Raw genomic sequence first — 49,030 nt, forward strand, 5'->3', positions numbered from 1 at the left:
CCTTTACCACCCAGCTTGCCTAACGCCGTTTGGATTAATCCGCCTATTAACACAAAGGGAGAAACTTGACCCATAAATACACAACAATTAGACACTAAATAAAACAACTGGGTGTCTCAATGTCATTGACACATTCCGAGAGCGGCGTGCAGGTCTCGCGCACTCACTGACCAAACAACAATGCCACGTAGCTTGACGCTAAACACTGGTACGGGGGCTGAATTGTCCTTGCTTTTGTTTATTGTCTTCATGGAATACCTTTGTTGAAATCACTTGTCTAAAAAAGACGATACGGTCTCGATACCTAATAAGCCCAGTTCCTTGGCTATTGCATGACGAGAATTTTTGTCGAGTCCTTTCCCTTCGGATAATGTCCTATTGGAATGCTGAGCAATGGCGTGCCAATGGTCAGTTCGGCTAAGTCCGGAAAGAATCGGTGGCTCGACACCGGTCAATTCCCGGTACCGATCGCGAGCGTAGTGACCACGGGCAGTATTGGTGGAGTAGCCTTTTCTGGCCGCAAGTTTGTTGTGCGCTGCGAGAAAATCATCAAATGCCCATTTTTTGGGCAACCGCTTCTGCAAGCGTCTGGCCGCTATGCCGCTGCCCAGTGCTTTGATCGCTGCGGGTCGACACGGAACTTTTCGTCTCACACCGTTTTGATAGTGCGCTACCGTTACAAATCCTGTTGTTCGACCTTCTATGAGCGATTTTTTCAAATCAAGAAGCAACGCTTCTCTCACGGTAACGCCAAGGACCGACTGAAGTTCGAGTAGGTAACCGGCAAGGCTTTCACTATCGGGGCGACCGTTTTTGTCTAGCTGCAGTTTGTCAGTGGGGATATGGGAACAAGGTTGGATGCCGCAGTCGGTTACTGCGCCTACGGTTTGCCAGTCGTTGTCCATCAGCCTCATGACCGCATTCACAAAAGATAAGCTACTTGCCGCGCCGGCTGTGCTTAAGCGTTTTCCGAGGTCGAATTCGGATTTTAAATACTGTCCGTAGCGGATAACGTGATCACGGGTAACCGATACAATGCTGTCAAGCTGATTACCGTCTTGGGTAGTTGACCATACGCAAAAATGTAACCAATGATTGATCAGTACCGGTCGCTTTTGTAATGGACAATCCGGAAGGCGCGTTAAGGCTTCTTCGCCACTTTTATACAAAGGATGACGGCGTACTTTGTGGTGTGTAAGCGTTTTGTCCATTAAGCGAGGCTATGCAAAGGATTCGATGAAAATCAGATCTAGCATGGCACGCTAATTGATAGTCGAGGTTAACGTTATCAGTGTGCGACGGAGCGACATGCCGGCTTCACTTTTGTTGAGTAAGCAGATCTCTTTTGCCATATCTAAAGTTATGTAGGCATATTGGTTTCCTTCTAAAAAGTAATCCTCACCCTGAACGTATCGGTACTCTTGAATGATAGAACGAATCCACTGTGAAAAATCAGTTTCGGTTTGAAGGATTTTATGAAGAACATGCCAGTCGAGTAAGATATCCAAAGGCGTATTTGATCCCTTGAGTCTTCTGTATATCACCGATTTGTCGATATCAATTTTTTTAGATGCTAATAATGATTTATTTTGTTGGGACATAATAAAAAACCCTATAATTAATGTTAGGTATATTGGTAACTTTTATTTAATGCCTATTTAGATAGAACTTGGGTTTAAAGTTGTTTATAAAGTAAATAAGGCTTTGCAATGGAATATATTCATCATTCAAGTTGAGGCGGATAGCGTTCGATAACTCTTCTATTAAATCGTTCTCGATTTCAGTTTTCATTAAGGCTATTGTTTCTGAATTGAAATCAGTTATATCACTCATGACAAGCCTGATTTCTGACCAGTATTTTATCCAATAAAAAATAACATTTGACAGGTCATTTGATAGGGTAAGGATTTCGTTATCATTTGAGTCTTTTTCTTTAGTCGTAAGGATCATTATTCATAATATAAGTGTCGAAAAATTGAATATATTATTTTTATTGACGACTTAGCAACATCAAAAGGATCGACTTTTAAGCGCCTTTTCGTTCGTTTTTAGGGTGCTGAGCTATTTGTGAAAAATACTGGCGTCCAATTTTTAATGAATGATTTCATTTCTAAAAAATATTCGGACGAATATGCAAACGGGAATTTTCTTTTAAAGCTGCGAATATGTTCTTTATAAATGGAGGCCTGAATATCTTCAAGAATCGAAAACAGTAGATCATGATCCATACCGGGCTGGTAAATGTGGTCGCGTTTTTTTATGGCCCAGTAAAGAACGCGTGAAGTCGTTAATTCATGCAAGTGACAAAACTCCCGATCTTCCTTTTCCCTGTCTCGCTCGGCAATTTTTTCGTTACGTTGCATATTCGCACACTGATTCATCAGTAGGTCCCGTTCGCATTGGATGAAATAGCGCCGAATTTTCCTGCCCATGTCATTACGTTCAATCATCGCCAACTCCTTGGCCATTTCGAGGGTGAGAGCGTAGTCGCAGGAATACTTTGTGCCACTTGGCAGCTGCTCCCCCGTTTTGGTGAGCACGTAGTCAACACCTTTCTGAAACCCGTAGTCGGAAATGCGCTTTTTCATCCAGGTCGTGAAGTCACGACTGACTCCCATAGCCGCGTGGAGCGTCCTCCCGTCCACCACAGGCTGCTTGATGCCGCCGATTTCGCCGTCAACTACGGGAATAACTTCTTTATTATCAATCGTTTTTACCACTTTGCTCATAAAAGTTCCTATAGATTTTGGGATTAGAAGTGGGCAGCATATTGCTTTAGACCAAGATCGGTTATAGCGAAAGACGCGGTTTTTCGGCTTCTTTCGTTTTCACTACCTTGTCGTCAAAATTGGCGATCAGCCCCACACCGCAGCAGCCGATAACCCGTGCACGCACGAGCTATCGGCCGCTCCGGTGTGGAGCCGGGGTGTGACCTATTGTTCTTTTACGTCGAGAGCAGGCGTAACCCGGCTCCTGGTGAAATCCTAAGGGGATTCCACCAACGCCTCTTTTTCTGCGGACACACTTCTCTCGACGGTGAGCATAAGGTGCTTGGGAACAGCCTCCCAGCAGGGCTGCAGGTAAAAGAGCGTCAATGCGCTATTTGTTTCGACGCCGCGCGAGGCGAAAAATTGCTGAAATTACGCCGTGCAGGTGGGTGTCAATCGGGCTGCCATACATTTTCTATGGACAGGCGCTGCCTCGTTCTGAGCGGTTTCAACGTGAAAATCCAACGAATCCCAACTTTTCCTAAATGGAAATTGGTATCGTGGAGTTGGTATGCCTATGTTTCTTTTGGGAAATTTGGCCTGAAATGAACAAAGACCAAAGTGTCTATGTTGAGAAAAAGCGGCGGGGGAAAAAATTTTGGCCGATTTCCGGGTGGGACGCAAAGGCGCCGTCTTACGGGCAGATCTTGCGTGGAAGGGTTAAAAATTCACCCGTTCTTTCAGGGTAATTGAATTTTGGATTAAAGCACAACTTACTGAAATATAAGATAATTATACTGACGCATAACATTTATGCGATCAGTGGACGCAACTTGGGCGCGATGATTTTCCGGCTATTTTGCCGGTAAAGAAGGGTCCCGGTGGCTTCCTGCCGCCTTAGCGGTCCGGGGGATCTCGGATCTGTTTAGCGTGCTCCCGTAGCACGACTTATCGGGATAGAGGCATCCTGCTGCACAAAACCCATCAACGAACTCCAATTTTCTAATGATCCTCCAGAGATTGTCAACTGGCATGCACCACAAAATCGAAAGAGGCCGAAAAAACGCGTCTTTCGGTCGAGCAAGCTCGTTTGGCTGTGTGTAAGCTTGAAGCAAGACATCCGCACGACGAATTAGTGAAATTTAGCAGTCAAGCATGCGTTGCTATTAGTACGGTATTAAGCCATGCGCTAGACAGATGACGGACGCGCATAGGACATTAGCCGGACAAGTGTCGGACTAGAGATAAGGGAGAACGATTTGAAAACAAAAGAAGAAGGGCTCAAAGTACTAGAAGGATTAAAAGTTGATATGGGGAACAAGAGCGGAACGATGTTAATGCGGACTCTGTACGATCAGATTGAGGCATCACTAGCCTCGGGTGTGACGAGAGAAATAATACTGAAAAAGCTGAACGAAACTTATGATCGAAGGATAACTCTTCAATCCTTCGACAAAAACTTATACCGCATCAGAAAAGAAAGAAAACAAAAGGGCGTTAATACAGACCTTATATCAGATAATATTATTAATCAAGTATATCCATATGTTGATAATGGAAATAATGATAAATCGATCATAAGCGACCAAGCCTATCTTATGGATAAAGAGAATACCAATGATAGAGTCGATATTAAAGAAGATGACTCTAAAAAATATCATACTCCGGATGACATAAGGAAAATTAGAGAAAAAACGCTAAAAGAATTAGATGATGATCTTAATGGTAATTATGATTGAGCAACATTTAATTATAAAAATATTTTTAAATTTTATAAAGGTAATCAATAAATGAAAGTCGTCGTTATGAATTACACGGGTACTGTTGGAAAAACCACAATCGCCTCGCATTTGCTCCTGCCACGCATAAATAACTCTTCGATAATTGCGGTAGAAAGTTTTAATGAATCGGCAGCCGGTATTGGAATAAAAGTTGATCAAATTAAGGCTGATAAATTTAAAGAGATATTTAGGAAAATAATTGATACGGATGCACCGATTATTGATGTAGGGACATCGAATATCGAAAACTTTCTTAATGGAATGACTCGGTTCAGTGCGACGAATGAGGAAATTGATTTCTTTGTTATACCGGTGACAAGCGGCACGAAGGAGCAGAGAGAAACCATTTCGATGATCATGACGCTAAAGGAATTCGGCATACCTGACAGTAAAATACGACTCATATTTAACCGGGTAGAATCAAATGTTGAAGAAGAATTTCTCGTATTATTGAATTACACAAAAAAAAATAACATACCAATCAACAACAAAGCGCTTATTTTTGAAAGTGAGCTATTTGACGAACTGGCGATAAAAAAAATGACGATTAAAAAATTGCAGGAAGATAACAAGGATTACAGGGCGCTTCTGCGCGAAAACAAAGAGGCGGATCAAAAACAACGTGATCACTGGATCGATATGTATGGGCTGAAATGCCTTGCTAAGCACGTTAGCAAAAATCTTGACGACTGTTTCGCCGAGCTATTCGGCTAATGACCGTGAACGAGATAAGGCCTGGACGGGGAAAAAGGGCAGCACTGCTTATTGAAGCCATTGATGAAATTAGCATCCTGATTCAACAGATCGGCGAAGTTGAAGCTAAATTCATGCCTCTCGTTGCTGAACTGGAAAATAAGCTGGTCGCTTCGATTGCTCGGGTAGACAGCCATGCCCTCGAAAAGCAGGCCGAATTTTCCAGGGTGGCCGACCGGGAAAAAAAAGTCTTCGAAGCCAAGCTGAATACGGCCGTGACCAAAACCGTCAATCGGATGGTCAACGAGGTAGAACGTGCGGACGGCTTGTCAGTGCGATCGCAAGTTTTAATCGCTTTGACAATCGCCATTACGGCATCGGCAATCAGTGTTTACGGATCGTATTGGCTGTTTGGAAGAGAACAGGCTGAGCAGGCCGCAATCGGAAGGGCCGTGATGGCGGTGTGGAATGAGTTGGACGAAAAAAGCAAGTCGAAGATTGAGCAAGCGTATTAGTGCTGATGACCCCAACCTAAAGACCGGAGCTGATCTTTTTAGTGTCCGGATTTTTTACGCCAAGACTTTTAATCACTTTGCGCCCTCAAAAGGCGCACTAAAAAGCACCTCTTTCAACCCACTTGAAAATCAAATTGTGTAGCTTAATAGAAGCTTAATAGATGATTTAAGGTTGTTGGAGTATCGCCATGCAAAAAAGCTTAGTTGTGCGTGTTTTAAAGTGTGTCAATAAGGCAAGGTTGTTTGCCGCTCTGCTTTTATTGACGTCTTGTTACTCGTTTGTCGCTCATGCCGCGCCTACCGGTCTAACGGCAACAAAGGGTAGCCAAGCTAACGGCATTGCTCTTCAATGGCAAGACACGGCCTCGTCCACCTATAGAATTTATCGGGCTTTGGGGGTTAATGGGATCATGACGCAAATCGCCACGGTTACCACTAAAACCTACCAGGATACTGCTGCAGAAAAGGGGGTCACCTATGGCTACCGAATTAGAAACGCAGCGGGAACTTGGAGTAATATCGATTATGGCTATCAAAAATTACCCGCACAATCATTAGGTCCAACCGTTGCTAATGGATACACCAAAATCTCTGCAGGTAATCATCATAGTTTAGCGTTAAAAGCGGACGGACGATTGTTTGCATCCGGTTTAAATGCTAACGGTCAACTGGGCGACGGAACAGTGTCTCAATCGACCGTTTTCAAACCCGTATTGACCGGTGTTTCCGATATGCTTGCCGGAGCCTCCGTGTCGTTCGCGTTGAAAACCAACGGCACACTCTGGGCGACAGGAAGCGGTTATTCAAACACTTGGCAGCAAATCTTGACGGGCGTTTCATCCCTGCATACCAACTACAATAAATCAACTTTTTGGGCCGTTGTTTCAGGCGTTGCTTATACCGGTACCCAGGCCACAAATTGGGCACCAACACTCTATACGAATATTAAGCAAATCACCTCTGTGCTATCAGGCACCACGCCGGTTATTGTTACCCTCAGAAATGATGGTAGTTTGTTCGAAGGATCAACACAAAGATCTACCGGTATTAAAAAGATACAAACTGTCGTCTATGGGAACTGCGGTTCTAGTTGCGTTAATAGTTATGTGATTTTATCGTTACGATACGACAACAGTCTTTGGGCGTTCAGAGGTAATGCCAATCTACCTGATGGCTCGGGTCGTTTTACAACAACGGCATTTCGTAAAGTTCTGGATAATGTTAAGGATGTTTCCGCAACAGAAGGCGCCTTGTCGGTAAACAATGTGGTTCTTGCTACCCTGAATGACGGCTCTCTCTGGTCCGCCGGCAGAGGAACGTCAACCGGACAAAACGGTGATGGATCGACTTTTACCCCTTACTGGAAACAAGTTTTCGATCAAGTTTCTTTTACTTCAATTGGCATTTACCATTCGCTCGCGTTAAGGACCAACGGCACTATTTGGGTTACGGGAGACAATCCAACGGGTTTGCACGGCCTAAGTCACACTGATGGCACTCAATTTTGGACACGAACCGGATTAATCACACCGAACAAAGTTCAAAATCTTAATGCAACCGATGGAACGGAATATGGTCGCATTTTAATTACCTGGACGCCGAGCCCGGATGCGACCAAATACGATCTATATCGATCGTTCAGGTCCGGCGATAAAGGCAGCTTGTTGGCTTCTAATTTAACATCCGCCAGTTTTGTTCATAACACAAGCTCAACAAGCAGTACGCCCCAATTCTATACAGTCGTAGCAAAAAATGATGAGCAACCAGGCAATATCTTATTCAGTCCGGACTCTGATCAAGACGTAGGTTTTAGTAAGATTGTTCCGGTCATGACTGATGTCACGGCTAGTCAAGGAACATCAACCGGCAATATCAGACTTCAATGGCCCAGTCATCCCGATGCAACGGGTTACGAAATCTGGCGGGCTTCGAGTCCAACAGCCCCCCCTACCAAGATTGCCACGCTGACATCGGTACCCGTCAGTAGCTATCAAGACTCAACAGTCCAAGGTGTTGCTTCCTACTTTTATACGTTAAAAGTAATCGTCGGCTCACTCATTGGTCCCCAAAGCAATCTAGCCGAGGGGTGGGCTAATGCACCACCCACCGCTGCGGTGCTAACATTATCGGCTGGATCTACAGTCGCTAGCGAGCTTACCCTCCCAACAATCACCGACCCCAATGTCACAGCCGGCAAATCAGAGGCATTTACTTACAGTATTACAGAACAACCTACGGCGGGGACACTGTCTATCAACTCCGGCAGTTTCCTGTATACGCCCCCTGCCGACGGTAAATTCTCTGGGACTTTATCCTTTAAGTTCAGAGTCACTGATAAGGGTGGTGCGACTCTGGTGAGTAATGGGACTATCAATGTACTCTGCGATAATCCAACCATCTCATCCTTATCGCTGCCAGTCAGTTCGGTTTTGCAAGCAGCGCCCTTTTATGCCGATGCCACTTATTCCTTTCCAGAATGCTCGACTCACAGTCGCGTCAAATTGGATGTGCTTGACGGCAATAGCGTCGAGGTCGTATCAGGGATTAACCAGTCGACCCCAAAAGGTATTAACCAAGTCAGACCGTTCCTCAGTCATGGTATAGCTTCGCTCGGAACTTATATCGTTCGCCTGACCGCAGCAAGTGACTCAGGATCAACAAGCAAGACCGCCCTACTCACGGTTAATGCAATCAACCTACCGAATCTGACCGTATCGCCATCGCAACAGGTCATCATTAATGAAACCCCTGTACAGGCTAAATTAACCAACCCAACGCAGATCAATTGTCCATTTACCACTGATCTGGCTGCGGCCATGACTGATCCGTCTAAGTGCCATCTGACCTTACACTCTTCAGCGCCTGGATTAGTGCGGGATAATTCGGGAGACTTGCCCGCACTGTCAGGAATTATAAGCGGTGCCGGAAACTATGACATCATCGCGGAAGTATTTAAGCACGATGGCACCGCTATGGTTAAGGTGGGTCAAGTGATAAGAAACACCGTGGTGTCTTGTGCCGCGCCGGTTATTAATACCCTGGATATTCCCAAATTATTGCCTAACGAGATACCCCGTTATTCAGCCGTCTATAAAGCCTATTCCTGCAATGGCCCTTTGACAGGTTCGTTAGTCATTAAAAAGGGTTTTCAAACGGTTGAGACCTTGCCTTTATCCTCGCTTGCTCACGGTGACAATGCCACCTTGACTCGCTCTGGAACCGGTCTAACCGTCGGTGACTACACGGCTGAACTCAGCATTACGGGTGCAGCCGGAACTCAGCTTAAAACCCAGGCATTCTCTGTTGAAGACGTTACTTTGCCCACGTTAAATGTAAGTCATGAAGTCATTCCTCAAGGGGAAGTCCATCTTCAGGCGAGTCTTCAGCCATTACGCAATCCCAATTGTTCATTAACCAGCGTCCAATCCGAAGCCGAGAATGATACAAAAAAATGTTATGTGACATTAACTTCGAACATTCAAGCTATGCAAGCCAATTTTGATGCGTCAGGTTTGCCCACGTTGTCGGGTTATCCTTACGTTGTTGGTGAATACACACTACAAGCGAGGGTGTCTCGTTGGGCATCCGGTGTCCGCTACGACGCTAAACCCATCACTAAAACCATCAGGGTAACAGCTGTTATCCAATCTCAATTCGAATTTACTGGAAAAAATAACGTTTTCATTGGCATTGAAAAACTGAATTTAACATTAAAGCAATTATCAGGACCGTTGTGTGTGTTATTTGACAACGAACAAACTGCTGAAATAGAAGCATCAAGGGGTAAACGTGCGTGCTTTGTCACGACTACCGGCACAGACAGTTTGACCAAAAAATTGTCCCTTAATCAGTATAAACTCGAAGGCTCTTTAAATAAGATAGGTAGAACGACCCTGGGTTTATCGATAAAACGCTATTTCCCCAACGGATCTAGCATGATCTTACAAAACAGCCACTTTGATGTTACCGTTAATGAACTACCCCCTCCCGAATTAACCTTTAGAGGGGGTCAAAAAATCATTGCCAATAAATACTACGTTCCCCTCAACCAAGCGGTAACACGAGCAATCGTTTCAGCGGGCGTCACAACCGCAGCCAAGATGAAAATTTCCATCCAGGATAGCGCTCAAAATTTCGAGCGTGAAAACGTTTCTAATGGCGCCGGTTACTGGGTTACAACACCAGAGCTTAAATTGCTGGAAGAAAGGAATATAAGGTTGCGGGTTGCCTGGCAAGATTACCCACAGCTATTTAAAGAGTACCTGATCACGGCGGTAGGCGGGACTGAAAGTAACCTGCGGCTGTCTATCGACACGCCGACAAAAACGCCTGACACGGAAATGATTACCGTTAGGGTCAGGGTGGGTAAGTTATTAAAAAACGGCGTTAAATACACTCCGGAGACGATGGGTAATTGGCGCGTTAAAATTCTAGCAGAGACCAACAATGATCCTGATAGACAGGCGGTGACTGAATCTGTGGATTTGGTTGACGGAGTTGCTACTTTTCGGATCAATCCATCGGGGCATCATTTCATGAAATTAACCGCTGCTGCCGAGTTAGTCTCTTCGGTTGATGGGCTTGAAAGCACACTGCTTTCACCCACGCGTTATGTGCAAGTCGTTAAGGGATCGCCTATTCAAGGAACTGTAGTTGCAAATACCCGTGAAGCACCTTGGCCCAAAGCATTCCGTTTAAAACTGAACATGACTTTAGACAACCGTGCCGCTCTCCAGAGTGCCACTTGGTATGAAAGTGATGATGAGGGATCTACGTGGATAAACTACAATCCTGCAAATACGTTCGCCTATAGCCTGGCTATGGATTCGCCCGGGAAAAAGTTGATCCGGGTTAAAATGGTTAATAAGAACACCTTGTTAGAAAGTTACTCTGATCCGGTTGAATTATTCTCCTACGCCAAGGTTGTCGCAAAGATTATAGGCCCTCGCCACGCCCACCCAAATCAACCGGTTACTTTTTCAGCAGAGCATCTAAATAATGGTTCAGCCATTCGGGATACTGTTGATCAATGGACGATTGACTCGTCAACAGGCAGAGAACGATTCACCGGAAAAACGATCACATTTACCCCACAATCAGAAGGAAAGGTCTCACTCACCTTACGATCCAGACCTTCAAATACCAGTGAAACAGACCCTAATTCCTGGACAACAATCCGTAGCCATCTCGGTATTACAGCCCCGAGCAGCCCGACTATTAACGCACAAGGACCGCGCAATGTCGAAACGGGCAAGACTTATCGCTATACAGGCACTGCCAGGCCGTCATGGGGTTCAATCCAAAGTGTCAATAACTTGATTACCGAATGGCAGTTACCTGATGGTAAAACGGTATCGGGACGAACGCTTGATTGGACGCCGACTACTCAGGATTTGATTGATACCAAACCATTGATTTTTCGAGCATGGGTCAGCGGCTATAAAGAGACTACGTCTAAAGAAACCACTATAAAATACGTGCCATGGCAATATGTCTGGCCAAACTTCACCGTGTCCGTTAAACAATTTACGCCACAAGCGCCCTCAGACCTTGCTTTGCAGGTCACTCATGACGCACCAAAAATGAATACCCGCTTTGAGGGGCTTAGTTATCACTGGTCATATCCAGAAAGTGTGAACGGTCGCAGTAACGAAGCCTCCCCTTCCAGGGCAATGGTCCAAGTTTTACAGGCGGGTCAGTACACTGTTTCCATTACCATCAAGGATAAACGAGGCCATCAAACCGTATTGAATCAGCAGGTCTCGGCAGAAGAACCGGTGCCTTATAGAGCTCAACTCAGGCTTGCCAAGTCCAATCTCGCTGATCGGGCCCCTATGTCAATCACGGTTAGGCCTACTGTTTCCGGCGGTCATCCGCTAGATTCTGTTATCGCCCAATCTTGGTCTGTTGATGGAGCAGTCATTGATGAGTATCAGAATCGACCTTTTATGATCACCACTATTGCTGAGCCTGGTGACCACACCATTAGCTACACGCTGCATAGCAAAATGGGTAAAACCATGACCTCTAATGCACCTATTCACTTAACTAAAAACCAATTGCCCACCTGTGAATTGATCTCAAAACCAAATTCATTTGTTGTCTATGTTGAATCAAAATGCACCGACCCTGACGGCAAAGTTATTGGTTATTCGTGGCGGGTAAACGACCAACCGATTGGCTCGACATCCTACCGGATCAGTTTCAGCAAATCCGGACAACCCCAGTCGGCCAAAGTGACTATCGTTGCCATGGATGACGCCAAGGAATTATCTGTTCCGGTGTCTATTCATGTTAATTATTGATGAGCCGTGGCGTTGTTTTATTGATTAATCACGGGTTAATTTTATCGCTACTTTTGATAGCAGGAGCGGCAATGGCAAATAATGAGGGAGCCGCTCCTGATTCTGAAACTAATCAGGCGCAAAACCAAATCGAACGCGCTTCACAGCAATTGGATTTCTTCGCCATGCAATTGCCGCTTGTGATCAAAGCACGGATTGAAGCTTTTATGAAAAAGGGTTTTCGCGCTGTTTTGATTGAAGATCCTGAAGCCGCGCCTGCCGAAGAAAAAATGGTCCGCTCACTTACTGATGGCTTGCGCAGTATCGGTAGCGCTTTTGAAGATGACAGGGCCGCCTATCAAAGAGAACGAAAAGGCGATGGTAAATAAACGGCTATCTGCAAAATGAGGTGGGAAAGCAGAACGATTCATGTTTTTTAATCACGCAGTTTTATGCAAAACAGGACTGGATCGTTGAAGCGAGATAGCGTGTTATGTGCAATAGTTGGTTGGGCTGCAATGCTCGTTATTGTGTAATTTATTCTAATGATGTATTTACATAACAAGACACATTTGTTTACCAAACATCAGCCTCCATTTATTTATGGCATAACATTAACAACTGCATCAAACGTTTGGGAAAGAATAAATGAATAAAATAAAAACGCTTTTTATATTATTTGTATTATTTTCCCTGAACACGTCTGTTTTTTGCCAGACTAGTCAGAAATACATGGAAATGGCAGATAAAGCATTCGACACAGGAGAGAAAGATAAAGCCAAAGAATTATATTTAAAAGCTGCTGAAATGAACAATGCTGATGCACATTTTTCCATTGCTTATAAATTTGTTGTAAGTAAAGAAGAACGCATTTCTCATTTTTCGGCAGCTGCAAAAATGGGTCATGCAAAAGCTCTTGAACAAGTTTTTGATGCCCTTTTTTTTCGTGCTAATAGTCTAACCGCTGCCAAACCTGAATTAGCTATTGAAATCTATAATTTAGCCAAGTCTTACAACCCGTCATTAACATTTTTTAATGAAGAAGATAAGGTTTCGACGATTAAGAAGTGTATTGAAGCAGGAAATTTTGACGCAAAAACATTTATTGAAAAATATGGCATAGAAGAAAATGAACTAAACGAATACGACTATAGTATTTGGGAGCTGGCCGCAGAAGCATCGCGTAGCGGACGCTTTGGCTCTCCTAATCCTAAAGTAGTATTACAACTTGTATGCAGAGGCGGTTCTGTTCCGATGGAATTAGGTCATGCAGTTGAAGCTGCATACATTAATTGGAAAGAAAATAAAGTTTTTGAATTTAATGTTTGCGACTATGTAGGAAGTGGCTCTGGATTATCTTATTGTTCAGAAAAAGCCGAACAGGAAGCTAATAAAGAGTACTTGCTGAGAATCAATGAATTGTCTTCAAAATTAAAAAACAATGCTGGGAAATTGTTGATGAATTCATTTAGTGTTGTCAGTAGGTTTATTGAGGAAAAAGCGTGGAAAGAGGAATTACACGGTGGCTCAGGTTATGCGGCATGGACAAGAGATTCAATAATGCAACAAAAAACAGATTATCTGGATTTGATTGAAACAATAAATAATGATTTTAGGCCTGATAAATTAACACAACGTAATGATTCTGACAGAATACTAAATAAAACTTACCAAACAGTCATCAATAGGCTAAAGAAAAAGCCTATTACCACCTTTAACGCTTCTATTGACGAAGAAGGCGTTCGTTCTGTTCAAAGACTCTGGATTCAATACCGTGACACTACGGCAAAACTTTTTGCACAAATAGTCCCATCAATAAATGAAAATATATGGAAGAACTGGTTGACCGAAATCAGAACAAAAGAACTTAAACAAATTCTTAACTTAGATAAATAGAACTTATTAGAGAACGTCCATTAATTGAAATTTTAAAAACAATTTTTGACTGTTTGTAATTGGTTGCAGCACGTCACGAATGTCCGGTTAGAGACACGTAAAATCATCGCCGAAGGGCAGTTTTGAGTCGCTATGAATAGCCATCCATAGCCGACGTTCTGGCTCACTATCAATTTAAATAGTTCAGGTAACCGGTGGCTCAACCGAATGTCAAGTATTTGGCAAGCAAATGGCATTATGGCTGCTAATATCTCGAAAGCCGCCTAGTGTTTAACGTAAAACAACAGGGCGCGCTGAAATAAAACTGCATCATAACCTCTCCTGTTAAACTTAACGGTAAAGTTTATCCTTGCTCGACTCAGCGGCTTCTGGACAATTTCTTTGCTCGCAAAGTTTGATAGGCTAGCACTTCTGACGAGAGCGGGCTGGTCTTTGGAAGCCTGAGATGTGTTAGCGAAACCACAACTGCGACTTCTTCTTGATCCGTTACCTTTAGGGCGCAACAAATACCTCCCTCGTCTCCCATATATAGTACGTCCGTAATTTCTATGTGTGCATTGGGCGAAATGTTTATCGAACTGTTATGCAGATTATGTATAAGCGCATCCGTTGCCTTAGCTGGAATGGGTAAATGCATTTTCAACTTCTGCATTAACGCTGTTACTTTCTTGGGATTGTCAATCATATTTCCTCATGCAGAAAACTGCATTTAGTTTCCTTATATCATCGGCGAAAAGTGATTATGTCTAGAAGCGATCAAACCGCAGCCATTACATCAGACTCAGCGATAGGCCGCAACGGATCGGCTTAACTTAGTGACGACTTGCCGCTTTTCGGGAATCGGAATTTCATTGACCGCTTTCTGGCGATGAATCTAAACAGCAGACGGTCTCCTGGCGACCCATTTTTGCCACTCGCGCTTCTCCAAAGCAGCCAGTCGGTCGAAGGCAGATTCTGGGACTGAAGGACTACAAAGCAGCCATTGGCGACCTCAACCAATCGGCAATAACCGGTCATTGCCGTGATCCAAAAATTGACGTTCATATGACCATATCCTCTATTCCGTCAAATGCTCGGCATAGGATTAAAAATCTATTTGAGAAATGCGATTTCTTCTGATCCTGATATAAAGCCCTGGGTCAAGACGCCATTGACGTTTTCACCGATGCGCCGGTTCTGGCCATCGCGAAGCCCGTCAAACACTGTCCAACCTTGCCGTGCCCTTCCGGCATTAGCACTGATAAGGCCAAAGTGATTTAAGTTGCAAAAAGAAAGACCTGACCTATGCTCTGCCACCGGCAAATGAACGTCAACGGTGTTATGTCGCTAGTCTCTTGGTCAGTTACCGCGTAACTTTCAGTGTAAAAATGCGGCGCTCCGCTTGAGCGCAGGTTTGGGCAGGGTTGTTTGGAGTCGATGGGCTTCGCTTTTCGCTCCACCCATCTGACACGCTATGCCAGGCCCTACCGGGCTGCCGACACGTTGCAAAGCCTTCGATCTTTGACATCGGGACGGCTGTTTTCCTTGCCGGCCGTCCTGCCAGTTCTGGCGCGCAGTTCAATGCGGGCTGCAAGCCACAAAAGCCATTACTAGCTAGTTCTTTAGGCAACAGGAATCCATCTCATTCGTCGGTGAGATGCATTGGGATGCTTGCTCGCTAATAAAACCGTTACTGCAGTTAATGCACGACGTCCGATCAAACCTTGCGGCCTTATTGGCTTGACACATCTCTGGTATGGCTGTGCCCGTTCGTGGACAGATGTGACCATCTGGGCACTGCATGCACGCCCCCTCACCATCAAAATTCTTGTATTGGCCAGCGGGGCACGGTACACAGGCTGCTTTGGCGGCATCGAATGCCGTCCCCGCAAGGCAATCGGCCGCTTTCGCGGCTTGCGCCTCGCCAACGCCGGTGCCAAACAGTCCAACGCTGCCCATCAGCCCCAGGGTGCAAATCAAGACCCAGCGGGCCATTAGTATTTTTTTCATAGCAAAGTCTCCTCATGGTGAATGGATAGGCATTTAAACGCCACGGCCCGACCTATCCTTCGGGGAGTGGCTCACTCTGTGGCCTAACGTCATGTAGAGGCATCAAAGGTTCAAAAATCCAGTTAATCTGCGCTATAGGCCTGATTTGTTGAGGTTAAGCAGCCGATTTTTATGCTTATAACGTATTCAAACATGACAAGTCATAACGGCCAATACGATACCTGAGTAAGCAAAAAATACCGAATCCAAATCACGCTGAAATGCGTTTCTATACCTGTAGCTTAAGCACCGAGCATACTGAATAATGTTTTTCGAGGCAAGCCTCATCCTGAAAACATGGCGACATGGGTGTTGAGCATTTTTGACTTGTCTGGCGACAGAATGGGATGAGTCTTTTTCTAGACAAAATCAGGGAAAAACAAAGTCAGGTCTTGCAATCAAACACTTCTTGGCTCTATGTGATTCGCATCAACAGGGTCAGCTTGCAATCATGCATTTAAAAAATTGCTTGAAAGACCGCATTCCAACCAATTTATGTCACATAATTCACGAACAGCTAGGACTGGATTGGGTCGAACGTAAGCGCCCAACCCAGACACATAGAACGCTGTACTTAATTCTGGCATCCTCACTATTTTTTAGTGAGGATTAGCAATGAAAATACATACGCAATGGCAGCAGCATGTTGAAGCTTGGCGCGAAAGCGGGTTAAGTCAGGCGGATTATTGTCGCCAGCATGGCCTCAACCACAAAACGTTTTCAGTTTGGACGCGGCGTGTTCAGCATGATTTATCCTTGAACAGGGATGTCTCCCTCGAATTAATTTCTGTCCAAGTGGCTTCATCGGCACCGGTCGCTGCAACCGAAGCAAGCGCAATAATACTCCGGCTTACGAACGAAACTCAGCTGGAACTGTCGTCGGCGGTATCACCGCGCTGGCTGGCGGAGTTGCTGCAATGCCTGTATTGATTAGTGGCCCTGGACAAATTTGGTTAAGCCTCGCGCCGGTCGTCAGCCCTTGCCTCTGCATCTGCCGCGCATCGAACATCGCCACGAACCGGAATCCTGCCAATGCGGTCAGTGCGGCAAGGATTTGATCAAGATCGGTGAAGACATTACCGAACAACTGGATGTCGAACCCGCCAAGTTCTTTGTGCATCGTCACATCCGCCCGCAATACGCGTGTCGTCACTGCGAAACCATCACCGCCGCACCGATTCCTCCGGCCATCATTGATGGCGGTATGGCGGCAGTGGGTTTGCTGGTTTGGGTGTTAATCAGTAAATACCTCAACCATCTTCCGCTCTACCGTCTGGAACAAATCGCCGCCCGCGACCAAGTCATCCTGGCCCGTTCCACCTTGTCTGAATGGGTCGGACGCACGGGTGTGGCGCTGCAACCCCTGGCGGATCGGCTGATTAAGCTACTGCTGGAGCGCGGTACGCTCCACGCCGACGAAACGCCGGTACCGCAACTCGATCCCGGCAGCGGAAAAACCAAAAAGGCTTACCTGCGGGCCTACCGCAGCAATGACTTGGAAGAAGGCCAGCGGATTATCGTCTTCGACTATCGAGGCGGGCGCAGCGGCGAGCACGCGCGTCAGTTCCTGGGCACCTGGCAGGGGCACTTAGTGGTCGATGGCTATGGCGGCTACAAAGCCTTGTTCATCGCTACACGTCAAGAAGCGTTGCCCTGCATTGAGCTGGGTTGCTGGGCGCACGCACGTCGGAAATTCTTCGATCTGCACCAGGCCAATGCCAGTCCCATGGCGATGGAAGCCCTGACGCGCATCGGCGAGCTGTATCATATCGAACAGCAAGGTAAAGAACTCAGCATCGAAGCTCGACTAAAGCTACGCGTGGAGCAAAGCCAACCCAAACTCCATGACTTACAGCAATGGCTTATTCAAACAAGAATGAAAACTGCCGATGGCGGCGGCTCCGCCAAGGCCCTGGATTACACCTTGAAACGCTGGCAGTCCCTAATCCGCTATGCGGAAACCGGACATTTGCCCATTGACAATAATCCCGTGGAAAACGTCATTCGCCCCATTGCTCTCGGCAAAAAGAACTGGTTATTCGTCGGTTCTGAGCGTGCCGGCCAACGTGCCGCAGCCATTCAAACGTTGCTGGGCACGGCAAAACTGAATGGACTCGATCCGGCTGCATGGCTTAAAGATACCTTGGAAAAACTGCCGACTTGGCCTAACAGCCGTATCGACGAGTTACTATAATATGCCTCGTCCTGAAAGTTTTAAACCGACTCACAAGTGAAACAACAGGTTACGAGCAAATTAACGATTAACCTTAAGAGTGACTTTTTCATTTCATCTGCACGAAAACAAAACAGGAAGACAGCGTCATGTCAGCAAATCGAAGACCTAACCCGTTAACAAATAAGTTACTCGTTTCAGTATTTACTTTTTTTGGCTTTTTTTTAGTTTTAATACTCAAGCGAACAGATATTTAGATAATGTGAATGTAGAAGTCTACGAACTCAATGGATCATCGATTACGCGCCGAATGGGTATTTTGAATGTCAAGGACGAATTTACTTCTGTCAGTGTCATAAATTATTGGGGAACTCTTATTGCTGGCACTGTTATTGTTGGAGGTGTAGTGTCAAGAAATGTAATCAATGCAATAAATGGAAAGGCCGTAATGGTTTTGGATTCCTGGACAAACAATGGGAATAGTATTACAAAGAATTTTTCACGCTCAATTGAAACCTATCTTATCAATGGAGCCCCTTATGTCATCGTTTCACCTCGCAGCAACAATGCCGGGCCTAAAGTCAAAAATACACGACCTGTTTTAAACCAAATAGCTCCGGAATGGGATGCCGAAGTGGGTGCGCTCTTTACGCTGCCGTTATCGGTAGTTGATCAGGAGCAAGACGAATTTGAAATGACCTCAAGCTTAAAAGGCGCTTCGTTTTCGGAGGTTTATGACCTTAACCAATTGTGCACCGTTGATTTTCAATGGATGCCAACAGAAGCTCAGGCGCACAAGGTTTACTCTGTCAAATTCAGAGCGCGAGAACTCGAAGGAAAAAATTATTATCGAATACGGTAACCGCAAGAATCCGTGTCTGGCCGACAGGCGGTCAAACCGATGCGGCAACGGTAAGGGCATTCAGTTTAAGTTCTGCGCGTTGGAATAAGGGCGTGCTGACCTTAAAAGGAAAAATCCAGCCTCAAAAAATGTTGACCTCAGCCGAGCGAAACGAACTTTTTTCAAAAAGTTTGACAGCCAATGTCACACAAGGTGTTACCGGAACCGGACTCCCAATTGAAACCAATGCCATATTGACGGTACAGAAAAATGGCAATTGGACGCTGAATAACATAGCGCTTCCCAATGATGCGCCTTTTTCTTGCAAGGTTACGGTCGACTTCGAAGGCAAAAAGTCAACACGTACGATTGCGCGCGCGCCCAAAGACTGTATCAAATAATATTCTCTATAAGCTTGAGCGTGACGGGGTATGTAACCCGTCTCGAACGTTGCCGAACATCCAACCCTGTCCTCAGCAGCTCCATCAAGTAATTTGTTCTGCAGTTTTAGAGGTTATTAACTAAGGTCTCTAAAAATAGCATCTCATGTATAGTCATGATTGAATGTGCGCAAATAATTAGGTTTGAATGGGATGCTGGTAATGTTAGGAAAAGCGCGGACAAACATAGCGTCAGCCAATCGGAAGCGGGGCAAGTTTTTTTTAATCAACCGCTTCTGATTCTGAACGATCAAAAGTACAGCCAAAACGGAGTCCGCTTTCATGCTTTGGGCAAAACAGATGGGACTCGCCTTCTGCACATTACTTTTACCCTGCGCTCGGCCGATACGTTAATCCGCGTCATTTCGGCGTGCGACATGCACCGAAAAGAGAGAATTGTTTATGAGCAAAGCCAAAAAATACCGATATTTAAAACCGAAGCAGAAGAGCGTGAGTTCTGGGAAACGCATGATTCCACTAAATGTGTGGATTGGAATCAGGCGCAATCCGTTTTGATGCTTAACCTTAAGCCCTCGAATAAAACGATTTCATTAAGATTGCCTGAGAGTCTACTAGACAGCATCAAGATTGAGGCCAATAAGCGCGATATGTCTTATCAATCGTCATCAAAGTAGTCTGGCTTTGTTTTTCTTGAGTCGTGTGGCTGTGTTTTTCTTGAGTCAACAGCTTTGAACGGCGACCTGCCCACGTCCGGAAAAATGGTGTCGCTAGACTTCACCAATATCCGTTTCACTTTTAGGCAGTGACCCCAGAACTCGTATCCATCAAGGCCTGCGATTGCAGAATCTTCATCTGCTTCGTTCTCAAAATCAATAAGGCAGAATCCATTTGCTCTTCCAGTCAAGTGATCTACTCGTAGAACAATATTTCGAACGCTACCATAGTGCGCAACCAATTCTTCTATTACATACTGGGGTGCATGGGAAGGCAAATTGTCAACGTGGATAGTCATATTTTTCCTATTCTTCTATTGAATACTGGGTGCCTCGTAAGGCAAATTGTCAACGTAGATAGTCATATTTTTCCTAAACCCTCGATCCGACAGGAAATACAACTGCGGCAAATAAATGATAACACGACCTTAAAGCCCGCTTCAATGCATGATCGAGGGGACGGATAGGAAATCCAAGCCACCCTGAGTGCCCAGGGTGGCTTGGGAGAAGACGATAGCGGGGGCGCGGGATGTGTGGTCAACACTAAACAGCGGGGCTGACGGGTGTCGGGGGCGGTGCAGGCGCGCGCGTTGTGGGGTGCTGGGGCTCGCAGCTGCGGTGCAGCGTGCCGCCGGGAGACGAGTGGGGCCTGCACCGCCACCTGCGAGAGAAGGCGGCTACCACGCAATGCCCTGATCAAACTCGAAGTCGGACTCGGGCTGTTGGAGGGGGTCCCAGTCCGGCGCCGGCTCGGGCGCATCGTCCCAGGCGGGCGGTGGCGATCGGCGGTGGCTCGGTGGGCTCGCCGATATGGGCAAGGATGCGCTGCGCTGGGACGGCCTCGGTGACGAAGGCGATGATGCGCATGTCCGCCCCGCAGTTGGGGCAGGCCAGCGGCAGGGACTCGAACAATCGGGCCAGCAGCAACACCCAGAGATAGCGCGCCGGGGAGCGAGCGTTCGGGGCCGGGGCGGGCGAGGGTGCGGGGGCTCGGCAGATGCGCTCGGGTCGTCGGTCAGGTCACGCCCCAAGACGACGGCCGCCGCCCGCAGGGGCGAGTTGGGGGCGAGCACACCGTGGTAGCGATGGCGATGCCGCCTGGGCGGCGGGATCAGCGCCGCGAGATGGTCGATCAGCTCCAGTGGGGTGAGCGACGGCGCCGTGGTGCCGTCACGTTGCGGTTTGGGCAACCGATAGACGACACGTTCGGCGTCGAGCAGTTCCAGACGCTCGAGCGCGAAGGGCGGTCGAGCACAATAGCGCAGCAGCCGTTCAAGCCCGGCGCGATCGTGCGCATCGACGCGCACTGCGGCATCCAGGTAGAACCCGCTGTGCTCCCAAGCGAGTATCTCGCGGACATCGTCGGGCTCGATCAGCCCGCTGCGGGCAAACCACCGCAGCTCCCGCTCCCGTAACTGCTTGGCGATGGTGGGGAGGGCCTCCGGCGTCAGTTCAGCGGCGGGGAGAAAGCGCACTGATTGCGGAATTTCACCGGCATTCTCGATCGGCTCGAAGTCCCCGTCGATGACGCAACAGTGGTAATGGACGTGCCGGTTGAGGGAGGCACCGAAGCGGTGGATGAAGCTCACCGCCCCGAATCGAGCGTCCGGGCCGGCGTCGCTGCTCCGGCGCAGATGGCCTTCGACGACCCGCAGCAAGATGTGCAGGACGGCTCTGACGGCCTGCGGCTCTCGCTCCAGATACCAGCGCAGCCGCTTGGGCACCGAGAGAACTCGTCCTGCACGAAGTTGCCGCCGTTGCTGCGCATGGTGTTGCGGTGTCGATAGCCAATTAATTAAAGGGTGACGAGCATTAATAATTTGGATAATTTGCAATCGCCAAACTGATAAACACACTGATCAATACTGCAAGCACAGGAACAATGGATAACGGGATTGGAATGGGACAAAGTAGCCACAATACAATCATGCAACTCAGAGCTAAAATCATGTGTGCGGAGGTATTATAAAGGGGCGGCACAGGGGAACTGAATATTTCCAACTTTAGTCTCCTCTCGAATACACCCGCTACAAATCCCATGACAATGGGTAGCCCCAACCAAATCCCGAATTTTGACAAAATAACAAGTCGTAATGCCAGGCTGTAAGCCTGAAGTTTTAATGACGCAGCCCAGTCACCCGGAATATCGGCTATGGCTTCGCCAAGAGGGTCGCCGCTATTTCTGAACTTTTCAGAATCATCGTGACGATCTCTGAATTCATTCGCGAACGCTGCAACAACGGTCAGATTTCTTTTGTAGAGGCTAATCAACTCGTGGTTTAATTTTTCTTTCTCGCCCAGAATAGTGATCGCGGCATTGTAATCCGACCTGATAAAGGCAGACATCTTGCCCGGGCTCATTAGCAATGGCAATCCGAGTGGTGTAAAAAACAAGATCATGACCCAAACAAGAAAATGTTTTCCCATTGAGCTTCATTCCAACAGGCCAGCTAATTTTAGTTCTGTCATCGTGAACACTCTTGACGCGCAAAGCAATTTGCTTTGTGCGCTTTTGAATGCTCCATGAGGTTGTTTGACCCAGGATAATTCTTCGCTCACCGAGGATTTCATTATTTCATCCAAATAGCCGTCAATACTGGGGTCATAAATAGTCCATACACCACTTCGCTTGATCATAAGGGTCATTTCCAGGCATTGAACCAATTCAGATGATACTTTCTGGATAAATACCTTCTGTTCTTTCATGTCGTTATTGTCTTTAACTATCGACCTTTCCGCCTCCGCTAAACCTGCATCTAGACAATTCACCAACAAGCTTTTTCTCTCATTTCTAGGGTCTGGCCAATACAATGTCAACAATGAAGTTAAACGTTGAGACGCCTCGCGGAGATTAGGCCATCGCGCGAATAATTCCTGAGAACCGGAATAGCGTTTTGTCGCCCTGCAAGCTTTCTTCATTTCAACGCAAGCGGAATCAAGCGGTATCGATAAAGGTTTTTTCAATGAAATTATTTCGACTGGGTGATCAAGCATACTATTCAATCCTAATGAGTAATGATTGGCAGCCGTCCCTTGATGACCCTGCCGCCGGCAATTGATGCGATGTAATGGAAATTGGGCAAATGCCCAAGAAGGTGTTGTGGAAATAGATCATGCTCGCCAAATATCAATGACTGGCCGCTGTTTCCCGAATAATTGATGATGTTTTCGGCCGAGTTGACCGCGGTGGACCTGCTTTGCTGAACCGTTTTGATGTAGGTCTGCCCGAATGTTTCGGCAACGAATTGTTGTGTATCCCCGTCTTTGATTCTAAGCGTGATCAGGTTATTGCAGTTTCCGAGCACCTGTCTGGCTCTCGCTTCGTCGCCGAGTCTGGCCACAATATCCGGCAAGGTTTGCGTGGCCATAACCACTTGGAAGCCAGCCCCGCGTCCTTTATTGAGAATCTGGATAAACGGCAGATTGACCACTTCATTAGCCTCGTCCACGAACATAGAAATTCGTCCAGGTTTGTTGCCGTTGTTGTAAATCATCCCGGCTACAGACGCGAAGTCGGCCAGGACGATTGACCCGATCGCCGATGAAACGATCGAATCCGATAATGAATCCAGGCCAACATATAAGACATGTTTGCCAGAAATGATTGTCGATGTATCACAGATTGGTCTTTTGTCCCACGCATCTTCTTCGTTGGGTGATAGGAGCTCGCCTAAATCACCCGAGGTCAGCATGTTCAGAACCGGGATAAGCGATGCGATCATTTTCGAAAAGTGCATCCGGTTATGTTCAACCAGCGAGAGCAAACCGTCTATCCCTTCTGATCCTTTGGGTGTGTTGCTCAATTTTGCGCGATACCACTCGATTGTCGCCAGCCAATCCGAATTGGTAATGGTATCCATTTTTTTTGCCTTGCCGGCTTTAGCTTTGATGAAAAATGGCTCCGCACTGCCCCCTTCGCTATTCCAGCCCGGCTCAACCCGGTTGGCATGCGCTTCAATCGCGTGGACCAGCAATGCCTCTGCTCCACCCTCGATGTAGTAACGCAATTGCTTGATCGATGGCCGCTTGCCGGTCTCCACAAGCCCTTGTGCAACCAGGTTTAGCGTCCTGAACGCGAAGGCCGTAAAGGCATCTGATCCGCCAGTTTGAGAAGGAAGTAATGCCGCTATCCGCGAAGCAATTTCGGTTGTTCGCGTAAAATTTCGCAGGGGATCAAGGCGGATGGATGACCGTGGAAATGCAGGATGAAAAAATAAAAAAGCATCTTTTCTGCCCGCTCTTACGCATTCAAGCTCCATCCTATCCCGCAATTCTTTATCGCCTTTCGGATCGATCATGATTACCGTATCGCCGCGGTGAATCGCTTGAGTCACCATGATTTCGTAGGCTCTCGTCTTCCCTGATCCGGTTGTTCCGAACATGATGGTGTGTCCTTCTAGGGATTTCAGAGGAATTAAAACCGCTTTTTCTTTACCCAAATTAAGACCATGAATCCAAGGGCTCCCAGGGCTCTCTTGGTTATCATTCATTTTTGCCCCAGACAACATGTAGTCGATCGCTCGTTGAGTATGGATAGGCATCCAATCGAACCCCCAACCAAACCACATTCGTTCTGGTTTTAACAATGCCATGAATTGCTCGACACTCAAATACGTCAACATTTCACCCAGCTTTCCTCTACCTACCCAATCAAGGCCTTTAAGCGCTGATTTCAATGACATATAGCCAAAACACATCCACGGGATCATCATCGCATTCCCGCCTGGCAGCATGATGTAGCCGGCAAAGGTAATAGCGGTAGCCACCAGCCAAGCCGATGCAATATACAGCTCATAAGGCTTTCTTATGTAGGGGTCATAATTACTTGCCATCGAACAAATTCGCCTTTATCAAAAAGTAGCGTGAAGTCCCTTTTCCTGTCTTGGTTAGGCTAGTTATATTCCCGTCTATTAATTGAATTAACCCCGCCGATTTCAATACTGAAATACAGTCATTCAATTCGAGACCGGTTTCTTTCAACCCCTTTGCCATCACTTTGGTAATGCCGCCTGGCAATACTGATAGGTGTTCTTCAGGCAAGCGCTTCAATTTTTTGAGTACCAAGTCGACACGGCCTGTTTTTTGGGTTTTTGATTGCGGATCATTTCCAGTCAAATGACTGATTTCAGATGGCGGGTTTTGCAGTGAATTCGATTGTTTTTTCTTTTGGGTGTTCGTGTTTTCTTCAGGTTCGTTTTTTGATTGCGCTATCAAAAGATCAATTAAAGATTCAACACCTTTATCGCTTGTCATTTCCCCACAGTCCTCATTAAGAAATGGCTTGTTGGCCTGAGCGTAATCTGCTTTTCCTGTCTGTTTCTGGTTGCCTTTTTTAGGATGGTTATCGGGCTGCGTGACCGTCACTGCATTATTTTTAAGGCTCACTTTGTCCTCATCGACCAGAATTTCATCACCCGCAACGTTATAATCCCTCCCGTAGTCTGCGGCATAATCATCATCGTAGTTATTAGCGATCAATTCTTCTGATGATGCCTCAGCTATTGCGTTTGAACCCAGTTCATCTTTTTTTATGCCTGGTGATAAGGCTTGGCTTTGTTTTTTTAATTGATTGTCTTGTTCAACAAGAAGGTGCTTGCCGCTTTCCTCTCCATTTGCTTCAGTCGCTGCATTACGTTCATTGTCTTTACGAGCTATCCGCGATTCACGATTTCCTGTTCCTTTTTGTTTATGTTTTTTTAAATCTGCCAACTCTTTTTTAATTTCTTGCCACTCTAATTCCTCTTTTATCTCCTTTTCGTTCTTATCCTCATCGAGTTCATTCTCTTGATGCGCATCCGTGCATAATTCTTCGTTAATCGGCTGATGGTGTGTCTTTACAAACAAAATCTCAGGCCTTGCTATCTTTAGACTATCCAGACACTTCCTGTCTTTGCTGTCGATCACGGGTACCGAAATTTCGTACACATATCCTCCCAAATGATTTGTGCTCACAATTCCAGCTTCCAGCAGGATATCCGCTAGGACTTCGTTTGTATTCGGAATAAAAGGGCATTCGTTTGCTCTCAGTTCATGTTGCATATCCGTCGCAGCCAAAGGCCATACTAAAAAAACACCATCCTTTCCATGCCAAACCCGGCCATTTTCATCGTTAGGCGTCCACCGTTTTTTCTGCACCAGATGTCTCATGGCATCAATTAACCAGGGTTCCAAATGCATCCCAGGCAATGGTTTACCATAGCGATCCGCGTGACTCCATTCATCACGTTCCATGATTTTGTATGTCACCGCGGCGAAAATACGTGCCAAGGGATTGCTTTTGTCTTTTTTGTCCTGAAGTGCCGAATAGAGTGTTTTGTAAATCGCCTTTTCGCCGGCCGCCAAAATATCCGCCTGCTCTTTTTGAATTGCTTTGCCCATCATGATGTAGATCGTCGATCGATCTTCGGTTTCGTTCCAGCGGATGTGATAACGCGCCAATTCATTGTTTATCAGCCACTCGTACAATAACTCTCCACCCGGGCGCCACTCGATCCCAAGACCCTCGGCATACACTGAAATTTTCGACAGTGCGGTGATCGCTTCGCAAAACAATCCATTTAAAAAAGCGGCATGCGCCCAAAGTGATTCTTCTTCCTTTCTGATTTCAGGTGTTGACCTTGTCAATATCCGTCTCTCGGCATACCTGATTGAAAACAGGGCTACTTCTAAGCAAAAAGCAAATAGCCCACCGATTAATTTGAAGTGATTTTTTTCCGATGCCGGCAGAAGGTGTGTCATCTCGGCGAGATGTCTGATCGGAGACATCACTTTTTTTTCTACCTCATCTTTGTTATGTTCCCCTGCCAAGCCTCTCGCCAGGATGATCTGCTTGATCATGTCCCTGTTTTTTTCGATCAAATGCTCTACAGGAATCACTGGAATTCCTAAAGGAAATCCAGGCAGTCTTTGGGCATATTCATCGAAAACATCCCATTTTGTTTCTCTGTGCTTTTCAATGGGCTTCTTGTCAAGATTCAACTTACTCTTTTGCGCCTTTGTTGTTTTAAAAAGCGCAGCAATTTTTTTGAGCATCGCAATTAACCGTGATCTCTGATGTAATCGTCGATCATGCGCTGAATACTTCGCCTTATCGATACCGGGTCAATCATGTTTTTAAATTCAATATCTACAGTTCCATACTTGCCGCTCTTCCCGGTCGTGCCGGCAGAATCCAAACGTAGGGTACCGATTCCTAATAATCTATCTAAAATCCCCTGATGAACCCCAATGGTCTTGATGTCACTAAACCGAATTTGGACCTGGGTTTGAGCAATAATTCCTTTTTTTAGAATTAATCCGTCGTCGTCGATAGAGAGTTTTGCGGCAAAATAGCTGTATATAAATCTCAATCCGTAAAGAATTAACAAGATTCCGCTGATTCCTACGACCTCCCCAAAACTCTTCAAATCAAACCCTGTCGGAATGTTTTCTATTTCTAATAAAGAAAACACTAAACTAACAACCTTGTAGGGCCTTAAAAATATCAGGATTCCTATCAGGATTTGGACATAATTGGGAATGAATCCTCGCCACGCTTGACGAAAATCATTATTTTTTAAACGGGCCTCTTTATTTTCACTGTTCGAAACATCTTGATTGGATCCAACTTTTTTAGCTGTGAAACCAAGCTGGTTATCAGCCATGACCGTGTATTTTTTCCCTGTTTCTCGTGCGAGCAGTTCACACATATCCAGTGCGTCATCAAAACTCGCAAAGGAATTCATGCTCAAATTGATAGTGTTATTTTTGGCCATTATTGTTTTCCTGCTTGAGATTTTGATGTTGGCAGTCGAACCATCGTGAATCTTGATTTCGTCTCGCCTTTGTTACTCATTTGTACGCCAATGACGTAAAACGGTTTGATGTACTGCATCAGCTTCGATTCGATTTTCAGCTTCCGTATCAAGTTGTCCCAATACATTTGGTCAACGCCAAGCACCACCTTGGTCGCAACATTGGAAAAAAAGTCTTCGGAAAAATGTGTTGGCGATTGACTTGCGCAGACCAAGCCAAGCCCGAATTTGCGGCCTTCTTTTGCAATGGTGTTCAGGATGTTGTTCTCATCGTCTCTAAAGAACAAGTGTGCCTCATCGATGATCATGACATCCCTAAGCAATCCCTCTTCTTCTCTTCGAACAGGGCCTCTTTCGAGTGACGATGAAAAGATTTCTTGAAGCCTAAATTCGACAAACATTCGTTTTTCATCTTCACGCAGTGCTGTGATGTCGTAGTGCCAGACCGGATTGGATCGGTCAAATGGAGGGCTTTGGTTCTTGAAGATCCCGCTGGCTTTGAGATTGTCGAAACGCTCTACCACGGACTTTAGAACTTCCTTGGATTCATATTTAATGAAGTCCTCCAGTTCCTTGCCGGTTTCAAGGTTTTGGATGTAATCCTTATAGGCTTTGCTTGCCTTTTGACGCAGATCCATCGCTTTCTCGAGCAGCTCTTCATCCGGTTTTGCACCCGGCGCCGAAAGCTGTTTCGATATTTTGTAAAGCTTACTGGTGATCTTGTTGAGTTCCTCCAAGGCTCTCCCTGCCTGGGTGTCACTGCCAATGATAAGTTGTTTGAGTTTGATAAAAGCATACCGGCAGGCGTCATCCATGGTTGGGTAGTGTTTTGGATACTTACGATCAAAGCCGTCGTTCAGCACCCATGACTTGTAGTTGTCAGCAAAAAATCCATTACCGGCATACAGGTCTGTGATCAAATGCCGCATGACCGCTTCTTGTCTTGAGCCGATTGGATGGCATCCGTTAATCGTCGCAATGAAATCCTGCGTGCGTTTCCTAACACCGCCGAAATGCCGGTCAGAACTGACTACGAATGGATTTAAACCGTATTCAGTGGATTCTGAGAATCTGACTGAAGAAGCGCCTGGTAAGTCGATATCGCCATGCACGTCCATAATATGAATTCTGGGCGCCGGTGAGAAACGACGAGCTTGCTGTATAAAGCGTCTTAAAAACGTCGTTTTGCCCATGCCGGTTTTACCCATGACCAACATATGGGCGTTGACCAGGCAATCAAAATCGCAAAATACCGGTGTTGTTTGATTTTTTGACAAGAGGTAATCATCTTGTCCGAGCTCGATTTTCATAGAAGCACCATGAACCATGCCGGATTGCAACTCTTTGTGGAGCCACTGCTCATCCTGATGCCATCCGGATTTTGGTTTTAAAAGTTAAGATTACTAGAATCTTACGAAAAACCTTTTCGCTTCATCGCGGTGAAAGACGCGGTTTTTCGGCCTCTTTAGATGAAATCGTTTGTCTCACTCAATGCGCAATTAATCACCGTCTCAGACTCGACATCCCTAAAGTGCTTGTAGTCATAAAAGCGCTGATTCGCGTGTTGATCAGTTGCTAACAAATGCGTGCAATCGCTTATGTGCTTTTGTCTTGTCAGTTCGGCGATTTTTGTCCGGAACGCCTCGAGGCGATCCTCACCGTATGCTTTCATGACATAAGGATGTAACGGATTCAGGTAAAATCTGGCATCCACCTTTTCATCGTCAAGCCACTTGACCAATGCTTCAAAATCATCAAATCGTGACTTGATCCATGGCGGAGCATTAGCGGGTTTGGCGTTTACTGGAAATTGCTTGTTAATGAAGGCGGCTTGATCCCGCGCTATTTCTTGGTCGTAGCGATCTAAAAAGTAACGTCCATTACCGTCAATAGCGTATCTCACCGAATGCATTCCTCTCGCTTCATTAATCAGTCTGCCCAATCCTTCCGATAAGCTCGATGCGAACAAGTAATCAAAAATGACACGCTGTTTCGTTTCGCCACCGGCTTCTGGATGAAGTCTGTAGGCGGGCCCATACGACTTGATATCGGTGAATGCGATAGGCTCCAAACCATAGACCACTGTTTTTATCGGCACGCCTTTGCGCTTCAATGCTTTTAATGTGGCCAAGATTTCTTCAGGCTTCGCCGCCAGAAAAGCAAGATTGTAGAAAGTCCTCCCCGGAAAACGCTTGTTCAGCAGTTCAGGGTCGACTAAACCCATAATGGATGATCCAACAATAAACGCGTCACGTTGTGGCGACTTTGTCACAGTTCGTTCGCCTGATAGCTCTCTGTTAATGGTTGAAACAATCGCTTCTGCAGAATCCGGAGATCTTTCTTTCGCGTCACGTAATAGATATTCAACCTTCAGGTAGCGCTCGTTGGTGGTTGATGAGGTGTATCGACTCCCTATTGAATATTCCGTCTTGAAAATCTGATACGGATTGACGATCACGTTCCAGGCAGGCAAACACCAAGCCGCAACACCGCCTGTTAATAGTGCGGCTTTCCAGAACGAATCAAAACTGCCAATAGATAAAGCTTTCATGGGAACCTGACATCCAAATGCTGGTAAAAAAAAGAACTGTGAACAAGGCTAGATTTTTCCCGTTTGCCTCAAGCAGCTGTGCTTCTTTTTGAGCGTTCGCATAGGCCATGCAAACGGTTAACAGAATTGCGGCCTGAATCACTTCTATACCCGTGATCAGACTCGTCTGGGTGCCTGTTTGGCAAAATCCTGAAATCATGCTCGGTAGCGCAATTCCGTTTAGACCTAGCATTCCTTTCCAGATAGAAAGCGCTTGCTCAAGCGATTCAGCTCTAAAAACCACCCAAGCGAGGGTGACTGAAATAAATGTCACTGCCATAGCGAGGTTGTCCGGCAATTCAATTTTTAATGTCTGCCAAACACGATGCAGCCCGATGAACATCCCCTGGAGAATCCCCCAAAGAATAAAAGTCCATGCGGCGCCATGCCACAGTCCGCCCATGGTCATCGTCACAGCGGCTGCTAGAATGCCCTTGTAGAGGCCATTCCTATTGCCACCCAAGGGAATGTAAAGATAGTCTCGTAGGAACCTTGATAAGGTCATGTGCCACCGTTTCCAGAATTCGGCAATGCTGACCGATTGGTAAGGGGAATTGAAGTTTTGTGGCAATAGGATTCCGAACATAAGCCCGATCCCAATCGCCATGTCCGAGTATCCAGAAAAGTCGAAATATATTTGCAAGCCATAACCAACAGCTGCTACCCAGGACTCGAAAAACTGCAAAACCGCATCCGCGGCGAACAGTGGATCGACCTTTTCGGCGACACGGTCAGCAATTACAGATTTTTTGAATAGCCCGACAGCAAACAGGAACAAGCCCTGCGAAAATTGCTGTGCGTTGAAGTTCACCCGATCTTTCAATTGCGGCATTACATCGGAGTAATGAAGGATTGGACCTGCGATCAAATGCGGATAAAACGAAATGGAGAACGCGAACCGTCTCAGGTTGAAATCTTCAACATAGCCCTTGTAACAATCCACCAGGTAAGCGATCACTTGGAAGGTAAAAAATGAGATCCCAAGAGGCAACACTAAATGCATAACCGGCACATCGTTACCCGTTGCCGCGTTCCAGTTTTCGATGAAGAAGTCTGAGTATTTGAAGTAGCCCAACAGCCCAACGTTGAACAAAAGTCCAGCTATCAGTAGCTGTTTGGACTTTGTTTGAGAAATCCTTTGCCCTACATAAAAATTTGCTACTGCGTTCCCGATAAGGAGTGGGACATATCGCGTATCCCACCAGCCATAGAAATAGATCGAGCAGAGAATGACGAACAACTGCGCATCATGCTCTCGTTCGAGTTTCTGCAGCAACCACCAGGTTGCAATGGAAAAAGGGAGGAAGAAATAAATGAATTCAGGTGAGTTGAATAGCATGTTTGAATCCAAATGATTGAAATCTGCATACTACTCATTGCACAATCACCTCATGGCACCGAAAGATCGCCTAAAAACGACTCTTTCGACTTTGGATTTTGGGTAACTTGATACGTGGTTTTTTGCCAAGGGATGTGAATGTGTATTTGGGTATTCGGTATTGGGTGGTGAAAAGCGGTGAAGACCGGGCGATCTTGACGTAACGCCAAGTGGTTTACGAGGCCGCTAAGGCCAAAATCCGGAGCGTTGGAGTCGTCACACCCGAAACTGGGATTGGCAGCCAAAAGTCTGTTTAAATCCTGATAAACCAAACAATAATGCGGCGAAAAAAACCGACACTACTGTCCACTAATTTTTAACTGATGCGACAACTACGTTGACATTTACCGTTTGGCTTACCCCTATCAGAGCACAAGGAAGTGTTCGGCCCTTGCCATCCATGGCGACTGGATCTTGGCAACCCCTGCCGAGATGACGATTTTTGACTGAGCTGATGATCTTTATAATCAAGTGGCTTTTTGGGCTCCTGTAAATATCTTCCGTTTGCTTTTGCTCATTTTCTACCTTTCATTTCCCGTCAGGGCATAGCTTAAACTACTTCCGGGATTCCGGGGATCCACTTTACAATGCGACATCAAGGAATAAACTGCGTTATATGGTCAACTAATCCGACCCGAATGCGTTCACTGGACATTTGTCGTGCTGTCTACATTATTTTCATTACTCCCGATCACCGCCAACCACCATCGGCATGAGCCATTGGTAATTAAAGCGCCGCTCACCATCTCGTGGCCCCGTCCAGAATCCGTGCCAGTGTCCACGCCTAACATGGGTTTTGACTGAGCGGCCAGTGTCCTTCACGGTTTCCGTGTTCGTTCGCAACAGTTCACCGATTTCCCGACCAACCGACCACACGCGCGGCTTATCGGCTGGAAACCATCGCCAGCCACGCTTAGTTTTTGTCCGCTGTGGGCGTTTGGGTGACGTTCCGGGTTCGCGGTCGCTGTCGATTTCCGGCACATCACTGCAGATGTACAGCAGCAGCGAAATCAACGGATTGATGCTTGCCGCCAGTTGCTGAACATGATCCTTATTCGGCGCAAAGTCTATGCGGTGTGCTTCGGCTTGACGCACTGCTTCGCTATTGGCGCGATCAATGGCCTCGGTCACAGTCCATGGCCCGAGATGCACGGGAACCGGAATCAGATGCTCATCGGTATCGAGCAATAGCCGCAACTCGCTACGGTACGTATTGATGTCGTATTCCAGATGCGCCCAATAGCCATGCAGCAGGCTTCCCAACCAAGTGAGCCCCGGCGTATTTATATAAATACACCATTCCGGCAGCCGATACAGGACGTCGCTAGGCATGTCGCCAACGACAAGCGTATCAGCCAACGCGGCCATAAAATCGGCATCAAATTGATAAACACCCTGGCTGTAACGCCAAGTACCGATTGCCGCCAGTCGTCCCAAATCGATAGCCAGATGCAGCGGTAATCGGCCGCCAGGGTCGATTTGAACGGAGTTGTCAATGCTGACAATCGCGGCCCAACCGGCCATCGGTATGAAGCACCATGATGGCCAATCAGGCAGATCGCGGCTTTTGCTTTGCCGGAATTCGTCTACAAATTTACTAGTAGAGGGGTATAGTCGCATCGCTGCCACTAGGTGTTCTAAGGGACGAAGCATTCCAATACATCTCCCAGTTTCATAGTTGTGGCTGAAAAAATCACAAAAACTGTCATAGCGTTTTTTCTTGTAATTGTGTACTCATAGCTATCAGTTATATGATTTTACCCTCTTCTTGGCAGACACAGCGAAGCTAACGATCACAACCATACAACATTCACTTGTTTGCCAAAAACCTCTTGAACTAGTGGAATCAAATGGTCATGGTGGCTAAGAAAAATAACTTGAGTCTGTTCGGATAATGCCTTAAGTGCTTCAAATCCCGCTTTTGATCGGACATCATCGTAATTGATAAAAAGATCGTCTGCGATGAATGGCAATGGCATGGCTTGTTCCAGGTGCATTTCCAGGGCCGCCAGTCGAAGTGCCAAGTAAAGCTGATCCCGTGTGCCGTCACTCATGCCTGAAATACCAACTAGCTTGCCATCGGAGCGAAGCCCCTCAAGGACCATCGGTTGCCGTTCAAAATCCACAATCAGCTTGCTAAACGATCCTGACGTTAATGTCGAAAAGATCGCACCCGCACGTTGTAGCAGTGGCCCCTGCTTCTCTTCCCGATAGCGGTCTATAGACCAGCGGAGCAAGCGCCCGGCGGTGCAAACTTTTACATAGCGTTCTGCGACATCCGACATTTGCGCGATCGCTTCTTGGCGTTGGGCCTCTGCTTGTGTGGCTGCATCTGATCCACCGATTTCGGACAAGGCTCGTAAGGCGTTTGCATGGTCAGCGGAAAGAGTCGTTTGCTGCAGCACTGCATCAGCAATTTCATCGTTGATGTGGGTGAGTTCAGCGGCAAGCTGAATCAGGTCCGCGGCATCAATCTCCGCTTCGAGTTGCTCCCGTGTCAGACCATCCCCCCCATTAAGCAGACTAGCTTTAGCTTGTGTCAGCGCTGTATTTAGGCGGCGTTGCTCATCAGATCGACTAATTGCTTCATTCAACAAAGCCGGGGTGTCGACCCCGGCTTTTTCCATTAATGGTTTCAAACTCGCCATTGCTGTTTGACTCGAGTCCCTGGCTTCTAGCACCTGGCTGTTTGCGACACGCAAGGCTTCCTTAAGGCGACTGCTTTCCGCAAAAGACTCGCGGGCTTGACCTAATCGATTGGCTAATGTTTGTGCTATTTGCTCAGCGGGCTGATCTTTGAGCTCAGCCGCAATGATTTGTGCGAGTCGATCAGCTTCAACAGAAAATGCCTTCAGGTCAGCATTCATGGTGTCGATACGCTCGACTTGAATCTGCCGCATCTTTTCTAACTTTTCGGCTATTTGCTCAATGAGCTCAAGAGCGCCTTCTGCCGTTCCACTATCGCTGTCAGGCGATAATCCCATCTTGGCGAGCGTTATTGACCAGGCTTTAGACCAACGGCGTTCCTCCGTTTTCGCGTCCTCAGTGGTTTGCTTTAATGTAGTAGCCAGTGACTGCGCAGCCAGCAATTGTGCCGATAAGGTTTCGTGCCGAATTTTAGCGCTATCGATCGCTTGAATAGGCTGTTCTGCCTGAACGCACAGGATAGATAAGCTATCCGTATCGACCACAGGAAGCCCCGTTTCTTGTAACGCCTTGACGAGATTGAGTCTGGACTTTGCAACTAAACGGTTAAATGAATCAAATTCATCCTGTGCATCTTGATGTGCAATAGCCGCAGTCAGTACCCTTTCCCGTTTAAGAAGCCATGCCCCCATGTCCTCTAAAAGCATGCCGTCTAAACCGATTGATATTGCTTCATGAGCCCATTGATCATCTAACAACTGAAATTCTCCTTCCACTTGTGCACATTGGCCTTCAATCATCATCAGGCTCTGCTTCTCCCGTTCAAGCAGTTGATTCAAACTTTGGAGTTCGGTTGCTTCCTCGACATCGTCGAGCCGCCTATCGGCGACTTGGTCGGCATGGGTCATCTTTTCCTCAAACGAGTGTCCCTCTCGCTGCAGATCAATATCACCCGTTTTTATCGCCTCCCACGTTGCATCTCGTTCAGTCCGAGCTTCAATCACCGCAGCAAGTGTCGTGGGCTGATGTAGCGCTTTAAACTGGGCAATTTGCAGTTCAATTCGGACAACCTCTTCAGTTTGATCTTGTAGCCGTAACTTTACCGACTTCCTGTCGGCGCTAAGGGCTTGCCGCTGTTGTATCAAACGGGTTAATTTTTCTTGGCTAGGCGGCTGCAGAGCTGTTAACTCAGGCAATGGCTTACACCATTGCCCAAACGCTGACAATAAACCTTCCAGCGCTGACTTCGTCTTGGTTAACGTAGTCTGTAGTTTTTGATTGATTATCTCGGTGTCACCGAATGATTTGGCGTTTGCTAATGCTGCCCGCAGAGCAGGCTTGACCTCACCCGTTTGCAAAGCGGCAAGTTGCGTTGACAGCGCTTCGATTTCAGAACCCTTGGTCTTTTCTGCCTGTTCTGCTGCCCGTAATGTCTGAATAATGCCGCCACGGTCGCGGATCAGTTGCCTGAGTTCGCGGCGAACCAGCAGTGTCGGCAGGCGCTGGGCAATGACGCTGTCAGAGTCCGGTGCCCAACCCAACTGGGCGCAGGCATGACCCACCGCTTGCCAAAGCGCGGCTATTTCATTTTTTCGATTGGCGATATCGCGTTTATAGGCGCTGTATTGAAGGCGAAGGTTATCCAGTTTGGTTATGTCGGCATCCAGATCAAGTAGCGCTTGGTTCACAGTGATGTGTGATAACGCTTCCGTGATGTTTTCAACCTCGTTATTGCGCAATTCCAGACGCTGAAGGGCGATAGCGAGCTCTCGTTCTGCGTTTGCGAGAGTGGCCGCAGCATCTGCCGGCAGTTCTATCACTTCAGCCAATTCAACCAGTTTCTGTTCGTTTTCTTTTAGGGTGATCAGAAACGGGGCTAACCGGCGAATGCGTTCAAGGCTGATACGCTGACATTGGAGTTGCTGGTGTCGTTCGCGTTCACTACTGAGCGCTTCTTGTAGAGATTCAACTTTACCATTGGCGTCCACCCAGACTTTAGTGCGAACAGTGGCTTCTTTTAAGGCGGCGGTCGCCTTGTCGAGTTGATCTGCGGCAATATAATATGCCCGCTCATTGGATTTTCTGGGAGCCCAAAGCTTATCCGCCTCTGCAACCAGCGCATCACGAATCTTGCCGAGACTGGCAACACCCGCTGCGGATTGAAACAGGATTTGCCCCACGTCGTTCTCAGCATTGAGGATACTATTGCCTCCGGACACCAAGCGCGTATGGTCAAGACCAAACATTTGATCAAAGAAATTTCTATCCGCGGTACCAAGGAAGGCTGTCAGCAGGGTATCAGGCAAAACGACATCCAGTGGTGAGCGTAGGGTTTGTTTTAGAGCTTTTGCCCGGTGAAAGTCTAGCGAGTCTGAGGTATTGCTAATAGAAGCGCCGAGGCGCAGTTCGTTGAGGGGGTGCAGAAAACTGAGCTGCGAACGCGGCGGGATACCGAACAACAAATCAACAATGGCGGACCGCATTGTCGACTTGCCAGCCTCATTGGGTCCGACAATGAGATGAAAGTCCTGTTTGGTAGCAGGAAACTCAACCGAGCGGTCAGAAAATTTGCCATATTTGATTAAATCCAAGCGGTGGAAGCGCATGGTCATTCCACCTTGGCTAAATGTGATACTAGCCCCGGACGAACTTCGCGAACTAAGTTTACCAGGTCGCCAGAACGAATAGCCTTAAAGTAAGGAACACTGGTTTGCAACTCCAAAGGGGCCTTGTTGACCAAACCCAAAAGATCGTCTTGCAAGCTTTTAAGGAAATCGGCGTCTGATTCTGCTGCTTGAAGAAGGTCCTGCAAATCGGATAGCGCATCGGCTCGTGCTCGCAGCGCCTCACCGTCATCTGCCGAAGCAGTCGCAACCTTGACCTTTTCAATCCAAAGCCGCTCCGCACCCAGAGTGACTGCCAAGGCCAAGACTTCGGCGCGCAGTTGTGACTCCAGTCCGAAAAGATCGCCATGCGCGGCCGTGTTGCCGGTGACGGTGACTCTAACTGCTAAAGGGATGGTCGAGAGGCTGCTTTGTACAAGTCCGTCGAGCGCTTTTCCTATCATGGACACTACGTCCGATAGCGATTTGCACTCGGTTGCATCGACCTCAAGACTGGCCCAGCGCAGGACATCGACGTACAGGCGCTGAAGGTCATGAATGCCTTCTTCGTCCGCAGTAACAATAACCGCGCCACGCGGTCCGGTCTCCCGGATATGGCGCCCCTGAAGGTTGCCTGGGAAAACCACTGTCGAGGCTCCTTCCCATATTTGATGCTCGTGTACATGACCCAATGCCCAGTAGTGGTAGCCCTTGGCATGAAGTTCATCTAAACTGCACGGGGCATAAGTAGCGTGTGCTGCGTTGCCCTCAAGTGCGGTGTGGAGCACGCCAATGTTGAACATGCCTGACACCGGAGACGGGTACCCTGTGACGAGGTTTTCTAAAGTCTCTTTTTCCTTAAAGCTGCGGCCATGCAGGGCAACCTTAAGATCTTCCAGACGAAAAGTGCTGGGTTTGCGGGTGTCGAAGGCAAATACGTTGTCAGGGAGTTGCAGTTTCTTGGTCATTTCACTTTCGGCATCGTGATTGCCGAACAGCAGATAAACCGGAATGCCCGCTTTCTTCAGACGCCCCATTTCTTTACAGAAAAAAATGCCGGTGTTGTGATCCTTCCAAGTGCCATCGTACAGGTCTCCGGCAATCACCATGAAGTCAACCGCTTGCTCAATCGCTTCAGTCACCAGGTTGGTAAAGGCATCGCGAGTCGCTGTGCGCAGCATGTCTACAGGGGCATCAGCATAGGCACTCAATCCCGTTAATGGACTATCTAAGTGTATGTCTGCCGCATGGATAAATTTCACTAATTTTTCCTTTGTTGTTTTAGTAATTCAACCCATTCTAAGCTTTTAAATCCGTTTTTCAGCAAGTGCAGGTGAAATCGCTATGAATGTCGGTATTTTACTTCCTTACAAAATAGTTCGATTATTTTGATGTGTCAATTTTAATGACATATAATTCTCACTATGAAAATGATCTCGAAAATGCAACCTCCCGGTCAATCCGTCATCCCATTAAAATGGGATACTCGGCAACGCCTTGCCTTGATTGAAGCCACCGTATTATGGGAAGGCCGGATAACATCCCGCATATTAATGCAGCAGTTTGGTATTTCCCGGGGCCAGGCTTCCAAGGATTTTTCCTTGTATCACCAATTAGCCGAAGATAATCTGCTTTACGATCTCAATCAGAAAGCCTATGTTGCCAGTGAGTCCTTCACCCCTTGTTTCATCCGCGGCACGGCAGATGAATATTTACGCTTGCTTGAGGCTGGTAATTATCTGGGACAATCTGTCGTGTTGCCCATTACGCCCACAGGCATAGGCGTTGAATTACTCGACCCACCGCAACGGAAATTGAATTTTCAGGTGTTGCGGCTAGTGCATCAAGCCATACGTCAAAAACGCCAATTAAATGTCACGTACCACGCAATGAACAGTGAACCGAGCGCCTTGACGCTGGAACCGCACAGCTTGGTTTATAACGGTTTTCGCTGGCATATTCGAGCCTACAGCGTGACCCATCAGACTTATCGTGATTTTGTCTTAGCAAGATTTTTAAGCGCTCCAGTACTGAGCGAAAAGGCCTTAAATTTTGCTGAGCAGGATGAGGAATGGCAAACCTTTGAAACATTAACTATCGCCCCTCATCCTGATTTATCCCCAGATCAACAAGCAGTAATTGCTGATGATTTTGGGATGGAAAACGCTACATTAATACTAACGGTGAGACGCACTTTAAGACTGTATTATCTGCGCATGTTGCACCTTGATGGTCTGCCGGAATCACCCAAAGCTCAACAAATCGTGTGGGTTAACCGGGCTGAATTTGAGCCTACATCTGAGCTCCTATGATTAACCCACGCAGTCTGATTCGTGCGCTGGATAAACACTGGGAAGTAATCGAGCGCATTGTCATTCAAAGTCGTGACCAGATAGCCCATGAACGTGACGAGCTTTTGATGCTTCTGGCTAAAGTGTATGTCAATGAAACGACCGAGCAACACATCGAGCGTTTGCAACAGTTAGTCAATGCTGAATTATTGATTGAATTGGCGCACAGCAATTCATTGCAACTCAATGAAAACGTCCGCCATTTTGTTGCTGGCTTGTTACATGAACATGAATTGGGGCTATCTGATATTTTGAAAGTCCGAATTGTTGACATTAAAACGGGCCTGGAACAATTGCAGCAGGCTATGCAGAATCGGGATATGGCAGCTTTACAACAAGGCGCGGTCCGCATCGACAGCCAACTTCGGCAGATCATGCAACAACTCGATCAGGATGCGCATGCTATCCAAGATATTGCTGAGCGCGCGAAAGGAAATGATGAACGAATGCCATTGGCTAGACGGTATCGGGAGGTTCTGGAAGCTTATGATCATTATGTATTACCCATGACTGAATTGATGGATACGGGATCTGGAGGTAATTTTTACCCGCTATTGGAAGAAGCCGAACTCGTTTTGGAAGCTCTGATTCAGCAACTGGCAATCCAAGGTGGCCTGTACAGTCACCAACTCATGCTCAGACAAGTTGGCTTTCACGTCAGAGATTTACGACAGACCGGTCTTATTGTCTTAAAACAATGCACCAACACCTTGATGCCGCTGAGAGAAGAAATTCGACGTCATAACCAGTTGAGTGCGGCCATTGGACACCTACTGGGGGAAGTGCGTAAAAAAGGCTTACGCCGAACTTTTCCGGCTCAAAGTCTGCCGGTTTGGCGTAAAGAGCGCGCTTTCTCGGTGGCTATCGGTCCTGAATTATTATCGTTAATGGAACAAGTGCGCCATTATCAGCCTAAAAGCGTTGAATTCCCGGAGTTAATGACGGATGAAACCCTCATTCAACTGGAACACATTAATGAAGAGGCCATTCGTCGCCATTTTTATCAGAGTCTGCCTTTAGCTGATTTGATGCGATGGCTAACGCAGCATTACGGCCATTATCAGGATGTCACTGTGTTGAGGCTTTATCACAAATTGATCCGTTTACCGGATATTACTGCGACGCCAAACCAAGACGAAACGACCCTTACTCTCAAAGCCGTTTCAATTCGACTTCACAGCCACGCTATTGAGTCCTTATGAATATCGATTTAACCAAGCTTTCTCAGCTCCAGCCTCTTTTTAAGCTTTTAAGTGCAGGTACCCATTTAAACCGATTACAGGATACCGAACTTTGGGTAGAACTGGAGTCTCAACGCGAGCTGTATGAAACCTTATTTGCTGCTTGTGGTTTTACCCTGGTACTCGATGGCCGCGGTTTTGCTTATTTTAAAACGGACCAAGCGTCCTCCTATACCGGCAAACTGACCCGTCGCTTGGCATTGTTGTTAATGCTACTGTTTGAATACCAAGCCGATCAAGGCTTACATTTATTTCAATTTCAACAATGGCGTCTCGATAATGAGCTGATTGATAAGCTTTGGCAGCACTATCACGCGGTCTTGGAAGCGGAAGAATTGACCAGTCAACACCTGTTAAAAGAGATCTTTGACAGTGCTGCCCGCATTGGCTTTCTGGTCAGTGAAGACGGCGAGTACCGACTCCTTCCTGCCGTACATCGCTACCTGGATTTGTTTGAAGAATTAGCGCAAGCAGAACGGTCGGATCACCTTCACTCTGAAGGAGAGCTGCTTTGAGTCTTGCCCACTACGGATTTCAGAAGCTAGTGCTGTTAAACAGCGCCGGTTACAGCCGGGCAGAATTGCCGCTGGACGATTCAGTCTCGATCATTGCTCCCAATAATACCGGCAAAACCAGCTTGATTAATGCGCTGCAGTTTTTGCTCATCCTTGATAAGCGGCACATGGATTTTGGCGCACACAGTGTCGAAAACTCAAGACGATTTTATTTTCCGGATAACAGTGCCTATATCTTACTGGAAGTGTTGCTACCTTCGGGTATGGCGGTGATTGGTTGTGTCGGCAAAGGCTTGAGTCATGATTACGAATATTTTGCCTATCAAGGCAGTCTCGACCTTGAGGATTACCGACTAGAAGACGGTAAGTTAGTTGCCCAACCCAAATTAATGAGTCGCCTGTTCGCATGCGGTAAACCCGCCAAAATTTATCAACAAGCTGATTTACGGGCACTGCTCTATGGTAACCGCCAAAAGCAGCGTTCAGACGACCCGGATTTCACTATTTTTCCGTTAGAATTTAATTCACAGGCAGCGACGTATCAGCGCATTTTGACGCGCACTTTGCGCCTTGATCGCTTGGATAGCAGGCAGGTTAAAGATTATATTTTAGAGATCTTCAAAAACGATTTGCAAGATCGCAATGTCGATTTTAAAAGTGAATGGGATAAGTCTTTTGCCGATGTCAATTATGACAAGTCGCAATACGATGCGGTGTTCCTCAACCAGGAGCTCATTGCTCGCATGGAAATCAGTCAACAACTGCGCAGAACCTTAAGGGGCAAAATTATTCTATGGCGGCCTTTGATTGAACAAGGCTTAAATGAATGGGAAGCCTACAACCGCAAGACAACTGATGACCTCAAGGAACACCTTCGCGCGTTGGACGAGAAAGTCCAGGACCTGGACACGCGTCAGAAAACGATTTATAAAGACCAAGCTAATGCCGAAGCTTCATTAAAAGAGCAACAAATAATTGAACAGAAATTTCAAGAATTGACCGTTCAATTTGCGTTTGTGAATGACTTAGCGCAACTTGAAACGCAACGGGGCGCTTTACAACATCAACGTGACGAGTTAGTGCGCATCATTGGCAATGCCGAACAGCAGCAATCACCGGATGCCATCAAAAGAAACATCGCGAAGCTCACGAAAGAACAAACCGAACTGCACGGTCAGTTGGCCAGCCTCAACGACAACCTCTACCTTCAACTGCAAAAGCTACTGCCGGCAAACAGTTTTGAACTGCTAACCCGGTTATTGGCAAAATCCGTTTTGAGCTTGCCCGTTGCGCAAGGCAATGCTGTTGTGCTGAACGACTCGCATTCATTTCAATCATTTGCCGCAAAACTTGAAGATCGACTGTCATCCAACCAGTTGCAACTGCCGGGTTTGGTATTGGACTTGTCAGCATTGGCGCCCAATCTAACCATCAAAACCGCACAAGAACTGGAAACTGAAATTGGCGATTGTGATCGACAATTAGTTGACTTAAACCAGTTGTTAAAAACCGTTGAGACCTTGTCACAACAACAGCAAAAGCAACACGCATTGGAACGGGAAATTGTTGATCTTGATAAAGATATAACACACTATAAAGACTTTTTATCCCTGCACAGGAGTGCCTCAGCAAGGCTGCAGCTTACACACGAATTGAAAAAGAAACTGGAGGCGCTTGACTTTGAAGAATCCACCTTGGCTGATAATAAAAAAGCCATTGCCCAGGCTCAAAAAAGCCATGAAACAAAACTGAAAGAGCTCCAAAGCCAACACCAACGTATCAACACTGCCCGTCAGCAGCGCTTGGATCAGCAGTCGCCGTTTGACTTTTTGGAGCAACTCGCCTTTTTACCGTGTATGGAAGCCGCGGAGTTGACTATGCCGACGCTTGCAGATCGAATCGAGCGCTATAACGCTGATTGCCGACAGTTAAGAGAAATCGACAGTGAACTCAACAGTCAGCTGAGTGAATTGCATGGATACGGTATTAATAAATTTCAACTGCAGGATTCTTCCGAGCTTGAGCTTAATGCCTTGTTTGCCTACACCCTGAACTTAAGTCAGGAACAGGCCGCGATAGAACGAAAAGCCCGTTCGGCTGTGGTGCAAGTGGCAGCTATTTTAAGGGATTTACGGAACAGTCTGGAAACCCTTAAAAGTCGAATGCGCGAATTTAATAACAAAATTAATAAACGCCAGCTTTCCGATCTTAAGGTGTTTAAAATCGAACCCCGTGAGGAAGAAGCCTTAGTCAAGGCGATACAAACATTGATTTCAACCTCTGAACAGGTTGACTCGGGAAATTCATTTGATTTGTTCGACCACAATGCGGTACTGGATGATAAAGCGCTGAATAAGGCCAAAGATACTCTGATCAAGGAAGGCGAAGCCCGAGGCGGATTGCGGGTTGAACATTTATTCCGCCTGGTTTTTATTATCGCCAAAGAAAATCAAACACCCGCGGAATTCGAAGACATGGACAGTGCCGCATCGAACGGCACGGTTCTAATGGCCAAACTGATTACTGGCCTGGCCATGCTTAATCAAATGCAGGACCCTCGCAAAGCCATCAAAACGGCGTGTTATCTGGACGAAGCCGCTTCACTTGATCAACGTAACCAGCGCAATTTGATAGAAATAGCGGCCGGATTCGGTTTTACCCTTATTTTCGCATCGCCCGAACCTCAAATCACCGCACGCTATTGCGTCCCCATTGGCACCACAAATGGCAAAAACTATATCAGCCGATTAAATTGGCAAATTTTGGAGCCTATTTTAGCGTCAAATCTGGATGAGCGATCATGACCGTTCTTTCCGAAGCGCTAAAATGCCTGCTCAACAGCGACCAACCGCTAACCGCCTCTTCGTTTACGCCCAGCCAGCGAACCCATCTGGATCAATTTTCGCGTGAAACCCGGCTTATAGAACGTTATTCGCCAGGTCGAGGCACCGTTTATAAGGTGATCGACCGACACAGCCTTGTTAGCTATCTACGCCAACTTCACCCGTTGGACGACGAGTCTTTACTGATGGAGCTACCGGCACGCTGCCGTAACATCGGTAAAGACCGGAACAGCAAGACCGGTCAGACGAGCCATGAGTCTTGTTATTTGCTGATGAAAGCGTGGGATGCTAATGTGGTGTGGGAGAGTGAAAAGGCCATCATGTTTCCTTCGGAACTCACTGAACGCTTTGGCGTTGCAGCCTTACAGATAGGCGCGGGACAGGGTTGGCAGTGCAACGGCTCCATTTTATTAGTTGAAAATCAAGCGCTGTTTGATCGATGCGATTGGTTACCTTTAAATTTTAAAGGCTGTCTGGCCTATTATGCTGGGCAGCTATCAGACGTATTATTACACTGGTTTTCAGCACAAAAACGATCCGAAACTGTAATTCTATTCCCGGATTATGATGGCATCGGCTTATCCAACTATGTCCGGTTACTGGACGCTCTTCATCCTGAAACGAACCTACAATTCTATTGGCTGCCTAATTGGGAAGATAAATTGGCAACTTTTGGTAACAAGGACACTTGGTCAAAAAGTCGAGTTCACTTTGAAAATGCCATTGCAAAACTTAGTGCAATGAATGCACTCAACGATGATTTTATTAAATTAGCAAGATTGTCACAACTCCATGGTAAAGCGTTGGAACAAGAATCAATTTGGCTGCATTGACATCCTCATCGCCCTAAAGAGAAGGTGATTCCTTTCGGAGTGATAGTGCGTCGCCGCTTCTCACGGGGTGCTAAAAAACCTCCCTCCTCACAGGGCAATGACTGGACTTTCAGCAGCTTGCTGACTCCCATGCCAGTCGCACTTTGGTTCGCGTTGCGCACAAAATCTAACCTTATTCGTTATGTGTTTACTGACAATAATCGTGGCTATATATACGATAAGTAGGGTCCAATCAGTAAGGTCAGATACAACTTTTAGCCATCTTTTATTGATATTAACCTAGCCTTTACAGTTAAGTTGTATCTGGCACTACTTTTTCAATGCCAACGAATCACGACGAGCAACTAAGGTGGGACAATCCACCCACCTCAAAGAACTCAGGCGGTTTCAACCTATAGTATTTATCTTCCACGTCCTTCGACTGCTCTTCATATGGCTGCGTCATCACGTCCTGAAGTTCTCGAATTAGAGAATAATTTCCCACAGCTGCTTGCTGATATGCCGGCACAACAAACCACTCTCGCAAAATGTACTTTGGGTTTACAAGCTTCATCTGCCTAGAAGTTTCCTCACTGGAACTGCTGAGAAGTGTTTTCCATTTCGCGAGCCACGCTGCCCAACGCTTATCTATCTCTTTGTGGGTTGTATCATGCGCCGCGTTATTGTAGAAGCTTTTCTTGAGTGAGCCAATGTCGTCGGGTACCGACGAGAGCTCGCGGAAGAAAATAGTGTAATCGACAGGCGTTTGCATCATGAGTGTTCCTAGCTCGCTGAGTAGTGCGCTGCAAAGTGCCTTATGAGACGCTGTTTTCAAAGTACTAAGACCCAGCTTGGCGGCCCACATCTTTTCCATTTGCGTTTCCATAACTTTCGAGAATCCACTTTGAATCTCGTCGAGCTTTAGCAAATAGTCCTGATGCGATGCCAGCAACGGCCGCAACGACGAACAAAACATATCGAAATTGCTTTGCGCTGCGCTTGGTTGATTCATGAACGAGAAGTGATGACCGCCTCCCGTCCAAGGCTGATAATGGGGGTTAAACACATCGCAAAAGCCGAAGGGGCCATAATCAAGTGTAAAACCACCGACTGCACAGTTGTCGCTGTTGAAGTTACCCTGGCAGAAGCCGACGCGGATCCAGTTCGCCACCAGTGACGTGAGGCGGCTACGAAACTCGCGTGCCAACAACACCAATTTATCGGGAGTTGTGAGTTGCTTATTGACAACGTCAGCGTACTCACGATCAATCAAGTGCAGCACAATCTTCTCCAGTTCTTCCAGCGCTTTCGGGTGTTCGTTTTTACGGGTACGGCGAGCGAAAAGTTCAAGTTGGCCGACGCGAATGAACGACGGCGCGACACGTGTCGATATGGCGACAGCCTCAGATATAAGCATGTCAGGATTCTCCGAGCGCGAACCCTCCGAGTACCACGGTCGCTTTACCTTCTCCGTTTTTGAAACGTACAAACTCAAAGACCGCGATGTCGGCACGCCCAGTGCGTGCATGTGCTCCTGAGCCAAGAACTCGCGGATACTCGACCGCAAGACAGCGCGACCGTCTGCGCCGCGGCAATATGGCGTGCGGCCGCCACCTTTCAGCTGCATCTCCCAGCGTCGACCGTTGATGACGGCCTCAAGCACAGAAACTGCACGACCGTCTCCATATCCGTTGCCCGTTTGGAACGGACACTGCAGGGTGTATTCAGTGCCGTAGATGGAAAGTGCGTACCCACTCGCCCAACCGACCTTGCGCATCGGCTCTGGAACCTGAGAGATGTCGCCGGAGAACATGCGGACGAAATCGGAGGACTTTGCCATGCTGTCGGCAAAGCCAAGCTCGGAAAAAAAGTTTTTGCTGTGAGCTACATACTCAGGATCTATGATTGGAGTCGGCTTGACGGGGACATAATGTCCCGTAAAGACTTGTCGCGGCGCGTGGTCGTCACCGTTTTTTGTCGCGTCAGGGTCACAGTTGAGCGTGTCCATGAGAGAATAGTTTGCCAACTTCGCAAGATCCTGGAGCATTAATATAGTCGAGGAGGCTTTCTGGGGCAGTCGGTTTGTCATAATTGTTTATGCAAAGGCTCGTTAAGATAAATTCCAATACTTTGTATCTGATCCCGTTATTTGTCTAGATATCTGTTCTTTCACCAAGTGATAACGATTCAGCTCAGGCGTCTACTTGAGTAGCTTGTATGGTTTCATATCCCTGTTTTTCAAATTTAGCGCAATTCGGCACCGAAGCGCAATGTGAAGTTAGCCTGGAACAGTCCCGTTGGCCCCAGCCCCGACTGCGGTCATGCCGAACACTGTGTGCTTAAATCAGGCGGACGCAAAACCTTCCAATGCCGATGCCGGTTACAGACGCAGCTGATTGCGGGCACCTTATTCCAGAGCACCCACCTTAAACTGTCGGTCTGGTTTCTGGCGATCTATTTGATCGGCCAGGCTAAGACCGGCTTGTCCGCCTTCGCTTTGCAACGGCAATTGGGTGTCAGTTACCCCTCTGCATGGTTGATCCAGCAGAAACTGATGCAAGCGATGGTCGAACGGGTTACCCGGTACACCTTGGACGGCGACATCCAGGTAGACGATGCCTATCTCGGTAGCGAACTGGCTGGCGGCAAGGCCGAGCGCAGGTCGGAGAATAAGGTTCCGTTTGTCGCGGCACTCTCACTCAACCCCGAGGGACAACCGAGGTTTATCAAAATGGCGCCGATTCCCGGTTTTAACTGCAAAGCCATCGCCAATTGGACACAAGACGATCTCGGTCCCGGTTGTCTCGTTCGGTCAGATGGCTTGGCCTATTTTGCCGGCGTGACCGATGCCGATTGCCAACACCAGGTGATCATCGCCGGTGGCCGGAAACCCAAGGACCTGCCGTAATTCTGTTGGGGTAATACAATACTGGGCAATCTCAAAACCAGTCTAGGCGCTGCCGACCCTACTTTCGATTTCGCAAAATACGGCACCCGCAACGATGGGGCGTTCGCGTACCGCTATAACCGACGCTTCCGACTCGATACCATTACTACGCGTCTTATTGTGGCTGCGGCTTCGACTGGACCTCGCTCGGACACTTGGCTTCGGCAAGCTGAAGCGTCTTGCTAATCAGGTGCAAAATTGAAACTGCTGATTCAATTCAAGTACTTAACGGTAGCTGTCTAGGCAGCTGATAATATGAATCTGAAACTTTGCGTCGTTGCTGGTTGTAACTCTAAAAAATTGATAACTGGAATCACAAATTAAAGATATGTTATAACATTTTAATAAAAGTCGAAGCTCCAGAATTTATCCGTCGCAATTACCCTCAAAAGTGACGAATACTTATTTATGAGTGAAGCGACACAACAACATAACATTACATGTGGAATTGAGGCATGAATAAAGGCCAACCGAATATTTGTAAAGCAGTCCCTGGTTGTAAACGTATTTTATTTTTAGTGTTCCGGTCGTCTGTGAACGGCAATAGCCGGCCAGGATCACTATCCAATTTCAATAGATAAGGTACCCAGTGACCCAGTTGAATGTCCGGTATGGGAACTGCATGCAGACAAAAATTTTGTGGCTGGAAGAACTGTTACGTTAATTAAAACACACTGCTGTTACTCACTTTTGGGAGCTACCCATGCCAGATCATCGCATTCCCGTCACCGTCTTAACCGGCTTTCTCGGCAGCGGCAAAACGACATTATTAAACAGAATACTGACCGAAAAACACGGGCAGCGCATTGCCGTCATTGAAAACGAGTTTGGTGAAATCGGCATTGACCATGACCTGGTGATCAACGCTGATGAAGAAATATTCGAAATGAACAATGGTTGTATCTGCTGTACTGTACGAGGCGATTTGATCAGAATTCTGGGTAACCTTGCTCGTCGCAGGGACAAATTCGACCGTATTGTGTTGGAAACAACGGGCATGGCTGATCCGGGCCCAGTCGCACAAACGTTTTTTGTTGATGACGACATCAAGGATGAATTTTATCTGGACGGCATAATCACTCTGGTCGATGCCGGTCACGTGAATCAACATCTTGACGACAGCGACGAGGTCATGGCTCAGACCCCCTGTGCCAATATGACCTGAGACACCTACCCCTCGGAAATTAGAGTATAAAGGTAGGTCAGAATCATGAGCAAATCGAAAGCAGAGACAATGGAATCACCACAATTAACTGCGCCGGAGGTCGCGTTGGAAGA

34 protein-coding genes and 2 pseudogenes are annotated in these 49,030 nt (G+C 47.0%); 18 read left to right on the forward strand and 18 right to left on the reverse strand.

What is annotated here, in order from left to right; genetic code table 11:
- Window positions 1–269 precede the first annotated feature (269 nt).
- The 3 genes from Q7V32_RS14760 to Q7V32_RS14770 all read right to left on the reverse strand — a co-directional run bounded on the left by Q7V32_RS14760 (window position 270) and on the right by Q7V32_RS14770 (window position 2,729).
- Complete coding sequence (locus tag Q7V32_RS14760; RefSeq protein ID WP_304897743.1) at window positions 270–1,211, reverse strand: hypothetical protein; 942 nt, start codon at window positions 1,209–1,211, stop codon at window positions 270–272.
- A gap of 51 nt (window positions 1,212–1,262) precedes the next feature.
- Window positions 1,263–1,601 carry an antA/AntB antirepressor family protein gene (locus Q7V32_RS14765; RefSeq protein WP_304897744.1) on the reverse strand — a complete coding sequence of 113 codons (339 nt, stop codon included), beginning with the start codon at window positions 1,599–1,601 and terminating at the stop codon, window positions 1,263–1,265.
- A gap of 447 nt (window positions 1,602–2,048) precedes the next feature.
- Window positions 2,049–2,729, reverse strand: a complete 681-nt coding sequence (locus tag Q7V32_RS14770; RefSeq protein ID WP_304897745.1) for an antA/AntB antirepressor family protein — start codon at window positions 2,727–2,729, stop codon at window positions 2,049–2,051.
- A gap of 1,238 nt (window positions 2,730–3,967) precedes the next feature.
- Here Q7V32_RS14770 and Q7V32_RS14775 point away from each other — a divergent pair.
- The 6 genes from Q7V32_RS14775 (at window position 3,968) to Q7V32_RS14800 (ending at window position 13,877) form a co-directional block, all read left to right on the forward strand.
- Window positions 3,968–4,447 (forward strand): hypothetical protein, encoded by a 480-nt coding sequence (locus tag Q7V32_RS14775; RefSeq protein ID WP_304897746.1) that lies wholly within the window; start codon window positions 3,968–3,970, stop codon window positions 4,445–4,447.
- Window positions 4,448–4,498: 51 nt separating this feature from the next.
- The gene (stbB, locus tag Q7V32_RS14780) at window positions 4,499–5,203 is read left to right on the forward strand and encodes a StbB family protein (RefSeq protein ID WP_304897747.1); all 705 of its coding nucleotides are present in this window, start codon (window positions 4,499–4,501) and stop codon (window positions 5,201–5,203) included.
- Between the two features lie 5 nt (window positions 5,204–5,208).
- Window positions 5,209–5,697: a hypothetical protein gene (locus tag Q7V32_RS14785; RefSeq protein WP_159658921.1), complete on the forward strand. Its 489-nt coding sequence runs from the start codon at window positions 5,209–5,211 to the stop codon at window positions 5,695–5,697.
- A gap of 188 nt (window positions 5,698–5,885) precedes the next feature.
- Complete coding sequence (locus Q7V32_RS14790; protein WP_304897748.1) at window positions 5,886–12,002, forward strand: Ig-like domain-containing protein; 6,117 nt, start codon at window positions 5,886–5,888, stop codon at window positions 12,000–12,002.
- Window positions 12,003–12,073: 71 nt separating this feature from the next.
- Window positions 12,074–12,370 carry a hypothetical protein gene (locus Q7V32_RS14795; protein WP_304897749.1) on the forward strand — a complete coding sequence of 99 codons (297 nt, stop codon included), beginning with the start codon at window positions 12,074–12,076 and terminating at the stop codon, window positions 12,368–12,370.
- A 259-nt stretch (window positions 12,371–12,629) separates the two neighbouring features.
- Window positions 12,630–13,877 (forward strand): lysozyme inhibitor LprI family protein, encoded by a 1,248-nt coding sequence (locus tag Q7V32_RS14800; protein WP_304897750.1) that lies wholly within the window; start codon window positions 12,630–12,632, stop codon window positions 13,875–13,877.
- A gap of 1,593 nt (window positions 13,878–15,470) precedes the next feature.
- Here the strand turns inward: Q7V32_RS14800 and Q7V32_RS14805 are convergent.
- Window positions 15,471–15,866 carry a hypothetical protein gene (locus tag Q7V32_RS14805; RefSeq protein ID WP_304897751.1) on the reverse strand — a complete coding sequence of 132 codons (396 nt, stop codon included), beginning with the start codon at window positions 15,864–15,866 and terminating at the stop codon, window positions 15,471–15,473.
- Between the two features lie 654 nt (window positions 15,867–16,520).
- On the opposite strand from Q7V32_RS14805, the gene Q7V32_RS14810 reads away from it, so the two are divergent.
- From Q7V32_RS14810 to Q7V32_RS14830, 5 genes and pseudogenes are all read left to right on the forward strand, one after another.
- The gene (locus Q7V32_RS14810; protein WP_304897752.1) at window positions 16,521–16,835 is read left to right on the forward strand and encodes an IS66 family insertion sequence element accessory protein TnpB; all 315 of its coding nucleotides are present in this window, start codon (window positions 16,521–16,523) and stop codon (window positions 16,833–16,835) included.
- A 25-nt stretch (window positions 16,836–16,860) separates the two neighbouring features.
- Window positions 16,861–18,099: pseudogene (locus tag Q7V32_RS14815) on the forward strand (IS66 family transposase); the annotation flags it as partial.
- A 289-nt stretch (window positions 18,100–18,388) separates the two neighbouring features.
- Entirely contained in the window at window positions 18,389–18,940 is a 552-nt protein-coding gene (locus Q7V32_RS14820; RefSeq protein WP_304897753.1) for a hypothetical protein, read from the forward strand.
- A gap of 92 nt (window positions 18,941–19,032) precedes the next feature.
- The gene (locus Q7V32_RS14825) at window positions 19,033–19,320 is read left to right on the forward strand and encodes a hypothetical protein (protein ID WP_304897754.1); all 288 of its coding nucleotides are present in this window, start codon (window positions 19,033–19,035) and stop codon (window positions 19,318–19,320) included.
- 155 nt (window positions 19,321–19,475) lie between these two features.
- Window positions 19,476–19,994, forward strand: a complete 519-nt coding sequence (locus Q7V32_RS14830) for a CopG family antitoxin (protein ID WP_304897755.1) — start codon at window positions 19,476–19,478, stop codon at window positions 19,992–19,994.
- On the opposite strand, the gene Q7V32_RS14835 is transcribed toward Q7V32_RS14830, so the two are convergent.
- The 13 genes from Q7V32_RS14835 to Q7V32_RS14895 all read right to left on the reverse strand — a co-directional run bounded on the left by Q7V32_RS14835 (window position 19,976) and on the right by Q7V32_RS14895 (window position 38,305).
- Window positions 19,976–20,332 carry an RNA-binding protein gene (locus tag Q7V32_RS14835; protein WP_304897756.1) on the reverse strand — a complete coding sequence of 119 codons (357 nt, stop codon included), beginning with the start codon at window positions 20,330–20,332 and terminating at the stop codon, window positions 19,976–19,978. The genes Q7V32_RS14830 and Q7V32_RS14835 overlap by 19 nt on opposite strands.
- A 378-nt stretch (window positions 20,333–20,710) precedes the next feature.
- Window positions 20,711–21,868 carry a transposase gene (locus tag Q7V32_RS14840; protein WP_304897757.1) on the reverse strand — a complete coding sequence of 386 codons (1,158 nt, stop codon included), beginning with the start codon at window positions 21,866–21,868 and terminating at the stop codon, window positions 20,711–20,713.
- Window positions 21,846–22,379, reverse strand: a complete 534-nt coding sequence (locus Q7V32_RS14845; protein WP_304897758.1) for a DUF4400 domain-containing protein — start codon at window positions 22,377–22,379, stop codon at window positions 21,846–21,848. Before Q7V32_RS14845 ends, Q7V32_RS14840 begins: the two co-directional genes overlap by 23 nt.
- Window positions 22,380–22,466: 87 nt before the next feature.
- Window positions 22,467–23,027, reverse strand: coding sequence for a hypothetical protein (locus Q7V32_RS14850; RefSeq protein WP_159657527.1), 561 nt, complete (start codon window positions 23,025–23,027; stop codon window positions 22,467–22,469).
- A gap of 11 nt (window positions 23,028–23,038) precedes the next feature.
- On the reverse strand, window positions 23,039–24,865 hold the full coding sequence (gene traD / locus Q7V32_RS14855; RefSeq protein WP_304897759.1) for a conjugative transfer system coupling protein TraD: 1,827 nt from the start codon (window positions 24,863–24,865) through the stop codon (window positions 23,039–23,041).
- Window positions 24,855–27,065, reverse strand: coding sequence for a MobH family relaxase (gene mobH / locus Q7V32_RS14860; RefSeq protein WP_304897760.1), 2,211 nt, complete (start codon window positions 27,063–27,065; stop codon window positions 24,855–24,857). The genes traD and mobH overlap by 11 nt, the downstream gene beginning before the upstream one ends.
- Before the next feature lie 5 nt (window positions 27,066–27,070).
- Window positions 27,071–27,787, reverse strand: coding sequence for a PH domain-containing protein (locus tag Q7V32_RS14865; protein ID WP_304897761.1), 717 nt, complete (start codon window positions 27,785–27,787; stop codon window positions 27,071–27,073).
- On the reverse strand, window positions 27,787–29,136 hold the full coding sequence (locus tag Q7V32_RS14870) for an ATP-binding protein (protein ID WP_304897762.1): 1,350 nt from the start codon (window positions 29,134–29,136) through the stop codon (window positions 27,787–27,789). Before Q7V32_RS14870 ends, Q7V32_RS14865 begins: the two co-directional genes overlap by 1 nt.
- 155 nt (window positions 29,137–29,291) lie before the next feature.
- Complete coding sequence (locus Q7V32_RS14875; protein WP_304897763.1) at window positions 29,292–30,377, reverse strand: hypothetical protein; 1,086 nt, start codon at window positions 30,375–30,377, stop codon at window positions 29,292–29,294.
- Window positions 30,349–31,755: an MBOAT family protein gene (locus Q7V32_RS14880; protein ID WP_304897764.1), complete on the reverse strand. Its 1,407-nt coding sequence runs from the start codon at window positions 31,753–31,755 to the stop codon at window positions 30,349–30,351. Before Q7V32_RS14880 ends, Q7V32_RS14875 begins: the two co-directional genes overlap by 29 nt.
- Before the next feature lie 720 nt (window positions 31,756–32,475).
- On the reverse strand, window positions 32,476–33,447 hold the full coding sequence (locus Q7V32_RS14885) for a hypothetical protein (protein WP_304897765.1): 972 nt from the start codon (window positions 33,445–33,447) through the stop codon (window positions 32,476–32,478).
- 140 nt (window positions 33,448–33,587) lie between these two features.
- Complete coding sequence (locus tag Q7V32_RS14890; protein ID WP_304897766.1) at window positions 33,588–37,046, reverse strand: YhaN family protein; 3,459 nt, start codon at window positions 37,044–37,046, stop codon at window positions 33,588–33,590.
- A gap of 2 nt (window positions 37,047–37,048) precedes the next feature.
- Window positions 37,049–38,305 carry a DNA repair exonuclease gene (locus tag Q7V32_RS14895; RefSeq protein WP_304897767.1) on the reverse strand — a complete coding sequence of 419 codons (1,257 nt, stop codon included), beginning with the start codon at window positions 38,303–38,305 and terminating at the stop codon, window positions 37,049–37,051.
- Between the two features lie 162 nt (window positions 38,306–38,467).
- Between Q7V32_RS14895 and Q7V32_RS14900 the strand changes: the two genes are divergently transcribed.
- The 5 genes from Q7V32_RS14900 to Q7V32_RS14920 are packed head-to-tail and all read left to right on the forward strand — an operon-like array spanning window position 38,468 to window position 44,826.
- Complete coding sequence (locus tag Q7V32_RS14900) at window positions 38,468–39,355, forward strand: WYL domain-containing protein (RefSeq protein WP_304897768.1); 888 nt, start codon at window positions 38,468–38,470, stop codon at window positions 39,353–39,355.
- Window positions 39,352–40,596 (forward strand): hypothetical protein, encoded by a 1,245-nt coding sequence (locus Q7V32_RS14905; RefSeq protein WP_304897769.1) that lies wholly within the window; start codon window positions 39,352–39,354, stop codon window positions 40,594–40,596. The genes Q7V32_RS14900 and Q7V32_RS14905 overlap by 4 nt, the downstream gene beginning before the upstream one ends.
- A complete protein-coding gene (locus tag Q7V32_RS14910; RefSeq protein ID WP_304897770.1) occupies window positions 40,593–41,150 on the forward strand; it encodes a hypothetical protein in 558 nt (185 codons plus the stop codon). The genes Q7V32_RS14905 and Q7V32_RS14910 overlap by 4 nt, the downstream gene beginning before the upstream one ends.
- The gene (locus Q7V32_RS14915) at window positions 41,147–43,954 is read left to right on the forward strand and encodes a hypothetical protein (RefSeq protein WP_304897771.1); all 2,808 of its coding nucleotides are present in this window, start codon (window positions 41,147–41,149) and stop codon (window positions 43,952–43,954) included. The genes Q7V32_RS14910 and Q7V32_RS14915 overlap by 4 nt, the downstream gene beginning before the upstream one ends.
- Window positions 43,951–44,826 carry a hypothetical protein gene (locus Q7V32_RS14920; protein ID WP_304897772.1) on the forward strand — a complete coding sequence of 292 codons (876 nt, stop codon included), beginning with the start codon at window positions 43,951–43,953 and terminating at the stop codon, window positions 44,824–44,826. Before Q7V32_RS14915 ends, Q7V32_RS14920 begins: the two co-directional genes overlap by 4 nt.
- A 331-nt stretch (window positions 44,827–45,157) precedes the next feature.
- Here Q7V32_RS14920 and Q7V32_RS14925 read toward each other — a convergent pair whose 3' ends face one another.
- The gene (locus tag Q7V32_RS14925; protein ID WP_304897773.1) at window positions 45,158–46,813 is read right to left on the reverse strand and encodes a YdiU family protein; all 1,656 of its coding nucleotides are present in this window, start codon (window positions 46,811–46,813) and stop codon (window positions 45,158–45,160) included.
- 209 nt (window positions 46,814–47,022) lie between these two features.
- Between Q7V32_RS14925 and Q7V32_RS14930 the strand changes: the two are divergent.
- Window positions 47,023–47,938: pseudogene (locus tag Q7V32_RS14930) on the forward strand (IS1595 family transposase).
- A 517-nt stretch (window positions 47,939–48,455) separates the two neighbouring features.
- Window positions 48,456–48,917 (forward strand): GTP-binding protein, encoded by a 462-nt coding sequence (locus Q7V32_RS14935; protein ID WP_304897774.1) that lies wholly within the window; start codon window positions 48,456–48,458, stop codon window positions 48,915–48,917.
- Window positions 48,918–49,030: the final 113 nt, after the last annotated feature.

This window comes from Methylicorpusculum sp. (assembly GCF_030651835.1).
In the GTDB taxonomy this organism is placed as follows: domain Bacteria; phylum Pseudomonadota; class Gammaproteobacteria; order Methylococcales; family Methylomonadaceae; genus Methylicorpusculum.

Coding starts and splice junctions, on each gene's coding strand:
- Q7V32_RS14835 (WP_304897756.1), bottom strand. CDS start 20,332: ATGACTATCCACGTTGACAATTTGCCTTCCCATGCACCCCAGTATGTA.
- Q7V32_RS14890 (WP_304897766.1), bottom strand. CDS start 37,046: ATGCGCTTCCACCGCTTGGATTTAATCAAATATGGCAAATTTTCTGAC.
- Q7V32_RS14905 (WP_304897769.1), top strand. CDS start 39,352: ATGATTAACCCACGCAGTCTGATTCGTGCGCTGGATAAACACTGGGAA.
- Q7V32_RS14920 (WP_304897772.1), top strand. CDS start 43,951: ATGACCGTTCTTTCCGAAGCGCTAAAATGCCTGCTCAACAGCGACCAA.
- Q7V32_RS14910 (WP_304897770.1), top strand. CDS start 40,593: ATGAATATCGATTTAACCAAGCTTTCTCAGCTCCAGCCTCTTTTTAAG.
- Q7V32_RS14870 (WP_304897762.1), bottom strand. CDS start 29,136: ATGAAAATCGAGCTCGGACAAGATGATTACCTCTTGTCAAAAAATCAA.
- Q7V32_RS14935 (WP_304897774.1), top strand. CDS start 48,456: ATGCCAGATCATCGCATTCCCGTCACCGTCTTAACCGGCTTTCTCGGC.
- Q7V32_RS14880 (WP_304897764.1), bottom strand. CDS start 31,755: ATGCTATTCAACTCACCTGAATTCATTTATTTCTTCCTCCCTTTTTCC.
- traD (WP_304897759.1), bottom strand. CDS start 24,865: ATGGCAAGTAATTATGACCCCTACATAAGAAAGCCTTATGAGCTGTAT.
- Q7V32_RS14765 (WP_304897744.1), bottom strand. CDS start 1,601: ATGTCCCAACAAAATAAATCATTATTAGCATCTAAAAAAATTGATATC.
- Q7V32_RS14760 (WP_304897743.1), bottom strand. CDS start 1,211: ATGGACAAAACGCTTACACACCACAAAGTACGCCGTCATCCTTTGTAT.
- Q7V32_RS14830 (WP_304897755.1), top strand. CDS start 19,476: ATGATTGAATGTGCGCAAATAATTAGGTTTGAATGGGATGCTGGTAAT.
- Q7V32_RS14770 (WP_304897745.1), bottom strand. CDS start 2,729: ATGAGCAAAGTGGTAAAAACGATTGATAATAAAGAAGTTATTCCCGTA.
- Q7V32_RS14875 (WP_304897763.1), bottom strand. CDS start 30,377: ATGAAAGCTTTATCTATTGGCAGTTTTGATTCGTTCTGGAAAGCCGCA.
- Q7V32_RS14810 (WP_304897752.1), top strand. CDS start 16,521: ATGAAAATACATACGCAATGGCAGCAGCATGTTGAAGCTTGGCGCGAA.
- Q7V32_RS14900 (WP_304897768.1), top strand. CDS start 38,468: ATGAAAATGATCTCGAAAATGCAACCTCCCGGTCAATCCGTCATCCCA.
- mobH (WP_304897760.1), bottom strand. CDS start 27,065: ATGCTCAAAAAAATTGCTGCGCTTTTTAAAACAACAAAGGCGCAAAAG.
- Q7V32_RS14850 (WP_159657527.1), bottom strand. CDS start 23,027: ATGCTTGATCACCCAGTCGAAATAATTTCATTGAAAAAACCTTTATCG.
- Q7V32_RS14800 (WP_304897750.1), top strand. CDS start 12,630: ATGAATAAAATAAAAACGCTTTTTATATTATTTGTATTATTTTCCCTG.
- Q7V32_RS14805 (WP_304897751.1), bottom strand. CDS start 15,866: ATGAAAAAAATACTAATGGCCCGCTGGGTCTTGATTTGCACCCTGGGG.
- Q7V32_RS14820 (WP_304897753.1), top strand. CDS start 18,389: ATGGGTATTTTGAATGTCAAGGACGAATTTACTTCTGTCAGTGTCATA.
- Q7V32_RS14865 (WP_304897761.1), bottom strand. CDS start 27,787: ATGGCCAAAAATAACACTATCAATTTGAGCATGAATTCCTTTGCGAGT.
- Q7V32_RS14925 (WP_304897773.1), bottom strand. CDS start 46,813: ATGGACACGCTCAACTGTGACCCTGACGCGACAAAAAACGGTGACGAC.
- Q7V32_RS14790 (WP_304897748.1), top strand. CDS start 5,886: ATGCAAAAAAGCTTAGTTGTGCGTGTTTTAAAGTGTGTCAATAAGGCA.
- Q7V32_RS14885 (WP_304897765.1), bottom strand. CDS start 33,447: ATGCTTCGTCCCTTAGAACACCTAGTGGCAGCGATGCGACTATACCCC.
- Q7V32_RS14795 (WP_304897749.1), top strand. CDS start 12,074: ATGGCAAATAATGAGGGAGCCGCTCCTGATTCTGAAACTAATCAGGCG.
- stbB (WP_304897747.1), top strand. CDS start 4,499: ATGAAAGTCGTCGTTATGAATTACACGGGTACTGTTGGAAAAACCACA.
- Q7V32_RS14845 (WP_304897758.1), bottom strand. CDS start 22,379: ATGTCTGCCTTTATCAGGTCGGATTACAATGCCGCGATCACTATTCTG.